The 57671-nt window shown below is 67.4% G+C and carries 48 protein-coding genes (1 of these 48 only partly in view); 6 read left to right on the top strand and 42 right to left on the bottom strand.

The genetic code is table 11. From position 1 onward, the window contains the following. The 32 genes from U5817_RS24950 to U5817_RS24795 form a co-directional block, all read right to left on the bottom strand. Positions 1-623, bottom strand: the 5' portion of a protein-coding gene (locus U5817_RS24950; RefSeq protein ID WP_407279222.1) for a restriction endonuclease. The gene continues 256 nt to the left of window position 1, outside the view; the window shows 623 of its 879 coding nt (coding positions 1-623); it begins with the start codon at positions 621-623; its stop codon lies beyond the left edge, outside the window. Between the two features lie 127 nt (positions 624-750). Further along, positions 751-1158: a hypothetical protein gene (locus tag U5817_RS24945; protein ID WP_407279221.1), complete on the bottom strand. Its 408-nt coding sequence runs from the start codon at positions 1156-1158 to the stop codon at positions 751-753. Between the two features lie 85 nt (positions 1159-1243). After that, the gene (locus U5817_RS24940) at positions 1244-1807 is read right to left on the bottom strand and encodes a hypothetical protein (RefSeq protein WP_407279220.1); all 564 of its coding nucleotides are present in this window, start codon (positions 1805-1807) and stop codon (positions 1244-1246) included. A 133-nt stretch (positions 1808-1940) separates the two neighbouring features. After that, positions 1941-2366 carry a hypothetical protein gene (locus U5817_RS24935; protein WP_407279219.1) on the bottom strand — a complete coding sequence of 142 codons (426 nt, stop codon included), beginning with the start codon at positions 2364-2366 and terminating at the stop codon, positions 1941-1943. Between the two features lie 97 nt (positions 2367-2463). Beyond that, positions 2464-2997, bottom strand: coding sequence for a hypothetical protein (locus tag U5817_RS24930; protein ID WP_407279218.1), 534 nt, complete (start codon positions 2995-2997; stop codon positions 2464-2466). A 906-nt stretch (positions 2998-3903) separates the two neighbouring features. Then, positions 3904-4203: a HigA family addiction module antitoxin gene (locus U5817_RS24925; protein WP_407279217.1), complete on the bottom strand. Its 300-nt coding sequence runs from the start codon at positions 4201-4203 to the stop codon at positions 3904-3906. Between the two features lie 87 nt (positions 4204-4290). Continuing rightward, positions 4291-4797: a hypothetical protein gene (locus U5817_RS24920; RefSeq protein WP_407279216.1), complete on the bottom strand. Its 507-nt coding sequence runs from the start codon at positions 4795-4797 to the stop codon at positions 4291-4293. Then, the gene (locus tag U5817_RS24915; RefSeq protein ID WP_407279215.1) at positions 4791-5993 is read right to left on the bottom strand and encodes an AAA family ATPase; all 1203 of its coding nucleotides are present in this window, start codon (positions 5991-5993) and stop codon (positions 4791-4793) included. The genes U5817_RS24920 and U5817_RS24915 overlap by 7 nt, the downstream gene beginning before the upstream one ends. A 153-nt stretch (positions 5994-6146) precedes the next feature. Beyond that, on the bottom strand, positions 6147-9548 hold the full coding sequence (locus U5817_RS24910; RefSeq protein WP_407279214.1) for a DUF4157 domain-containing protein: 3402 nt from the start codon (positions 9546-9548) through the stop codon (positions 6147-6149). After that, on the bottom strand, positions 9529-11937 hold the full coding sequence (locus tag U5817_RS24905; protein ID WP_407279213.1) for a DUF4157 domain-containing protein: 2409 nt from the start codon (positions 11935-11937) through the stop codon (positions 9529-9531). Before U5817_RS24905 ends, U5817_RS24910 begins: the two co-directional genes overlap by 20 nt. Then, complete coding sequence (locus U5817_RS24900; RefSeq protein ID WP_407279212.1) at positions 11934-13967, bottom strand: ATP-binding protein; 2034 nt, start codon at positions 13965-13967, stop codon at positions 11934-11936. Before U5817_RS24900 ends, U5817_RS24905 begins: the two co-directional genes overlap by 4 nt. After that, positions 13964-15607: a hypothetical protein gene (locus tag U5817_RS24895; protein ID WP_407279211.1), complete on the bottom strand. Its 1644-nt coding sequence runs from the start codon at positions 15605-15607 to the stop codon at positions 13964-13966. Before U5817_RS24895 ends, U5817_RS24900 begins: the two co-directional genes overlap by 4 nt. 142 nt (positions 15608-15749) lie before the next feature. After that, the gene (locus U5817_RS24890) at positions 15750-17633 is read right to left on the bottom strand and encodes a hypothetical protein (RefSeq protein WP_407279210.1); all 1884 of its coding nucleotides are present in this window, start codon (positions 17631-17633) and stop codon (positions 15750-15752) included. After that, entirely contained in the window at positions 17630-19393 is a 1764-nt protein-coding gene (locus U5817_RS24885; protein ID WP_407279209.1) for a hypothetical protein, read from the bottom strand. Before U5817_RS24885 ends, U5817_RS24890 begins: the two co-directional genes overlap by 4 nt. 187 nt (positions 19394-19580) lie before the next feature. After that, on the bottom strand, positions 19581-22094 hold the full coding sequence (locus tag U5817_RS24880; protein ID WP_407279208.1) for a methyltransferase type 11: 2514 nt from the start codon (positions 22092-22094) through the stop codon (positions 19581-19583). A 12-nt stretch (positions 22095-22106) separates the two neighbouring features. Then, positions 22107-23045, bottom strand: coding sequence for a hypothetical protein (locus tag U5817_RS24875; RefSeq protein WP_407279207.1), 939 nt, complete (start codon positions 23043-23045; stop codon positions 22107-22109). A 198-nt stretch (positions 23046-23243) separates the two neighbouring features. Then, positions 23244-25691: a hypothetical protein gene (locus U5817_RS24870; RefSeq protein WP_407279206.1), complete on the bottom strand. Its 2448-nt coding sequence runs from the start codon at positions 25689-25691 to the stop codon at positions 23244-23246. Between the two features lie 231 nt (positions 25692-25922). Continuing rightward, on the bottom strand, positions 25923-28127 hold the full coding sequence (locus tag U5817_RS24865) for a putative baseplate assembly protein (protein WP_407279205.1): 2205 nt from the start codon (positions 28125-28127) through the stop codon (positions 25923-25925). Between the two features lie 138 nt (positions 28128-28265). Then, the gene (locus U5817_RS24860; protein ID WP_246262099.1) at positions 28266-28661 is read right to left on the bottom strand and encodes a GPW/gp25 family protein; all 396 of its coding nucleotides are present in this window, start codon (positions 28659-28661) and stop codon (positions 28266-28268) included. Between the two features lie 6 nt (positions 28662-28667). Beyond that, positions 28668-30323, bottom strand: coding sequence for a hypothetical protein (locus U5817_RS24855; RefSeq protein WP_407279204.1), 1656 nt, complete (start codon positions 30321-30323; stop codon positions 28668-28670). Beyond that, positions 30317-30958: a phage baseplate assembly protein V gene (locus U5817_RS24850; RefSeq protein WP_407279203.1), complete on the bottom strand. Its 642-nt coding sequence runs from the start codon at positions 30956-30958 to the stop codon at positions 30317-30319. The genes U5817_RS24855 and U5817_RS24850 overlap by 7 nt, the downstream gene beginning before the upstream one ends. Then, positions 30955-32001 carry a phage late control D family protein gene (locus U5817_RS24845; RefSeq protein ID WP_407279202.1) on the bottom strand — a complete coding sequence of 349 codons (1047 nt, stop codon included), beginning with the start codon at positions 31999-32001 and terminating at the stop codon, positions 30955-30957. The genes U5817_RS24850 and U5817_RS24845 overlap by 4 nt, the downstream gene beginning before the upstream one ends. A 188-nt stretch (positions 32002-32189) precedes the next feature. Further along, positions 32190-32354 (bottom strand): hypothetical protein, encoded by a 165-nt coding sequence (locus U5817_RS24840; RefSeq protein WP_407279201.1) that lies wholly within the window; start codon positions 32352-32354, stop codon positions 32190-32192. Beyond that, positions 32354-33073, bottom strand: coding sequence for a hypothetical protein (locus tag U5817_RS24835; RefSeq protein ID WP_407279200.1), 720 nt, complete (start codon positions 33071-33073; stop codon positions 32354-32356). Before U5817_RS24835 ends, U5817_RS24840 begins: the two co-directional genes overlap by 1 nt. A gap of 147 nt (positions 33074-33220) precedes the next feature. Further along, positions 33221-33694, bottom strand: coding sequence for a phage tail protein (locus U5817_RS24830; protein ID WP_169125332.1), 474 nt, complete (start codon positions 33692-33694; stop codon positions 33221-33223). Continuing rightward, entirely contained in the window at positions 33687-35294 is a 1608-nt protein-coding gene (locus U5817_RS24825) for a hypothetical protein (RefSeq protein WP_407279199.1), read from the bottom strand. Before U5817_RS24825 ends, U5817_RS24830 begins: the two co-directional genes overlap by 8 nt. A gap of 4 nt (positions 35295-35298) precedes the next feature. Beyond that, a complete protein-coding gene (locus U5817_RS24820) occupies positions 35299-35757 on the bottom strand; it encodes a phage tail protein (RefSeq protein WP_018988766.1) in 459 nt (152 codons plus the stop codon). An 18-nt stretch (positions 35758-35775) separates the two neighbouring features. Next, positions 35776-37956, bottom strand: a complete 2181-nt coding sequence (locus U5817_RS24815) for a phage tail sheath family protein (RefSeq protein ID WP_407279198.1) — start codon at positions 37954-37956, stop codon at positions 35776-35778. 44 nt (positions 37957-38000) lie between these two features. Further along, the gene (locus U5817_RS24810) at positions 38001-38777 is read right to left on the bottom strand and encodes a hypothetical protein (protein WP_407279197.1); all 777 of its coding nucleotides are present in this window, start codon (positions 38775-38777) and stop codon (positions 38001-38003) included. Next, positions 38774-39370 (bottom strand): DUF4255 domain-containing protein, encoded by a 597-nt coding sequence (locus tag U5817_RS24805; protein WP_169125328.1) that lies wholly within the window; start codon positions 39368-39370, stop codon positions 38774-38776. The genes U5817_RS24810 and U5817_RS24805 overlap by 4 nt, the downstream gene beginning before the upstream one ends. Positions 39371-39785: 415 nt before the next feature. Then, a complete protein-coding gene (locus tag U5817_RS24800) occupies positions 39786-40508 on the bottom strand; it encodes a uracil-DNA glycosylase family protein (RefSeq protein WP_169125327.1) in 723 nt (240 codons plus the stop codon). A 17-nt stretch (positions 40509-40525) separates the two neighbouring features. Continuing rightward, a complete protein-coding gene (locus U5817_RS24795) occupies positions 40526-41794 on the bottom strand; it encodes an AmpG family muropeptide MFS transporter (protein ID WP_169125326.1) in 1269 nt (422 codons plus the stop codon). Positions 41795-42036: 242 nt separating this feature from the next. Between U5817_RS24795 and U5817_RS24790 the strand changes: the two genes are divergently transcribed. Beyond that, positions 42037-42354, top strand: coding sequence for a hypothetical protein (locus U5817_RS24790; RefSeq protein WP_169125325.1), 318 nt, complete (start codon positions 42037-42039; stop codon positions 42352-42354). Between the two features lie 173 nt (positions 42355-42527). Here U5817_RS24790 and metW read toward each other — a convergent pair whose 3' ends face one another. From metW to U5817_RS24755, 7 genes are all read right to left on the bottom strand, one after another. Then, complete coding sequence (metW, locus tag U5817_RS24785) at positions 42528-43115, bottom strand: methionine biosynthesis protein MetW (RefSeq protein ID WP_169125324.1); 588 nt, start codon at positions 43113-43115, stop codon at positions 42528-42530. Between the two features lie 2 nt (positions 43116-43117). Then, positions 43118-44245, bottom strand: a complete 1128-nt coding sequence (locus tag U5817_RS24780) for a homoserine O-acetyltransferase (protein WP_169125323.1) — start codon at positions 44243-44245, stop codon at positions 43118-43120. Positions 44246-44568: 323 nt separating this feature from the next. Continuing rightward, complete coding sequence (ptsP, locus tag U5817_RS24775) at positions 44569-46299, bottom strand: phosphoenolpyruvate--protein phosphotransferase (protein WP_169125322.1); 1731 nt, start codon at positions 46297-46299, stop codon at positions 44569-44571. 4 nt (positions 46300-46303) lie between these two features. Next, positions 46304-46573, bottom strand: a complete 270-nt coding sequence (locus U5817_RS24770; RefSeq protein ID WP_169125321.1) for an HPr family phosphocarrier protein — start codon at positions 46571-46573, stop codon at positions 46304-46306. 7 nt (positions 46574-46580) lie between these two features. Continuing rightward, complete coding sequence (locus U5817_RS24765) at positions 46581-46964, bottom strand: PTS sugar transporter subunit IIA (RefSeq protein ID WP_169125320.1); 384 nt, start codon at positions 46962-46964, stop codon at positions 46581-46583. Between the two features lie 97 nt (positions 46965-47061). Continuing rightward, on the bottom strand, positions 47062-49002 hold the full coding sequence (locus U5817_RS24760) for an AsmA family protein (protein ID WP_246262098.1): 1941 nt from the start codon (positions 49000-49002) through the stop codon (positions 47062-47064). A 145-nt stretch (positions 49003-49147) separates the two neighbouring features. Further along, positions 49148-49657, bottom strand: coding sequence for a hypothetical protein (locus tag U5817_RS24755; RefSeq protein WP_169125318.1), 510 nt, complete (start codon positions 49655-49657; stop codon positions 49148-49150). Positions 49658-50356: 699 nt separating this feature from the next. Here U5817_RS24755 and U5817_RS24750 point away from each other — a divergent pair. Together U5817_RS24750 and U5817_RS24745 are read left to right on the top strand one after the other, a co-directional pair. Continuing rightward, a complete protein-coding gene (locus tag U5817_RS24750) occupies positions 50357-50566 on the top strand; it encodes a DUF4926 domain-containing protein (protein WP_407279196.1) in 210 nt (69 codons plus the stop codon). A gap of 288 nt (positions 50567-50854) precedes the next feature. Continuing rightward, positions 50855-51427 (top strand): hypothetical protein, encoded by a 573-nt coding sequence (locus U5817_RS24745; RefSeq protein ID WP_407279195.1) that lies wholly within the window; start codon positions 50855-50857, stop codon positions 51425-51427. A gap of 269 nt (positions 51428-51696) precedes the next feature. On the opposite strand, the gene U5817_RS24740 is transcribed toward U5817_RS24745, so the two are convergent. The 3 genes from U5817_RS24740 to U5817_RS24730 form a co-directional block, all read right to left on the bottom strand. Beyond that, positions 51697-52440, bottom strand: a complete 744-nt coding sequence (locus tag U5817_RS24740) for an HNH endonuclease (protein WP_407279194.1) — start codon at positions 52438-52440, stop codon at positions 51697-51699. Positions 52441-52498: 58 nt separating this feature from the next. Then, positions 52499-53020, bottom strand: a complete 522-nt coding sequence (locus U5817_RS24735; RefSeq protein WP_407279193.1) for an HIRAN domain-containing protein — start codon at positions 53018-53020, stop codon at positions 52499-52501. Positions 53021-53613: 593 nt separating this feature from the next. Then, positions 53614-55044, bottom strand: a complete 1431-nt coding sequence (locus tag U5817_RS24730; protein ID WP_407279192.1) for an IS1182 family transposase — start codon at positions 55042-55044, stop codon at positions 53614-53616. Positions 55045-55356: 312 nt separating this feature from the next. On the opposite strand from U5817_RS24730, the gene U5817_RS24725 reads away from it, so the two are divergent. The 3 genes from U5817_RS24725 (at position 55357) to U5817_RS24715 (ending at position 57518) form a co-directional block, all read left to right on the top strand. Further along, positions 55357-55710 carry a helix-turn-helix domain-containing protein gene (locus U5817_RS24725; RefSeq protein WP_407279191.1) on the top strand — a complete coding sequence of 118 codons (354 nt, stop codon included), beginning with the start codon at positions 55357-55359 and terminating at the stop codon, positions 55708-55710. A 21-nt stretch (positions 55711-55731) separates the two neighbouring features. Then, positions 55732-56748, top strand: coding sequence for a hypothetical protein (locus U5817_RS24720; protein ID WP_407279190.1), 1017 nt, complete (start codon positions 55732-55734; stop codon positions 56746-56748). 167 nt (positions 56749-56915) lie between these two features. Then, positions 56916-57518 carry a winged helix-turn-helix domain-containing protein gene (locus U5817_RS24715; protein WP_407279189.1) on the top strand — a complete coding sequence of 201 codons (603 nt, stop codon included), beginning with the start codon at positions 56916-56918 and terminating at the stop codon, positions 57516-57518. Positions 57519-57671: the final 153 nt, after the last annotated feature.

The following is a 57671-nucleotide window of genomic DNA, read 5'->3' as shown; positions in this document are numbered from 1 at the left end:
TAGCGCTTGCATTGAAACAAGACTTTAAAGGAAACCAAGGGATTGATTTGGAGTGTGCCGTAACCATCAATGCCTCCGTCGCCGCTGCTGCCGGTGACAACTACTTGCGTGAAGCCGGCTTCACGTAGCAAGCGTTGCGAGAGACGTTCAAAACCCGCAGGCGGAAGGGAAAGAAGCAATTCAATCGCTGCTGCACGATAGTCGTTCGGAGTTGCTCCGGTACCTTCTGCGACCTGTTCCTCTACAGGCTCCGCGGTTTGCTCCTTTTCTCGTCGTTGCTCTTGAAAAATTCGGACCCACTTCAGAAAGACTTCTCGGGCCTGTTCCCCAGACAACGTGGTTTCGCGCCCACGATCTGTGAGGCTCCACACACCGCGTTTCGAGGAATCCAACAACCCCTCTCGGACGAGATAGAACCGCGCCCACGCAACTTGGTTTCGATACCGCGGCTGACCGGACGGAAGCAGGTCGTTTTGCACTTCGTCCGGAAGGCCGAGATCTTGAGCGATTTGCTCAACGACCTCGTCGGGTGTTCCAGAACCGCCCAATCTGCGAAGTGCGTCAAGCAACGGCCCGAAGTACCGGACGAACTGCGAACCCTCTTCTTTCTTATTTCGTGCCATGTCGTGACGATTGAGTAGATGGGGCTAACGTAGAGCTAACAGGCAGCCAAAAGCGTAGCTTTTGGCTGTCCAGCGACCGAAGGGAGCGAGGTTGAGCGCCATGTTAGGACTTTGCTGTTCTCGATCTTCACTTTCTGATTTCTATGCGAAGAGCGGCAGGTGAATTGACTTGAACTACAACTTCACCATCCCTTCCAACTTCAGGATCAGCCCAACATTCTGAGAAACCGCCAGTCTGGCCAGACACAAGACATCTGGCATGTGGGGATTTTCCTCGTCCGTGTTCAGATTTCGGAATGCGGATTTCGTACTGCTGCCCAACAGCCTTCCATGCAGACTCAGTCATATCTTTGAAATAGGGCTTGCTTGTCTTGATTCGATGGTAGGCCAACCCAAGGCTAATAAAGAGCCCCAGAATTTTTAGCGCCTTGAACAGTGGGCTACCGTAAAAGGTGTCGATAAGTGCTGCAATCGTGGCGATTGCCACTGAGGCTAGCAGCGCGACATCTTCACTCTCGAAATCAGATAAAGCCATACCGAGACCTAACGTGACGCTTCAGCGGACGGCAAAATGCGCAGCATTTTGACGGTCCGCTGCAAGCAGTTGTTGGGCAGGAAGTTCATTTGATCGAGAACATCTTTCTCATAAGCGTCGGCTTAGTATTGCCAAACAGCGCGTTGCTCAATGAGACCGATGCCTCGGCCTCTTCCTTCATAAGTGCCGCAAAGTCATTGACTTCCGGGGCCGTCAACTCTTCGCCAATAGCGACGACGAAGTCGAACCGCTGACCAAGGCGAAGAACGCGCCCCGGAATGCTTTTCATGCCTCCAAGGACGAACCCGTAGCGGACATAAGGGTATACGCGCCGAATTCGGTCCGCCTTCTCCGAATAGACGATAACATCATGAGTTGTGACGGACTTGTACTTAACCTCGGCGACGATACGCGGAATTACGGACGTATGTCCCCTCGCTGCATCTTCAAACACGAGGAGGTCTTGTTCGAATCCACGTCCCTTTCCCCTTATCGGCTCGCCCGTATCGGGATCAACGCCCATCGCCATTACGCCGTTGTGGTCGAAGGACAGATCGTAGAGAAGTGAGCGCTTGCGGCCAACATGGTAGGGAGCAAGCCGCTCCGCGATTGCATCGGCAAGCCGATCGGTAAAGTCGTCTTCAGTCATTGGAGTTGCTTACGTATTGCTCGCCCAACGTCCAAGCTAACCGGCAGCCAAAAGCGGAGCTTTTGGCTGTCCAGCGACCGAAGGGAGCGGGGTTGAGCGAATTGTTAGGCTGTTCATTCAGTTTTTAGACATTTCACTTCGATATCTTTTGATACCTTTCGCGCACTGCATCTTGGAGCTTGAAAAATACTGAGGATCGTCGAAGTTCCATTGCACTAGCCCCGATGCTTTCAAACGAGCCTTTCTCTTTAACTTCTTTACTTCTTAGTTCAGCTAGAAAAACAGCCTTGGATAGCTTTGTAAATTGAGGGGTATTGTCAATTTTTATTGATGCAATCGTAAAATTCCGACCGCAATGGTAGTTGCGTTCAGTGGACGGAGGTTCCATGCAGGCTGCGATATATTCAATGGCGACCTCAAGTTCCCTCGCCTTCATTGAGTAAATTTCGGCTATCGCCCCCTCTAATACCTTATCGTTTGATAAGTCGTCTAGAGACGAATCAGCAATCACTGATAGGGGCATTAATGCTATAGAAAAGGCAATTAAGAATGTTCGCATGGCATGTGGACTCGAATAACGCCTAAGGGTCAAGCTAGCCGGCAGCCAAAAGCGTAGCTTTTGGCTGCCCAGCGACCGAAGGGATGGGGGCGCACGGTTAGGGCGCAAAGCCGTTGGCCTCGACTTGGTTGAGCAAGGTACGTACAGCTCGTTTGTACCGAAAGAGGTCTTCATAGTTGACCTCGACGGAATCACCAGCCTTGGCAGTGAGATTCGTAACCAACGGCGCAATGTCCTTCAAACCGCGAGCGCCCCACTTTCCGTCGTTGTGGACGAAACAGTTTCGGATAACGTTTAGCTCTAGCACTCCTCGACGTGCCCACTCATGCTCAGGAGCGCACGCCACTGCTTTGGTTTTGTTGCTCAGGTACGGCAGCGCCTCCGGATTCTTACCCTTCGCCACCATGATGGACGAAAGTAACTCGTCAGTGAGCGCAGCTAGATCAACAAGCAGAAGGCTAAGGAGGTTGCTCTTCAGGTTTGAAACCACCCCTTGTACGTCGCCGTCGTCGAGGCGGAAATCGTCTTCCTTGTACGGACGATGTTGGACGCTAGAGTCGAATTGATCCTTCCGTGGGAACCAGCCGAATGACTCAGTGATGCTGCTCCCAATGCGGTTAATGTTTCCCAATTCAAGCCGACTGCTTATGGTGACCGCGTGGATCAAGCCATACGTTGTCTGACTCCATCTAGCTAGTGATTGCTGCCACATGTCATTGCACCCTAACGTATGGTCGACACCAAGTGTCGGCGTAAAAGTGTTATTGGACATGTCGGATAACACGACATGCCGTGTAAGTTATTGATCCTGAGTTTAGCACCCATCCAATCGATGTGCTTTGCTGCGAATATGACGGAGCGTGCTCGCGGAGGGCTGCTGCAGAACCCCGCGACGTGGGCGATTGCGGGTGGGGGCGGGATCAGAAGATCTGCTCGCCCAGCTGCCTCGACATCGCCGCCGGATCGATAGCCGGGACCTCGAACTCCATATCGTCCAGCGCCAGGTCGAAAGGTTCGCCTTCGCGGTAGGCGGGATTCCTTCCGGAAGTTGTCCTTCCGCTTGTTCTTCCCGGCACCGGAAGTGCGCCGTGACCTGTCTTGCCAAGCGTTTTCGCGCCGTTTTCCCGCCGTTGGGCTCACGACTGACGGATTTGGCCTTACGCGGCCTTCGGCCACATCAGGTTGCGCAGGCGCGTCGCGGCAATTCGGGGACTACGTGGCGGAACTGCGAGTCCAGTTCAAGCCGAAGCGCAATTTCATCAAGCTTCTGGACGGCGTGGTGCGCTCTGCCCTGCGGTAGCGGGCCTCATCACCGAGCGACTGTCCGGGTTGCCATCGCTGCCCATGTCCGAAGCAGCGGGCGGCCGGCCGTTACACCGGCTGCTATGTCCGTATCACTGTGTCGGGCGATCTCTTCCGACCGTACGCTGGCGATTGACGCGCACCTTCAAACCTGCGGCGCACTGAAGCGCTGGCCACCCAGGCGCCCGCGGCCTGGTCATTGTGCGCCGGAAGGATCTGTCCGCGCGAGATGCTGTCACGCGGCCTTCTGCTGCGCCGGTTCCACGCGTGGCAGCTTTCCGCCATGCCGCGCGTGCCACAATTCGTACGCGATCTGCATTCGGAGCCATACGTCGGCAGTCGGGCCGGTCAGCCATTGTTCGAGGCGCAGCGCCAAGTCGGGCGATATCGGAGCGCGCCCGTGCAGTACGCGGGAAAGCTGAACCCGGGAAACGCCAAGCTGGCGCGCCGCCTCCGAGACCGTCAAGCCGAGTTCGGGCAGCACATCCTCACGCAGGGTTTCGCCGGGGTGGGGCGGGTTGTGCATCTGGGCCATGGCGAACTCCTCTGCGACAAGGGGGACTTCGTTTACCAGAGGCGGGCGGTTGTCCGGACTGCTGGAACGCGGTCTCCCGCGACACGATCACCTGCCCTCATAACTGCGGATCAGCTCATCCAGGTTCGCGATTCGCCGACGTGCATCTTCGAGGCGTGCGAGAGGCCAGTGCGGATCGTAATGATCGGCCTCGAAAAGGTCATTACGTGTGAGGTTCTCGATGGCCCGCTTACAGTCGCCGGTCGAGGCCGGCACCGGGCGGCCAAGAATCGAGAGCAGCAAGCCTTCCAGGCACGGATCGGCGACTATCCATCTGGCCCACCGGTCGGTTCTCAGCTTCGTCTGGTAGGACGGTTTCGGCGGTTCGTCGGCCTCGGTGAATGCAACTCCGACGTCGAAGTCCTTGTGGCGTCTCTCTCCGTACAGGGTGTCGACGACGTTATTACCGCCCTTGCCGCGCGCCGACTTTACCGTCACCTTCGGTCGTTCCGCATGATCTGCGCAGTAGAGCTTGCGAAGATGCAGCAGGAAGGCCGCATCCCGTTTGCCCTCGCACACGATCAGCAGCGTCCTGCGAACCGGGCGCTTCACCATGTTGCCTCGCAGTCTTCGCTGAGATCACGGGGCACTGCGCCATAGGCGCCGGAGCGGTACTTTGCCGCGTGGTTGTCGCGCGATTGAATACCCTGCATGTCGCAGAGCCGCCAAGCGGTGCTCTCGCATTCACGTTTCTCGACCAGCACTGTTGTCCAGCGGTTGAGCAGGTTCATGACCCAGTCAGCGTGCGTTGTGAATACCAGCTGCGCCTGTTTGGGGTTGGTCTCTGGATTGATGAAGAGATCGAGCAGCATCTCGACCATGTCCGGGTGCAGGTCCGATTCGATCTCGTCCATCACGCACACGCCACCTTCGTGCAGTACCTGGAGCAAGACGCTCAATTGTGCGAACAGCCCCACGGTGCCGCTCGATTCGACCATCATGGGCAACTCTGCGCTCTTCTCGCCCCGACGATGAGTGACGATCGCCTCCCACGTTTCCCGCTCGTCACCGGCCACCCTGGTCGACACATATTTCACGTCCGCTACGCCCAGATCCCAGCGGCGCAGCACGTCGAGCATGTCGCCATGCAGCCGGGGGTCATGGCGGTAGGCGTCGATTGCCGCCCACATGCCAAGCAGCAGAGGAACGCGACCGGCAAAGCCGAATTCGTTGGTCTGATAGCGTTTGAAGTAGCTTGCGATGCGCCGTGCTTCCGGCACTTCATGTCGCGCCAGCCAGGAGACGAACGATATCCGTTCGGGCACGTTCCTGAATCGGTTGCCGAGGCCGGTGATCTTGTAGGTCTTGCCTGAAAGTTCCCGTTCAAACACCCGGCTGAAGAGCTGGCTCGTCCGGACGCGCAGACGCTCGCGGATGACCTGCTGTTCGTTCGCTTCGATCTCGTAACGATAAACCACCGGTGTGGCGCTGCCTTCATCGGCGGGGAGCTCGAACTGCAGCGCGACGCGAACCGGCTTGTCCTTGCAGAAGAAATGCGGTTTGAATGGCAGGAGGGTGCTTTCGGGCCAGTTGAAAGACTCAGAGATGAAGTCTGCCGTCCGTGACAGCGCACGGATGAGGTTGGTCTTGCCCGCCGCATTGGGGCCGAAAACGCCGACAAGCTTGCTGAGTCGTACGCCGGACGGCGAGGTCGCAACCGAGTAGTCGTCGACGACTTTGCCGGGAGTGAAGTCGATGCGCGTCGGCGCAACAAAGCTTGTGAAGTTCTCGACTTCGAACCAGTGGATCATTGCTACTCTCCGCCTAATTTCACGAAAACTGCGAATTCGTGCAGTTTTCGCAAAATTATAGAGGGGAAAGCGCGTTTTGTATCTACGGGGCCCTGCGATGTCGCACGGTGATGTGGCACCCGTTTGAACGAGTTCCCCGATCCGGGGGAGGGATCAGAAGATCTGCTCGCCCAACTGCTCCACCATCGCCGCCGGATCGACGTCCGGTACCTCGAACTCCAGATCGTCCAGCGACAAATCGAACGGTTCGCCCTCGCGGTAGGTGACGGGGAAGCGCACGCCGAATTCGAGGCCTGATCCCAATTCGTAGGCGGCGAGTTCGAAGCGTTCGTCGTAGAGGCTGGCGCCGAGCACGGTGACGGCGACGTAGCCGGAGACGTCGAAGCGGAAGCTGGGTTGGGCGTGGAGGGAGGCTTCGGCGTCGATTTCGAGGCCCTGGGAGGGCATCCAGTCGATGTGCACGCTGGCCTCCGCGGCGCCCGAGATGCCGAGGGTGCCGCCGATCTCCAGGCCGCCGGTGGCGCTGGCGCCGGTGATGCCGAGGCCGACGCCGGCGCGGGCGCCGAGTCTCAATCCGGCTTCGGCGGGGACGTTGAGGTGGGCGTCGCCGGTGACGTGGGTGTTTTCCTCGTGCGAGGGGTTGTATTCGATGCCGACACGCAGCTGGTCGAGCGCGCCGGGGCCGATGCTGGCGTTGGCGCTGAGGTTGCCGCCGACTTCGGCGACGACGCCGGGGATGATGGGGATCTGCGTCGACATGCCGAAGAGGCGCTTGTCGTATTCGAGCTTGGAGAAGATCTCGAGCGAGCTGGGCAGGGCGATTTCGCCGGAGACGGTGATCTCGCCGTTGGGGTCGAGGCGGAGTCCCGCCGTGCCCTGCAGCCAGGGGGCGATCTGGATGGTGGCGGAGCCGCTGCCGTAGACGACGATGGGGGCGTCCGGGCCGCTCGGCGGGCCGCCGGGGTTGCCGTCCTCGCCGATGCTGCGGTTGGTGGCGCCGACGGTGATGGTGCCGGAGAGCATGCCGCGTTCGAAGGCGCCGCTGAACTGCGCGTCGAAGGCGCCGTCGTCGTAGGTGACGGTGAGCTGCGAATCGAAGCCGGGGATGGCGGGTTCGGCGGTGCCGCTGGCGGAGACTTTCCAGTCGCCGTCGGTCTGCTCGCATTCGACGTGGATGGAGCCGGAGCGGATCGCGGGGTTGGCGGTCAGCGCGACGTCGCCGGCGATGTTGAGGCCGTTTTCGCCCTGGGTGATGGCGATGGAGGCGGCGCTGACGCCGGGGACCGACAGTTCGGCGCTGCCGTTGAAGGCCCAGCGGCCTTCGTTGACGCTGACGGTGGCGGTGGCGCTCTTGATGCCCTTGATCTTGTCGGGGGTGTCGATGCCGATGGTGCCTTCGGCGCCGAACTGGCCGTTGCGCCACCAGGCGCTGACGCGGGCGCGGTCGAAGAGGGAGCGTTCGAAGGTGAAGCCGCCTTCGAAGGCGACGCCGCCGGTGGTCGATACGGAGGCGGCGAGTTCGCCGCTGCCGGCGCCTTCGATGGAGTAGATGACCTGGCCGCCGAGGCCCAGCCCGCGCGCGGTGGAGTAGAAGACGCTGACGTAGGCGTCGTCGATGGTGGTGCGCGGGATGGGCAGGCTGATCTGCTCGGGGCCGTAGTCGAGCGAGAAGCTGAGGTCGCGCCCGCGCAGGCGCACGGTGATCGGGGCGTTGAGGAGCGGGATCGACGGAGTGAGCTCACCGTCGGCGGAGAGTTCGCCGTCTTCGGTGGTGATGGTGGTGAAGCTGACCGGGCTGAGCTTGGCGTATTCGAGGTTGAGCGCGGGCAGCGCGGAGGGGTAGCCGCGGTATTCGCCGTCGCCGGTGAGGGAGATGGTGACAGCGGGGGTGGCGGGCTGCCAGTCGGCGGGGAGGTCCCATTCGGCGGACAGCGATCCGACCGGGCCTTCGGGGTTGCCGGTGTTGTCGGTGAGGTTGAGCGCGGTGATCCTGAGGCCGGCGAGCGCGCGTGCCTGCGTGCGGCTGATCGTGGGCGCGGCGCCGGGGCGGTGGCGGAAGCGGGCGACTTCGATCCCGCCGGGGCCGGAGCTGAGGATGAATTCCTCGGCGGTGCCGGCCGTGTCGTTGTCCTCGGCCGCGTTGGGCGGGCTGGCGGTGGCGAGGGGCTGGGCTTCCTCGATCTCGGTCTTGGTCCACCACGCGGAGGCGCCCGCGGCGGAGCCTCCGCCGGTGGCGGCGGCGCTGGTGAATACGACGTCGTGCTGGCGCAGGAAGCGGCCGCGGTCGGGCTTGGGGTCGAAGGTGTCGAGGAAGGCGTCGACCTTGCGATAGATGCCGCTGCGGATGGTGCCGCCGGAGCTCGCGTTCGACGGCTGGTCGAGCAGTTCCATGTTCTCGACGCTGTTGCCGACGCCGGAGCCCATCTGGCCGGAGACCTGCAGCTCGACGATGTGGTCCACCTGGAACTGCGCGACCTTGCGGCCGCGGCGGTCCCAGCCGGGGATGCGCAACATCGTCTGCAGCTCGGAGAGGCGCTTGGACGTGAGGCGTGCGCCGCGGTGGGGCTTGAGGCGGATGCGGCCGTTGGCGTCGGCGGGGACGGGGATGTTGCGTTCGCCCAGACGCGCGCGGATGGCGTCGGCGCCGACCTGCACCTGGCTGTTCCACACGGAGCGCTGGTCGGCGCCCTCGCGGCCGTAGCCGCGCACGCGCTTGAGATTGCCGGCGGCGGCGAGGCTGCTGTAGAGCGGCAGGTGGCGCGACTTGACGGCGGGGATCTCGAGGCGTTCGAGCGCGGTGAGGGCCGCGGCGGTGCGGTCGGTCTCGTGGTAGCGGGCGTTCATCGCCGGCTCGATCGCGCGCGCAAGGACTGGCGCGGCCTGGCCGTCCTGCTGCACGACGTGGGTCAGTTCGTGGGCGAGGAGGTGGCGGCCTTCCTCGGTATCCGGGGCGAAGGCGCCGGGGGCGAGGTAGATGTCGCGCCCGGAGGTGAAGGCGCGCGCCCCCAGCGCGGCGGTGAGGCGGGCGGCCTCGGCATCGGTATGCACGCGGACGTCGGCGAAGTCGCGGCCGAAGTGGCCTTCGAGCGGGGCGCGGGCGTCGGGTGCGAGCGGATCGCCGCGGCCGCGGCGTTCGGCGACGCGGCCGGCGGCGTAGGCGGGGAGAAGTGTGGCAGATGAGGCGGCGGGTGAGGCTACGGTAGCGCCGCCGCCTGTCGTGGGGGCGGGCGATGCGGCCGCGGCGTCCGACGAGGATGGGGCGGCGTCGGCGTCACCCGATGCAGGCGGCGGGGTGGCTGCGGTCGGCGTGGGGTCGGGCGTGCTCGCCGGGGCGACCGCGTTGGCGTGCGCTTCGGCTTCGCGCTCGATGCTTTCGCCGGGCTGGCTGACGCGGACGGGGGGGCTGGCGTAGGCGGGCAGCGCGGGCGGCGGGGCTGGCCGTGCCGCCGGGGACGCCGCAGGTGCGGTCCCGCTGCTGTGGGTGGCCGCGTGCGGGGCGGGAGGGGCCGGCTTCTCGCTCGGCCGGCGCGCAAACTTAGGCGACGGCGCTTCCATTGTCGCTGCCCGGAACCGCGCCCGGCGGGGTGCCGGGAGCGGGCTGCGTAGGGGTGGGCGTGGGCCAGTCGCCCTTGGGCGAGGGGGCGCCGCATTCCATTGCGACCTGCCATTTCGGCTTGTGCAGGCCCAGCGACCATGGCGACTGGGCGGTGACGGTGGTGAGCGCGTTGTGGAAGGTGGCGTAGTGCTGCGGGCGGATCTCGTTGCCGCCGGACATGATGCCGCCGTTGTGTTCGCGGATCGCGCCGGGCAGGTGGGCGCCGCTGGCGTCGGTCATGGCCTTGACCATCGCGTCGTGGCCGGTCGGGTCACCGATGTTGGTGCCGGCGGTGGTGTATTCGTCGACCAGCCCCAGTGCGTGGCCCCATTCGTGCAGGGCGCCGATCTGGCGCTGGCCGCCGTCGACGAGGAGGTCGACGCGGCGATCCTTGGGACGGTTCTTGTCGAGCGGGTCGGCTTCGGCGGCGCCGCGGGCGGCGACGTGCACGCGTGTGGGCACGTTGGCGAAGCCGTTGTTGGTGAGGAAGTCGCGCACGGCATTGGCGCGCGACTCGGACAGCGTCTGGTTGTGGCTGGCGGTGCCGGATCCGCTGGTGTGGCCGATGATGTCGACGCGGATCTCCTGGTGGGCGGCGTTGGCGACGGCGCCGTTGTACTTGGCGATGAAGTTGGTGAGCGTGGTCTGGGCGGTGCCGTCGAGCACGGACGAGTCGTGCGCGAACTCGACCGATTCGCGCAGGGTGTCGTAGAAGTTGGGTTCCAGGCCGGTGGCGGAGAGCTTCATGGTCTGGTCGCGCGCGTTTGCGGCGGTGCCGGGGTTGGTGGAGTCGACGGTGCCGAAGCTGGTGAGGTCTTCGCCCGAGGGCATCTTGTAGACGCGCGTGAACATGTGGTCGCTGGCCGCCTGAGCGCGCTTGCCGACGTCGAGGGTGACCTTCACTTCGGCACCGAGCCAGTTCCAGCGCGGCTTGTTGAGGAAGAAGCTGTGCTTGCCGCTCCAGCCGCCTTCGATGAGGGGCTTGAGCTTGTCGATCCAGGGTTGCTCTTCGGCGTTGTTCCACTGGTAGGCGGCGAGCGCGGTGGCGCGCTGGCCGGCGTCGGGGATGCCGTTGATGCGCGTGGCGAGCGCGGTGAGTTCGGGCGTGCCGCCGAGCAGCGGGTTGGGGGTGGCGACGCCGCCGGCGGTGGTGAGCAGGTCCTCGAACTGGATCGCGACGCCCTGCTTGATGTCGAGCATGCCTTCGCCTTCGGTCGCGTCCGGCTTGTACTGGGCGTCGAAGCCGCCACGCCCGGCGGCGCCGACCATGGTCTGCGGCGCGGCCGGATAGGGGCCGGCCTTGGCCCATTTCTCGGCGTCCTCGAGTTCCTTGTTGCAGGCGGCCATCGGGTCGGCAGGCGCGCTGCCGCCGCCGAAGAGGTCGTCCCAGAAGTCGCGCTGCAGTTTCGGCGCCGCGCTCTGCGGGCCGCCGGCCGCGGCCTGCTGGCCGACGTGGGTGAGTTCGTGGGCGAGCAGCTCCAGGCCGGCGTCGCTTTCGGGGGCGTAGCTGCCGGCGGAAAAGTAGACGTCGTTGCCGACGGTGAAGGCGCGCGCGTGCATCTCGGCGCACATCGCGTCGGCTTCGGCGTCGGTGTGGATGCGCACGGCGGAGAGGTCGCGGCCGAGCTGGGCTTCGAGCTTGGCACGGAGTTCGGGGTCGAGGGGGGTGCCCTGGCCCTGGCGGGCGGCGACGCGCTGTTCGGTTTCGGCGGGGGCGGTCTGGCCGGCGAGGGCGTCGGCGCTACCGGCGGCGGTCTGGCCGGCGAGGGCGTCGGCGCTACCGGCGGCGGTCTGGCCGGCGAGGGCGTCGGCGCTACCGGCGGCGGTCTTTGGCGTGTCGGCGGATTTTTCGGTGCCAGGGGCGGACGTGGCCTTCTCCGCCCCGCCGGCCGTGGCGGTGGCGGTTTTCTCCTCCTCCCCGGTCGCGGCGGCGCGCATCAGCCGGGGCGCGAGGACCTCCTTCTTCGGCGGGGTGATCGCGGGTTCGAGGCTGCCGCGCGGGGCGGCGCCGCTGCAGGCGGGGCAGGTGGCGCCGGTGCCGTCCTTGGGCGTGCGCAGCGCGCGGCGGACTTCGCCGGCGACCTGGTCGGCTTCCTTCTCGGCGGGATCGTCGGGGTGGCTGACGGCGAGTTTGGCCTGCAGGTAGCCGGGGGTGCCGGGGCGTTTTTCCTTGGATGTCCCGCCTTCGTTCGCGGCGGCGGGCGATGGGGTGCCTCCGCTTGCGGTCTGGTCGGCGGCCGGCTTGCCGTCCGCTTCCTTCTGTCCGGCGGGCTTGGCTGCGGGGGTGGCCGATGGCGCCTGTTTCTCCGGCGCGGTCTTGCGGCGCAGGCCGGCGGCGAGGCTGCTCATGCTGTGCCCCGCGCGTGCAGGAGCTGGGGCGGGGGCGTGCGGCCGATCTTGCGGTATTCCTCGATCAGTGCGGCGACGAGTTGTTCGGTGGCGATCGGATGAGTCGCGTCGCGGTCGTCCGCGGTGGCGGGATCGAGGGCCGCGGCCTGCAGTACGGCGTTGCGGATGTGGCCGCCGGGCAGTGTGCAGTAGCTCGCCAACTGGCGGCACAGGGCCGCGTCGGGGGAGCGCCGCCCGAGGTGCGATTGCCAGATGCGCAGGCGTTCCGCCACGCCCGGCGGTGGAAACTCGATGATGGTGTCGAAGCGGCGGGTGAAGGCGCTGTCGATGCGGCCGCGGCTGTTACTGGTTAGGACCACGATTCCTGGGTGCTGTTCGATGCGCGTGAGCAGGAAGTTGGTGAGCATGTTGGCGTAGCGCTCGCCGGTCTCCTTGCCTTCGCCGCGGCGGCCGAAGAGGGCGTCGGCCTCGTCGATGAGGAGGATCACGTCGAGCGCGGCGGCTTCGTCAAGGAGGCGTCCGAGGTTCTTCTCGGATTCGCCGATGTACTTGTTCATGACCGCGGAGAGGTCGACGCGGAAGAGCGGCGCGCCGAGGAGCGTCGCCAGGCGGCTCGCGGCGAGCGTCTTGCCGGCCCCGCTTTCGCCGCAGAACAGCGCCCGCACGCCCGGCACGGGGTCGGCGAGGCTCGCGCCGAGGCCGTCCGCGAGCGATTCGCGCTGGCGGCAGCGGGCAACGAGGGCGTCGAAGCGTTCGAGGAGCTCGTCGGGCAGCACCAGTTCGTCGGGGCCGATTTCGCGCGTGACCGGCTGCGCGAGCTGGCGCAGGCGTTCGCTGCCGAAGCCGGCGCGCGCGCGGCGCAGGTGGGCGAGGCCGGGGGCTTCGCCGCGCACGCGGGCGTCGAGGCGCACGCGCTCGGCGAGCGTGTGCACGGTGGGGCCGTCGAGCAGGGCGTGGCCGGCGAATTCGCGCAGGCGGTGGTCGTCGAGCGGTTCGGGGGCGTTTGTGTCGTTGGCTGCGAGGGCGCTGCGCCAGGCGTCGCGGCGTTCCTGCGGGGTGAGCGGCGGCAGGTCGATCTCGACCAGCGCGGGGGCCTCGATCGCGCCGTCGCGGCCGGTGACGAGGAGCAGCGGCACCGCCAGTGCGGGGTGCTCGGGCAGGACGTGGCGCTCGCCGGGGCCGAGCTCCAGCGCCAGCACCGGCAGCCAGCCGGCGTAGCGGCAGGCGGCGGCGAGTGCGGGCTGGCGGGTCCAGGTGGCGGCTTCCATCTGCAGCGGCGGGCGGCCGACGGCGGCGGCCAGCCGCGCGGCGGCGGCGAGTCCGGCCGCGCGGGCACCGCGGAACACGACGTGGCGCGTGGCGCCCGTGCGCAGCATGGTCGCGAGCGAGGGGAGCTGGTCGCAGAAGCTTTGCGGCAGCACGGCCTCGGTGACGGGCAGCGGGGCGGTGTCGCGCCAGGCGCTGGTGTCTCCGCACAGCAGCGCCCACAGTTCGGGGGCGGTGGCGAGCGTGCGGGTGGGCATGGGGCCGTCGCCGACGATGTCCAGCACGCCGGCGCGTACGAGGCGGTGGTTCGGGAGCGCGAGCGGGGCGAGCGATGCGCCGAAGAGGGTGTCGCTGGCCGCGGCGATGAGGTGCAGGCCGGGGCGCAGCGCGCCGGGCGACTGCAGCTCGGCGAGCGCGAGGTTGAGCAGGTAGCTCGATTCGTTCTCGCCGCACAGCGCGAGGGCGAACCATTCGTGGAGCTGCAGTTGCAGGTCGGCGAGGAGGCGCCCGAGCGGGCCGCGCAGCTCGGGGGCGGTGCGCGCGAGGGCGACGCAGGCGGCGTGCCAGTCGTCGCGCGGGGTGCCGAGCAGGGCGGCGAGGTTGTCTTCGCCCTGGCTCGCGGCGAGCGCGTCGAACACCGCGGAGGGGGTGCCGAGGGAGAGGCGCGCGAAGTGGGCGATGCCGGCATGGACGAAGGCGCGGGAGAGGCGGGCGCCGTCGAGGGGCGTGGCGGCTTGGGGGGCGGGGGTGGCGGGCGCGTTCATCGCGGGATCCCTCCGGAGTCGTAGTGGAAGCGCACGACGCAGCCGAGCCAGGGTAGCCAGCCGGGGTCGAGGTCTAGGCCGCAGCGGCGGATGTCGAGGTGAATTTCATTGAGGCGCAGATGCACGTCGAGGTGGCTCGCAGTGGCGCGCACGTGAGCGGGGCGTTCGGCGAGTGCGGCGGCGAGGGCGGTGTCGCCGTAGTGGCGCAGCGCGGCGTGATGCACCGGGGCGGGATCGGCGCCGGGGGGCAGGGCCGCGAGGGCGGCCACCGGGTCGTCGTCGGGGCGGACGTCGAGGTTCAGGGCGCAGGCGTCGGCGAGGAAGGCGGCGAGTGGGGCGTCAGGGGTGAAGTCCAGCCGGAGGGCGAGGCGCAGGAGTTCGCGCCAGCCGGCATGGGGTTCGGCGAGCGTCGCGCGCCAGTCACGCAGGGCCGGCAGGTTCAGTACGTTGAGGAGGAAGAAGAAACCGCCGCCACGGGTGTGGAAGTCCACATCCGCAGCGGGCGGAAGGACCGCGGGCGAGGCCGCGGTGGAGGAGACTCGGGATGGCGCGGTGGGCGGCGCGTCGGATGGTGCGTCCGCGGCTAGGTTGCCGTGGATCTTGGCGTTTGCAGTGGGTGCGGGTGGCGTGGCCCGTTGCGATGCGTCTTGTTTCGGCGAAGCGATCCGGGGGGCGCCGGTTTCGGTCGGGTCGGAGGTGGGTTCGCCGGCCTCGACGACGGTCTCGGCCGCCGTCCTTTGCGGTGCGCGCGAACTCGCGGTCGCCGGTTCGGAAGCGGGGGTGGGGCGGACGAAGGTCTCGGTCGTGGCCCGAAGGGCGTCGCCGGCATCGGTGCCGGCGAGTATTGCGGGGGTATGCGTCCACATCGCGAGGACCGCTTGCAGCACGACGCGCGGGTCGGAGGGGGGCAGGTCGTTGGGCAGCGATTGCAGGGACCGTAGGGCGGATGAGCCGAAGGGCGCACTTGGCCACTGCGCCGCCGCATGTAGGAGAGAGGGGGGGAATGCCGCCTCGCCAATTCCACCGTTGGACATGCGGCGGAAGGCGCTGCGCTTTTCCGCCCTACGTTCATGGGGGGTCGGATCCTGTGCGGCGGTGATCGCGGCTTGCCAGCCGGTCGCGCTGCCGATGGCGCGGAGCACTTCGTGCGCGGCACGCGCATCGAGGGTGCGCCACAGGGCCGGCAGGCTGTCGCGCAGCGCAGGGCGGTCGAGCAGGGTGGGGAGCGCGAGGGCGTCCTCGGCCAGCAGCTCGGCGAGCGCTTCGGCGGTGGGGCGGGCGAGCAAGGCCGCGCGGTGGTGCCACAGCCAGCGGTGTGCCGCGGTGCCCTTGAGGAGGTCGCGCACGAGGCAGGCGCGGTAGTCGAGGGCGTCGCGGAAGCGCACGGCCTCGGCGGCGTCGGCGGCGGGGCTCCACGGGTCGGCGGCGCGGCGGACGAGGTGTTCGGCGGCCGCGGCGGCGCGGGCGGGCAGCTCGGTGGCGGTGCCGCCGACGGCGACGCGGCGAATGACGACGATGGCGTCGTCGGCGGGCCAGTGTGCTCGCGCGAGCGTCGCCGGGAGCTGCCGCCGGGCGTGCTCGATGGCGGGGGCGGTGCCGCGCAGCACGACGCGGCCGATGTGGAGGTCGGCGGCGTTCATGGGCTGATGGCGGCCGTGCGGCGCGGAGGGTGTTCGTAGGGCGGGTGCAAGTCGCCATTCCGACACTTGGAGGTGCATCCGTCGCCGGGTGGCGGGATGCGCTGCGCTCCTCCCGCCCTACGGTTCGCGCTGTTCATTGCGTTTAGCCCCGGTTCAGCCCGCTGATGCGCAACGCGGTGTTGAGCACTGCGCCCGGATTGCGCTCGACCTCGGGGTCAAGGATGGTGGCGACCGAGGCGACGGTGCCCTGGTCGTCGTGGTCGTCGACGCGCAGGGTGGCGATGACGCGCTGGCTGTCGTCGAAGAGCTGCAGCAGGGTGCCGGGGGCGGCTTCGCGGTTGAGCGTGAGGCGCAGCGCTTCGCCGAGGCGGAAGCGCCCCGGGATGGTCTTGAGGCTGCCCTGGATGAGTTGCCGCGGGTCGTCGCTGGCGGCGAGCAGCAGGCAGGCGCGCACGAGGTTGCGCATCGCGGTGCGGGCGACGCCGGAGGCGTCGGAGTCGAGCTGGCGGAACCACCAGGCGACGAGTTCGACGAGCGTGCGTATGCCGTTGAAGTCGCGCTCCTCGGCGTCGGCAATGCCGGGCCAGCGTTCGGGGGTCTCGACGGCGAGGCGGTTGGCTTCGGCCAGGGTGGACCATTGCAGCCGGATCGACGGGGCGATGGTGCGCAGGCGCGCGAGGAGGCAGCCGGCGGCGGCGTCGAGGCGCTGGTGCAGCGCGCGTGCGGGGTCGCGCAGCAGCGGCGAGGGGATCGCGAGGAGGTCGTCGAGCGCGAGGATGGCGCTGCCCTGGCGCTGCAATTCGCTGAGCGCGCCGGCATTGAAGGGGCGGGCGGCGACCTCGCGCACGAGGGCGTGGTTCTGCTGCACGAGGCTGGTGAGGACGGGGGTTTCGGCCGTGAGGGCGCGGTTGAGGCGCAGCGTGAGCTTCTGGCGGCGCGTGTCGACGAGGCCGGCGAGGATCGCGCGGCCGGGCAGCAGGTGGCCGAGCGGGCGCAGGCTCGCCCAGTCGCCGGCGGGGATGTCGTAGACGGCTTCGATGAAGGGGCCGAGCGCGGCGGGCAGCGCGGTGTCGCGGTTGGCGCAGCCGGGGACCAGGTCGTCGGGGGAACTCGGGCGCAGGTCGAGCGGGTCGGGCAGGGTGCGGCCGAGCGGGGTTTCGCGCACCTTCACGTAGAACAGGCCGCGGTGGCTTTCGATGACGCGCTTGCGCTCGGCGTAGGCGGCTTCGATCTCGCGCCAGTGCTCGGCGAGCAGGCGCTGGGCGACGGCATAGTCGTCGAGGGCCTCGGTGCGCTCGCGCTCGCGCACGTCGAGGGTCCGGATCTCGCCGGGGATGTCCGCTTCGAGGGCGGCGAGGCGTGCGCGCAGGTCTTCGAGCGCCTGCTGGTGGCGGCGCCGCAGCGTGGTCAGCGCGCCGCGCAGGGCCTCGATCTTGCGGATGTCGTCGGCGACGACCTTGCCGGCCGCGAACAGTGCCGATTCGTCGTTATGGGCCGTGCCGTCGGGGCCGGTGTCGCCGGGGCGGGGAATCGCGAGGTCGAGCTTGGGGCGCAGCAGCACGCCTTCGGTGCTGTGCAGGTCCGGCGCGACGAGCAGGCGGAAGGGGCGCGCCTGGCTGTCGTCGTCGATCACGCCGAGGCGGCGCAGCTCCTCGGGCTTCAGGTAGTCGTCGAGGAAGTCGCACAGGCGGTCGATCAGCGATCTTGCCTGGTTCTGGCGCGCGTTGGCCTTGTCGCGCAGGTCGAGGAGGTCGCGCCGCACGTTGAGGAAGCTGTCGCGGATCAGCTCGACGTGCGACAGCATGCCCTTGCCCGTGGTCGGGGCCTTGCTGAAGACCGGGTCGGTGAGCGGTTCCTTGGGCTGCGCCTCGAACTGCAGGCCGGCGAGGGCGGCCAGCGTGCCGGCCGAGATCGTCGGCTCCATCTGCACGGCGCCCGAGAGGTCGAGGAGTGGCGCGTCGGCGGCGAGCTTCACTTCGGTGAATTCCGTGGCGTTGGCCGTGAAGCGGTTGAGGATGTCGCTCATGACGGGTTCTCCGTGGTGGCTTTGGGCACGAAGTTCGCCTTGGTGGTCCAGCGCACGAGCTTCGCGCCGAGGCCGTCGCCCGGTACGCCGCCGGCGAGCGCGCTGAAGGACACGGTCAGCGCGTCGAGCTGCTGGCGCTGCAGGCCGAGGAAGTCGTTGACCTCTTCGAGCAGGCGGAAGCTCTTGTCCAGGGCGGCTTCGAGATGGCGGATGTCGGCGCGCAGGTCCTCGCGCTGGCGCAGCAGGCCGTTGCCTGCGGGCTGCTCGTCGGGGATCTGCTCGTAGTCCTCCGGCGCGGGATGCGGCTCGGCGACGTGGCTGGCATAGGGTTCGGGCAGCTCGCTGCGGTTCGCGACGGCGTCGACGTGGGTGACCAGCGCGTGGGTCAGCATCAGCGGCGCGGCGATGACCGGCAGGGTGCGGGCGCGATTGACGACGAGGCGGGTGCGGTACTGGTCGGGGTCGGGCGGCGCCGTGGGGATCAGCGCGGGGGCGCGCAGGGCCTGCAACTGCTGGGCGCTGAGGCCGTGGAAGAGCGCGAACCACTGCTTCTTCCACATTTGGTAGGCGCGCGTCGCCGCCTCGGCGCGGCGGAAGAGTTCGTCTTCGAGCCTGGTGTCGCGCTGCGGCAGGTCGAAGAGGTCGCGCCGGTAGTCGAGGTCGGGGATCGCCAGCAATAGCCGGATGCGTTCGCCCAGGCCGTGGATGAGGTCCACCGTGCCGCGCGCGAGTTCGTCGGCGACGACGCCTTCGATCGTGTTGGCGGGAACGGGCGCGAGTTCGACCTGCAGGTCGGCGGGCAGGAAGGCGAGCGTCGGCGTCTTGCCGGCGGGGTTGCGCAGCAACGCGGCGGGGAGCGGGCCGGCGGCGGGCAGGTAGTCGAGGCCGAGGAGCTCGGGCAGCGTCTGCGTCGGCACGTTGGGCAGCGGGTCGCGGTGCTCGCGCTGCCAGCTTTCAAGTGCGGCAACCGTGTGGGCGAGCAGGGTGTGGGCGGCGGCGTCGGGCTCGGCGAGCAGCCGCCCGGCGAGCGGATCGAACCAAACCGGGAGCTTGCCGACCACCTTCACGAGGCCCAGCGGCACGGCGCCGGAATCCTCGCGGAAGGGTGACTCGCGCAGGAGGCGCGCGCCGATGCGGTTGGCGGCCTGGCGCTGCGGCATCGCCATCAGGCGCGGGCTGCCGGCGATGCGTTGCAGTCCCAGCAGGCACACGGTCTCGATGCGGCGTTCGCGCAGCGGGTCGGGCTCGGTGCGGGTGCAGGGCTCCTGGTCGGTGGGGTCGTCGATCGGCTCGACGGCGCTGCGGAGCGTGACGAGGAAGAGGCCGTCGCGCAGCGGTGTGTCTTGGTCGCGCTCGGCCTGCGCGGCGAGGTCGGTCCAGGCCTGGTCGAGTGGGTAGAAGAGGCGGATGAGCTGCCCGGCGGCGCCCACCGCGAGGCCCGGCTGCACGCGCACGCGGGTGTCGGCGCCGCTGCCGAGGAAGGCGCAGGGCAGGCCTTCGACGATGCCCGGCGCGAGGCTCGCGAGCAGCGGTGCGATGCGGTCGTCGACATAGGCCTGCAGGCGCTCGAACTCGCGTTCGCCCAGCGCGCGGCCGGGGAAGAGGTTGAGCCGGCGCGGATCGTCGGCGCGTTTTTCCGGGTCGTGCAGGCGGATCTCGACCGGCACGCGCGGCAGCAGCGTCAGCGCCGGGCGCCGCGCGAGGGCGGCGAGCAGGCTGGGGGATAGGAAGTGAGGTGAGAGAAAGGACGGGGTGGCCATGATGACTCAATGCCTCCTGCTTATTTGCGCCTGCATCCAAGCGATCGCGCAAAACCATGAAGGACGTAGGGCGGGAGGAGCGCAGCGCATCCCGCCAATCCGAACGCCGGAGGCCGAATAAACGCCGCGTGGCGGGATACGCCTTTGGCTCCTCCCGCCCTACGGTTCGGCATCGCTTGCGTTCTCATCACCCGACGACCCGCTTCCACAGTTCAAGCTGCGTGCCGGTGAGGCCGAAGTTGGGCCCCTCCTCCAGGAAGAACTTCGCCATGTCGAGGTCGCCGGCGGCGTCGAGGAAGCGGTCGCGCAGCTTCTCGAACACGCCGAGGTCGAAGCGCGCGAGCGCGGGCATCGTCGGCCACAGCGCGGGATCCAGGCGGCGGTCGGCCAGCCCGACGATCTGCACCGCGGCGATGCGTGCGCGGTCGTTGCCGCCGATCATCGTGTCGGCGGTGGTGGCGGCCTTGATGCCGGAGTCGCCGGCGCCGCGCGCGCGGGCGAGGAGCGCCAGTGTCAGTTCGGTGGCGAGGTTGCTGGTCTGCGCCGCTTCGAGTTTGAGCTGCTCGATCGTCGCGTTGGCGTTGGCGAGCTGGGTTTCGAGCGTGGCGATGCGGGCGCGCAGGGTCGCGATTTCGTTGTTCGCCGCGGCGAGCGCGTTCTGCAACTCGGCGATACGGGTGTTCGCGGCGGCTTCGCGCGCGAGGCTGGCGTCGAGCTTGGCGCGCACGTCGGCGAGTTCGGCGCGGGTGGTTTCCAGCGCGGTGCGGGTCGCATCGAGCTCGGCCTTGAGCTTGGCGATCTCGTCGCGCGCGGCCAGCAGGTCGGCGTCGGTGCCGCCGGCCGCTTCGAGCTTGGCGAGGGCGTCCTTGAGTTGGGCTTCGAGTTCGGCGACGCGCAGCTTCGCGGCGTCGAGCTGGGCGGCGAGGGCCGCACGTTCCTGCTCCAGCGCGGCGGATTTCGCGCGCTCGGCTTCCAGCGCCGTGGCGAGTTCCTCGATGCGCTGCTTGAGGGTCTCGTCGATCGGTGCACTGGTGGTCTTCAGGCGTTCGATCTCGGCGCGCGCGGCGTCCAGTTCGGCTTTCAGCGCGTCGATGCGGTCGCTGGCGGCTTCGAGTGCGTTGGCGAGGACCGCGGCGTTGCGGTCGTCGGATTTGAGGGCCTCGATCTCCTTCTGCGCGGCCGCGAGCGCGAGCCTGAGGCGTTCGATCTCGGCCAGCGCGTCGGCCGGCGTGCCGCCCCCGGCGGCGGCGAGGGCCTTTTCGAGTTCGGCGATGCGGACCTTGAGACGCGCGATCTCGGCTTCGAGCGCGGCGCGCGCCTCCTCGGCGGCGTCGACGTCCTCCAGCGCGGCGTCGAGCTGCTCCTCCAGCGCTGCGGCATCGGGCGGCAGCGCGGAGCCGGGCGGCGGCAGCGTCATGCCGAGCGCCAGCACGACGGCACTGACCGCGGTCTCGGCGGTGCGCGGCGGGCGGCGCACGAACATCAGCTCGGACGGATTCAGCTCCGCCCAGATCGCGCGCCACACGTCGGCATCGGTGTCGACGCGGTGGATCGGGGCCTGCGGCAGGATGCGCAGCGCGAGGCGGTCGAGGCGCGCGAGGCGGCCGAGCGCGCGCGGCACGACCTCGGCCGGCGCTTCGAGCTGGCGGGCGCGCAGCGCGAAGGCGGTGTCGCTCATCGGCACCAGCACCATGATGTCGCAGTCGGCGTCGCGCTCGAGGTCGATCGGCGCGAGGTGGGCGGAGTCGGCGAGCACGGCGGCGAGCTCGGCGCGGCGCACCGGCGCGATGCTGACCTCGTAGTCCTTGGGGAAGAACTGCTGGCGGCCGCCGATGGGGTCGACGCAGTCCTGCGGGATCGGCCCCCACGGCGGCAACACGCGGAAGTACTGGCTGGCGGCGAAGGCACCGCGGAGTCCCGCGCTCTGGCGGCTCGCGAGCACCGCCTGCATGAGTTCGAGGTAGTGCGTCGCAAGATCCTGCTGGATCGCGTTGGGGGTGTTCAGCGCGCGTTGCGGGCGGCGCAGCAGGCCGCGGTCCAGCCACAGGATGCGGCCGCGCTCGACGGCGATGAGGCCCAGCGGCACGGCGTCGTCGGAGGGCAGCGCGAGGCGCTCGCCGCCGGACAGGAGTTCCCGCGCGAGGGTGGCGCGCACGGCGATCTCGTCCTGGCGCGGCAGGGGCAGCGGAAGCGGCATCAGGCGCAGCTCGACCCCTTCGGCCCAGGCGGCGACATGCGGGCGGCGCGGCGCGGCGAGGTCCTTCGGGAAGGCTTCGGCGACGCCGTCGACGACCTCGGCATGGGTCAGCGCGAGTGCGTACAGGCCGCGCGCGTAGCTGCGGAAGCGGCCGTCGTTGAGCGTCGCGATCAGGCCGCTGTTGAGCAGGTCGATCGTCAGCGGCTGGTTGTTGAGCTGCAGCACGCGGCCCGAGGGGGCGATGGCGATGCCGGGCTCCACCTGCAGGACGTGGCCGGCGCGCAGGCTCAGCTCGAGTCCGCGCACGATGCCGGCGCCGAACACCTGGCCCAGCTCCAGCAGGCGCTCGTCGAGGTAGATCTGGTCGCGGTTGAGGTCGGAGGCCTTGAGCAGCTGGCCGTCGAAGTAATTGGTGCGCGACAGCAGCGGGTCGATGCTGGAGATGCGCTCGCCGGCCGCGTTGGTGGTGCCGATCCGGAGCGGAGTGAAGCGGATGTTGGCCATGGCGGTTCCCTTTTAGGCGCGGATCAGCCGGGCGAGCGCGGCGGCGTTGAAGAGGAAGGGGCGCACGAGGTTGTCGACCTCGATGCGGCGCGGATTGACGATCAGGTCCGGCTCGGGCGCGGGTGGCGTGAGGCGGATCGCGATGCGTGCGAGCAGCGTGCGGGCGAGCACCGCGGGGTCGGTGAGGAAGGCCTGGCGCGCGACCAGCGCCTGGTTGTCGTCGCCGAGCGAATGCAGCAGGCGCGCGCCGAGTTCGAGCTGGGTGCGCGCGGCGCCGGCGGCGGCCTCGACCTGCGCGCGCTCGCGCTCGCCGAGGTTCGCTTCGATCTCGTCATAAGGCTTGATGCGGCTGTGCGCGGCGAAAAGGTGTTCCTCGGTGGGCGCGTCGTCGGGGCGCTCGGCGACGAGTTCGAACAGCACGCAGTCGGCGACGCGGCTGGGCTGCACCGGGTCGGTGCCGGCATTGACCTCGGTCGCGAGCACCGGTTGCAGGCCGCTGGGGCAGTCCTGGTAGCGCATCGTGACCTTCAGCCACAGCAGGTTGTCGGCCGCGGCGTAGCCGTCGCGGATCAGCGCGCCCCACAGGTCCTCGTCCTCATGCTGGGCGGTGAGCCAGGCGCCGAGATCGACGCAGTAGGGCTCGGGCACGCCGATCTCGCGCCCGAGGCCATCGACGCCGACGCCGGGGCTCACGACGAGGCGCACGCGCACCGGGTCGGTGTCGTTGCCCGGATCCTCGGCGCGGATGCTCACGCGCAGGCCGGCGACCGTGCCGGCGCCGTGCAGCCAGTAGCCGTGGCGCGTCGCGCGGCGCCGGTGGTAGTCCTGCTCGGCGCGCGTCGCCTCCAGCCCGAGCAGCATGCCGGGCTCGTAGCTCACGCGCTTTAGCGCCTCCTCGAAGCGGCCGTCGCCGGCAAGGCTCGCGTCGCAGTTGTCGTCGGGCTCGCTCACTGGATTACCCTCCATTCATTTCGGCTGATTCGGCGTGCCACAATCGGGCGCGGGGGATCCGCGGATCCACGTAGGGCGGGAGGAGCGAAGCGCATCCCGCCACTCCGGCGGTTGGTGCTTGACCGGAGGCCGCGTGGCGGGATGCGCCTTCGGCTTCTCCCGCCCTACGGCCCTGTCGTGCGGTCTCGGGTTGCGGGTTCATCGCCGTGCTTCCTGGTCGGTCGCGTCGATCGGCACGGCGTGCTCGGGATCGAGGGCGACCGGGTTGTGCAGCAGATCGCCGCGGCCCAGGCGGGTGCGGTCGAGCACCACGGGTCGGGGCGGCGGCTGGGTTTCAAGCCAGGTGTCGATGCCCAGCAGCGGCGACAGGCCCAGCACGAAGGGGTGGTCGCTCGTGCGGATCGCCCATTGCACGGTCGCCGGCACGAGCGACGGCAGCGCGTCGCGCACGACCGCGGCGAGGCGCTTCGCCGGGCCGTGCAGGATCACCGTCATGCGCCGCGAGGCCTCGTCGAAGAAGCGCGCGACGACTTCCGCCTCTCCCTTGCGCTCGGCCACTTCCGGCGCGAACAGCGCGAGGAATTCGCGTGACTGGTCGTCCGACAGGATCAGGCTGTCGCCGACGATGCTGTTGCCGGAGAGGCCCGTGCCGAGCGTCAGCGGGTGGTCGCGGTCGTCCATGTCGATGCCGAGGATGGTCGCCATCGTGCGGCGCAGGCGGAAGTGCTCGACCGGGATCACCGCGCCGCGCGCGACCGCGCCGTCGGTGAGGATGTCGAGCGCGAGCAGCAGCCCGCGGTAGCTGCCGTGCGTCTGCAGCATCGCGCCCTGCGCGGCGAGCCAGCGGCGGCGGCGCGCGTCGGGCCAGTGGCGCGGCAGCGTCGTGCCGAGCAGACCGGCGAGCCAGGGCAGGCGCTCGCTTGGCGTCGCGGCGGGGTCGAGCAGGATTTCGCTCGCGGCGATGCGGTCTTCGAGCGGCGTGAGCAGCCCCTCGAAGCTCGCCAGCAGGCGTTCGCGGAAGTCGGCGCCGTTGGCGGTGATCGGGTCGGCGTCTTCGAGCGGCAGCGGGCGTTCCTGCTGCTGAAAGTGGTCGGGCAGGTAGTGGGTCTGCCACGAGAAGCGCGGGTAGTAGACGCGCAGCGCGAAAATCGCCGGGCTGTGGCGGCCGTCGCCGTGCAGCGTGATGCGCAGGCGCAGGTAGCGGCCGCGCACCTCGCGCACCGCGCCGTTGCTGCGCTGGAGCAGCAGTTCGTACAGGCCGGCGTGGCCCGCGTGGTCCTCGCCCTGCGGGGCGCGGCCGGGCGCGAAGGGGAGTTCCGAGGCGTGCGGCGTGAGCACCGGCTGCGGCTGCGCGATCCACTCGTCGGGCAGGTCATCGCGGTCGTCGCCCGCCTGCACGGCGAAGTCGATGCGGCAGCCGGGCGGGACGCAGGCGTCGAGGCACAGGCGGTCCCACAGCGTGTCGGGCATCGCCGAGTCGAGGATCTCGGTCAGCGTGACCGTGCCGCGCGGCGCGAAGTGCGCCTGGGCGAGGCGGTAGAGGCGGATCGGGCCGTCTTCGGTGAGCGTGCGCGGCGCCCCGTCGCGGTGGCGGACGAAGCGCACCGCTGCGGGCAGCGGGGCCTCGGAGCGGCGCGGCCAGCGTTCGGCGAGGAGTTCTGCAGCGGTGGCTTCGTCGTCGTCCGGCAGGGCGAACAGCGGGCAGTCTCGGCGTTTGCCGCGCTCGGCGCCTTCCTCGAAGGGCAGGAGCAGCAGGAAGCGTCCGTCGCCGATCGCGGCGAGGTCGGTCGCCAGCGGAAGGTTGTCCGGCAGGCGATGGATGCGGAAGTCCTCCGTCGGGCCGGCGGCGAGCGCGCGCGTGAACACCTGCATGCGCGGCGCGTCGGTGGTGCTGTCGGTGGTTTCGCACAGCACGTAGAGGCGTTCGTCGTCGGCGGCGAGGCCCAGCAGGCCGCCGTGCGCGGGCAGGTCGACGTCCCACAGCAGGCGCAGCGGATCGGGGTTGGCCTGCAGCGGCTCGAAGCGCTCGGGGCGGCCGACGTAGGGCTGAGGCAGCGGCGCACCGACGGCGAGCCCGAGGCGCGTCTCGCCGAGCAGCCACACGCGGTCTGCGCCGGTGGTCGCTTCGACGCAGGCGCGGCGCGGCGCGAAGGGCAGCGTGCAGCGGGTCTGCCAGCGGCGGCGCAGATGCACGGCGGTGAGGCCGTTGGTGACGCCGCCGTCGCTCCACGGCAGCGCGACCAGCCCGCTGCCGCCAAAGGCGACGTCGGTGAAGCGGCCGGCGGGGGCATCCACCGGATCGAGCACCAGCGCTTCGAGGTCGGGCGCGCCGGTCTCGGCGTCGTCGAGGGCGGCGAGCACGGGCTGCCAGTCCGCCGGGGCGCTCGCCGGCCAGCGCAGCGCACATTCGAAGCGCAGGCCGTCGGCGGACAGCCGCCCGAGCTGGCCGTGGTCGTCGAGGATCAGGGGCATCGCCGCGGCCAGCAGCTCGCGTGCGCGCGCCGGTGGCATCTGCGGCAGGCGCGGCGCGTCCTGGCGCGTCAGCGTGAAGGCGCGCTGCTCGACGTCCCAGCTGCACTGGCGGCTTGCGTTGCGGAAATCCGCGGCGCCGTCGAGGAGCAGGAAGCGGGTGCCGTTGCTGTTCATCGGGCGGCTCCGGGGGGGGCGAAACGCGCCGTCAGTGCAGACTCGACGGCCGCGTGGCGGGATGCGCTGCGCTCCTCCCGCCCTACATTCTTGCCTCCGAGGTGCTTGTCGGCACCCCGGACCCCGTAGGGCGGGAGGAGCAACGCGTATCCCGCCAATCCACACCTCGCGATCCGCGCAGCGGTCGCGTGACGATATTCGAGGCGCATGGTGGCCATCGTCCTCATCGCCTCAGCACAGATCCGGAATCACCGGCACCGGCACGGCGCGTGCGGTGTCGTCCTCGGGCGGGCGCCCCGGGCCGAAGCCGCGCGGCGGGGCGGGGCGGTCTTCGCCCGGGCGGATCGCGACGGCCATCAGCTCCGGCAGCTGGAAATCCAGCAGCGGCAGGGCCTGCGCGCCGGTGAGTTCCAGCCACACCGGCGGGTTCTGCTGCTGGTCCTGGTAGAAGAGACGCAAGGCGTTCACCGCCTCGACGCCGTCGACGCGGCCGGCCTGGGTGCGCAGCTCATTGATCTCGACCGCCTTGCCGCGCGGCCAGCCGGCGCCGCGCGGGCCGCCCGGGGGCAACGCCCACAGGTAGCGCAGCAGCGCGCGCTCGACCTCCGCATGCACCTGCTGCTCGGTCGCGGGATCGACGACTTCGAGCGACACCGCGACCGCGACCGGCACGAACTGCGGCGACAGCACGTAGAGCTCGGTGCCGAGCATGCAGCGCGCAGAGAGGTAGTCATGCACGTCGGCCAAGAGTCCCGCGTTCGGGCGCGGCGCGGCGGCCATGGCCTGCGGCGCCGGCGGCATCACGAACACGGCGACGACGCCGGGGACGTTGCGGCGCACGGCGGTGAGGCTCGCGCCGGGGAAGAAGCCCGCCACCGCCTCGGCGCGCGCGACGGGGTTGATCGGGTTGTCGCGCGCGATCACGCCGAAGTCCTCGGCGGTGACGGCGCGGTCGCGATGGCTGAGGAAGGCCGGGATGCGGCGCTCGGCCTCGTCCAGCGTCTCGGCGTCGACGCCGCCGCGGGTGGGCCATTCGTGGCGCAGCGCGAGGCGGGCGCTGCTGCCGTGGATCTCCTTGATGCTGTCGGGCGGCAGGTTGCCCTTGGCGCCGCCGCCGTGGCGGTAGAAGGCCGCGCGGATGCGGGCGTTGGCGGGCGGACGCTTGCCGCGGATGCCGTCGCCGAAGCGCACGCTGCCGTCGGCGGCATCGACGACGAAGACGGTGTCGTCCGGCCCGCTGCCGGCGAAATGCGCGACCCGCGTCCAGGGACGGAAGGCGTGCAGGTGCTCGACCTCGACCTGCACGCTGGCGAGTTCGACGTCGGCGTGCGGCAGCTCGAAGCGCTGGTCCGGGCGGCCGGTGCCGGCGCCCAGCACGATGTCGCGCGCGATGCCCTGGCCGATCACGTCGACGGCATTCACGCCGAGGTAGCCGAGCGCGAGGTTCGGCTCGTCGGCGCAGGACACGCGCAGCCAGAAGAGGAGCTGACCGGGGCGCAGGTCGGCGGGGGCTTCGGGCGGGGTGTCGCCGAGGCCGGCGAACTGCGGGTCGAGGGCGGCGGTGGCGCGCAGCAGGTCGGCGTTGCGCGGCAGGCGCAGGCGCGCGACGCCGGTCTTGCGTCCGCCGGCCGAGCTGTCGGCGATGACTTCGAGCGGCAGGTACTGCACATTCTGCGGCGCGTTGTCGGGGTCGGGCCACCACGCGAGCTCCCACGCGAGCTTGCGCGGCCGCAGTCCGGTCGCAAGGAGCCCCTCGAGTTCGGTGAGGGGGGCGAGTCCGACGTTCAGCACGATGCCGGCGAGCTCGCGCCGCACGAGGTCCGCCTGCGCGACGAAGGCGGGCTTGGCGAGGCTGATGCCGAGGTGGAAGGCGCCGTCGCGCGTGCCGGCGGTGGTGAGTGCGTCGTGGCCGGGCACCAGCGTCACCGGGCGGAAGGCCGCCGGTTCGACACCGTACTGCGCGCGCAACTGGTCCAGGCTGATGCCCTCCGCGGCAAGGGCGGCTTCGTCGAGCGTGCGTTTCACCACGACGCGCAGCGCGAGCGGGGTCGGCTGCACCTCGCCGACCGTCGAGAAGCTCGTCGTGCCGGCCTTGAGCGCCGATTCGGTGGCGATCAGCGGCGGCAGCGAACGGCCGGAGGCGTCGATGCTGACGATGCCGGTCGCCGGCCGCGCCGGGCGCAGCGGAATCTGCAGCAGGTTCAGGAAGGCGAGGCGCTGGCGCTCGGGAATCTGGTTCGCGCGGTAGATGACGGTCTCGGTGAGCCACGCGAAGAGATCGACCAGCGCATGCACCGGATCGCCCGGCGCGAGCGGCGCCATCTCCGGCACGTGGCGCCCGAGGCGGGCCTGCAGCTCGGCGACCAGCTCGTCGAAGCGGCGGTCGTCGAGGTCGGGGACCGGGAATTGCCCAAAAAGTGAAGTGGGAAGCGCCATGGGTTCGGTTCCCTCGTTACATGGGGCGGGAAGGCCGGGTGTCGGTGGGAGCGGCTTCAGCCGCGAATGGACGCCGATTCGCGGCTGAAGCCGCTCCCACTGTCATCCTTCCTGCGGGTTGCGATGTCTTCATGCGCTTCACCCCAGATCCAGCGCCAGTTCGAGCGTCTCGCGACGGCCGTCGGCGAGCAGGCGGTAGCGCACTTCGAGATTCACGTGCGACAGGCGTTCGCGGTCGGGCACCGCGCGCACCTCCTCGATCGTCACGCGCGGTTCCCAGCGCGTCAGCGCACGCAGTGCGGCATCGGCGATCAGCGCGCGGGTGGTTTCGTTGTTCGGGTGGTGGATGAAGTTGCGGATGCCGGCGCCGAACTCGGGGCGCATCAGGCGCTCGCCGGGGCGCGTGAGCAGGATGTTGAGCATCACCTCGCGCACGCTCGCATTGCCGCGCCGCCATTCCGGGGTGCCATCGTCGGCGAGGCCGGCGAGCAGCGGAAAACTCGTGAGCAGGGATTCGGGAGTCGGCATCGTCATTGACCCTTATTTGCCTTTCAGCGCCTTCAGGCACAGCCGCGGCAGCGCGAGGAAGGCCCACGGCAGCCAGCCGAGGAATAGGTTCAGCAGGTTGATCACGACCATCAGCATCAGCATCGCGCACAGCGTGATCGCCGGCAGGCTGAAGCTGAAGCTCCAGCACGCGCCGGAGCGGTTGCCCGGGCCGTCGCCCTTCATGTCGATGCCGGGGCTGATCTTGCGCAGCACGTCGGCGAGCGACTTCGGCGCCAGCATCGCGACGCCGCGCGGCAGCCCGCGCTTGAAGTCGTCGAGCGAGGGCAGGATCACGGTGGTCGGGCGCTGCGCGTCCGGGTCGAACGGCGAGGCGATGCGGAACATGCGGCTCGCCGGGCCCCACGCGACGCGCTCGCAGCCGCAGTCGTCGGCCCAGCGCACGAAGGGGACGGCGACGAAGCGGTCGCCATCGGTCTGGCCGTAGCGCGGTAGCGGCAGGCCGTCGTCGAAGCGCACCTGCGCGCGCGCCGTGCGCAGCGCGACGAGGCTGCGCAGATCCTGCGCCTGTTCTTCGGTGAGAAGCAGGCGGTCGTCACGCGTGCCGCCGAAGCCGTCGGGCAGCGCGACGCTGCCGGCAATCACCTCGCGGCGCACGATGCGCGCGAAGAGCTCGACCAGTGCCGGCGCGCTGCGGTCGAGCCAGGTCAGCACGGTCTCGCCGGATACCTGCACGGGCTGCGGCAGGATGTTGTCCGCGAAGACGCGCCACTCGATGCGGTGGAAGCGCAGCTGCCCGAGCAGGGTGCGCAGGCCGGCGTTGTCGCCGTCCGTCGCATCGTTGGTGCGGAACTGCGCGACCAGCGTCTGCAGCAGTTCGATGAAGCCGACGGTTCCGACGCCGTTGTCCATCACCAACCCGTCATTGTTGTCCCACGCCTTCGCGCCGCGGCTGCCGAGCGGCCAGGCGTGCTCCAGGCCGAAGTCGGGCACCTCGGTGCCGTTCGCCTGCGGCAGCGGCGCATCGGCGATCTCGCGCGCGGAGCCGCCGAGCGGCAGGTAGCCCCACAGCAGCGTGTGGCTGCGTTCGATCCCGCGCGCGTCGCGGCGGCGCACCAGCAGCGGGTGCAAGGGCACGACCTCCTCGCCCGAATAGGGCGGCTCGGGGAAGCGCTGCGGCAAGAGCCCGCGCGCGGTGAGCCGGCGCACGTCGTCGGGGTCGTGATCGGGAATCTCGCCGTTGCGCCAGCCCACCGGTTGGCCGTCCGCGATCATCCAGCGCTGCGGTGTGCCGTCGGCGGGCACGCGGCGCACGACCATCCCCGCGCCGACGATCTTCTTCGGGTCGAAGGCCGGCGCGCCGGGTGCGGCGCACTGCACTTCGGCGCACACGAGGTAGAAGCTGCGGTGCATCGGCAGGCGCAGCGTCGGTTCGTCCTTGAAACGGCCGAAGCGGTCCTCGCGGAACCAGGGCTGCGCGGCGGTGCCAATGAGCCGGCCGGCCTGCGCGTCGTTGAGAAAGCGCGCCACGAAGTCCTCGTCGAGGTAACGGTGTAGCGTGAGGCCGTCGCCGTCGTTGGCGAAGAAGGGGACCACCACGCGCGGTTGGTGCGCGAGCGCCGGCCCAGCGGCCTTGAGGGCACGCATCGGCCGCTCGGCGAGGAGGGCGGTCTCGGTGGTCGTCACCATATGTTCCCCGCCCCCGGCGTGTAGCTCGACGAGATCACCGCGTTGCTGATCAGCGTGTCGCACTGCACGACGCCGGAAAACTTGCTCATGCCGGCATCGACCTTGACCATGCCCGCCGACACCGTGACCTGGGCGGCCTCGATCTTCACGACGCCGGAGCCGGTGACCTTGATATTCCCCGGCGACATCTCGACCTTCTCGCCGCCCTGTTCGATGGTGACCTTGCCGCCGCCCTGGTCGGTGATCGTGAGATGGTTGCCGGCCGGCGTCTCGATCTTCACCTTCGGTTCCTGGTCGTCGAGCAGCACCTTGATGCCGGCCGGGCTCTGCACAAAGTAGCGTTCCTCGACCGGGCGCGCGTCGTCGGGTTGGCTGCTGCCGCCGCTCCACACCGCGCCGAGCACGATCGGCAGGTCGGGGCTGATGAAGGCGACCACGACCTGTTCGCCCTGGCGCGGCAGCAGGCTCACGCCGTAGCCGCTGCCGGCGCTCGGCACCATCACCGCGGCCCACACCTCCAGCCCGGTCGCCGGCAGGCGCAGCTTCACGCGGCCGCGGTTGTCCGGGTCGGCGTTGTCGAGCACGACGCCGAGGTGCAGATCCTGCAGGAGGCCGGGGCTGTGGCGTCCGCTCATGGGTTCCAGTCCGGGCGTTCGACGCGCAGGCGCGTGGACAGCCCCTGCGCGTTGTCGAAGTGATGCCAGCACTCGGCGATGCGGTAGCGCCCGGCGAGCCGCGGCGACACGCCGGCGAGCTCGACCTCGCGCCCGACACCCAGCTCGGGCGTGCCGGTGCAGACGATCTCGCCGTGCAGGAAGCGCTGCGCGTCGCGGCGGAAGGCGCCCTGTGCGAGCGAGTCGGCCTCGGCCTGCGTGCGGGCGAAGGGATGCGGGCGCGGCGAGCGGCCGTCCCAGCCAAGCTCGGCGAGCGTCGCGGCCGCAGTGCGACCCGAAGGCGCCGGCGACAGCGACGCACTGCTGCCGCTCGCGGCGGCGTCGGAGGCGAGGTTGTAGCCGTCCGCGAGCACCTCGCGCGGCTGGCGGTTGAGGTCGGCGATGATGCGGATGCGGCGTGCATTGGTGCCGGCGTCGATGCGCACCGGGTTCGCGTCCGCCTCCTCGGAGCGCGCGCGAAGCCGTCCGCCCTGCATGCGCACGGGGATGTCGTGGGGCCCCAGCACGCGCAGCAGGAAGGCGAGATGGCTCTCGTTGTGCTGCAGCCAGTCCGCGCTGCCGGCTTCGACGCTGACGTCGGCCTGCAGCCCGGCATCGCTGGCGATCTCGCGCACCACGTCGGCGAGCGACTTGTTCTCGAACACCCGGCTCGCGCGGCTGCGGGCGAGCTTGTGCAGCGGATCCTCGGCGAGGATCACGAGCTGCGGCGCGCCATCGCCGTAGCGCTCCTCGAAGGCGGTGATGTCGCCGGAGAACACCGCGCTCTCCGCCGTCTCGCCGAGCAGGAACTCGATGCGGCTGCCCAGACGCAGGTCGAGGAAGGGATAGCCCGGCTCGCCACCACTGGCCGGCCCCCAGTTGATCACCCGCAGCTCCGCGCTCGCCATGCCGCTCGCCGGCAGATGCACCGACAGCGCGGCCGCCGCCTCGCCCAGCGCGGGGCGGTCGCTGCCATCCACGCGCATGCGTGGCCGGGCGCTGACGAGGGCGGGATTAGCGGGCATCCCTGACGTCCTCCCTGCCGCGGCCGCAGCAACGTTCGCAATCGTTCGCGGACGCACGGACTCGTAGGGCGGGAGCAGCGCAGCGTATCCCGCCATGCGGCGATCGGGCAGCCTTCGGTGCTGGGATCGGCGGGATACGCGTTGCTCCTCCCGCCCTACACCGGCTCGCACGCTTCAGCGCCGGGAACTCAGTCGATGGCAAGGCGCGCCTCCCGTTCGCGGACGACGGTGAGCAGATCGAGCAGCGTCTCGCCCGGCTTTCCCTCGGGCGGGCGCGGCTCGGCGCCGGCGGTCTGCGCCGGGTTGGGTTCGGGCTGCACTTCGGCGACGAGTTCGTCGATGATCACGGGCATCAGCGGCCTCCGGTCGGGATCAGCAGGGTGCCCAGCGCGGTGAAGCGCGGGTTGTCGAGGCCGTTCAGGGCGGCGATGCCGCGCCAGTCGCGCGGGTTCTGGCCCGCGGCCTGGGCCGCGCTGGCAGCGTTCTGGCCCTCGCCGCCGGGCGCGAAGGCGGGCATCGGGCGTTCGGCGGCCTGCACCGAGGGGTCGAGCGCGAACTGGTAGCGGTCCTCCTTGAAGGTCAGCGCGAGGGTCGCGCGCAGCGGGATGCCCTCGGGGGCGAAGAAGTCCAGCGTCTCCGAGTAGCTCGACAGCATCCCGGTGAACTGGAAGCTGCCCCACTGGAAACGGCAGCGCTTGGGCGCCTTCGGCTTTTTCGACTCGGCATCCTGCGGCTTCATGAAGGCTTCGGCGATGCGCTTCGTCAGCGTGCGCACGTCGGTGTTCGCGGCGAGCGTCTCGCGGTCCTCGCGGCTGTCCGAGCCCAGTTTCGCGGCGATGCTGGTGTCGAACACCAGCTCCACCGCAAGCGTCGATTCGCTCTTGTCGATGAACTGCGCCGCCGCCCCGCTGCCCCCGCTGCCGCCCTTGTTGTCGGCCTTCAGCGTGTTGGCGAGCGTCACGCGCAGGGTGGCCGGGTTGAACTGCACGTCGATGTGCTTCGACTCGTCGGTCTCGACCTGATCCCCGTTCATCGGGATCAGCTTGGCGCGGGCGATCTGAAGGGCGGGCATGGTTGTCGTCCTCAGAGCCCTTGAATAAACCTACTGCGCGCACCGATTGCTGCGTTGCTCACTCGCTCACTCCTCGCCTATCTGTTCGATATGTCTCGTCGTTCGCTCAATCGCGCCTTGCACTCGGCGCTGCTCGCTACGGTTTCTTCAAGGGCTCGAGCCGCGTTCCAGTTCCAGCCCTTCATGCACCAGCTGCAACTCCTCGATCGCGACCTGACTGGCGGTCGAGGAGAGGTCCGGTCCCTTGAACTTGGTCGGCAGCGCGTTCGTGATGCGCCAGCGCAGCAGTGGCTTGTCCGGATCCTCCGGGTGGAAGACGTCGATCGTTCCGCTCACGCGCAGCGCATAGTTCGATTGGCGCGTGCTCATGTCGAACCACTGCCACAGGTCGGCAAGCTCGGTGATGCCGCGCTTGAGGATGACCGGCGCGAAGGTCGTCGGCCCCGAAAGCTGCACCTCGCCCCAGTTGCGCCCGCCTTCCTTCAGCGCCTTGGGCGCCATCGTCGCCTCCAGCCCCGACACCTCGCTGAAGGCGCCGCGGCACAGCAGGTTGCCGCCCGCGCCGTCGTACAGCGCGACGCGGAAGCGGAAGGGGATGAACTCGCGTGGCGCGTCAGCCATCGACGGCCTCGATGCGGGTGTCCGTCACGGCGGCGTGGCGGTCGTGCAGGAAGGTCAGGCGCAGCCGGTCGATCGGGTAGGCCGGCGCGATCTCGATCTCGAACGCGATCGTCGACTCGGCCGACGGAATCGCGCGGATGCGGTAGGCGCTCTCGGGCCGCGCACCGCGCAGTGCCCCCGCCTCGTGCAGGCGTTCGAAGAAGGCGCGCAGCGCGAGCTCCGGGCGCGGATCGCGCGGATCGGTGTCGAACAGCAGCTGCTCGCCCAGTGCCTGCAGTCCGCGCCGCAGCCAGCCCATGAAGCGCATCACCTCCGCCGAACGCCAGTGCTCCTGCGCGCGCTGCGCGGCCGTCATGCGGCGCAGGTCCGCGGCCGGCAGGCAGGGCGCGCACAGCGCCTCGTCATCCACCTGCAGCTTGCCTGCGCGGGTGAGCAGCACCGTCACGCCGGGCGCCTCGCGCAGCGCGGTGGCCTGCTGCTGCGTCACCGGCGGCCACGGCAGCGCCGTGCCGGGCAGCGGGCGACCGGCGATCGAGCGCCATACGCCGTGGCGTTGCGACACGCGCGCCTGCATGCCGGCGACCAGCCCGCAGGGCGAGGCGAGCGGGTTCTCCTCGCTGCGCAGGTAGGGCCATAGCAGCTGCAGGTGGCGCAGCTTGTCGGCGAGCTCGGTGTGCGGGGAAACCGCTGCCCCGCCGCCGGCTTCGCTGCCAATCTCGCCCGCGATGCGCGCGAGATGGTCGAGGAAATCGCGCGCGGGTGCCGGCAGTTCGTCGCGCGGGCGCTGATCCAGCGGCAGCGTCAGCAGGCACTGCATGTCCGGGCGCAGGCGCGCCAGCGTGCGGATGATCGGCGGCACGATGTCGATCGGATCGACGGTCGCTTCCGCGCCAAGCATCTCGCTCGAATGACGGCGCTCGCGATGCGTGTCGTCGATCTCGGTGCCGCAGGGCAGGAACACCGGTTCCGGATTGTCGAGGCGCACGCGCGGGATGTCTGGCAGCGCGCGCGGCACCAGCAGGCGTTCGAGGTCGGGCAGCGCGAGGATGCCGGCGCGCTCGATCAGCAGCGCGCGCTCGAAGGCGCCCAGCGCCGAGGGTTCGATCAGGCTCGTGTTCGGCTGCGGCAGGAAGGCGCGCACGCCCTCGGATTCGGGCACGCGGATGATCCACAGCGTGCGCGTGTCGCCGAAGCCGCGCTCCGCGCCGGCGAAGAAGTCCTGCACCGCCGCCGGCAACCACGCCGCGCGCCCCGCGAGCGCGCTGCGGTAGGCGCCGTCGGTGTCGAAGGCCTGCGGGAACAGCGCCTGGAAGTAGCCCAGCGAGCGGATCGGGATCGGCAGCCGGTACAGCGCGAACAGCGCGCCGTCGCCGGGTTCGGCCTCGATCGCGCCCTCGTCCAGCGCGCGCAGGCGCTCGACCTCGGCCGTGAAGCCGAGCGCCGCGATGTCCGCGAGCACCGCGAGGTCGCGCGCCAGTCGCTTCCACTCGGCGCTGCCGTCGAAGGACGGGCAGTGGCCGATCATCACGACCTCGACCGGCGCGAGCCGCCGCGAGGCGGGGCGCGCGTCCAGTTCGATGCGCTTGTCGGCGAGCAGCACGGGCTTACTCCTGCTCGATCGTCTCGACGGAGAGCACCAGCTCCTCGATCGCGACGTCGCCGCCGCCCTTCGCGGTGAGCGTCGGCCCGGTCCACTTGATCGGCATCGCGCCGCGCAGCTTCCAGCTCACGACGGTGTCGGCGCGGTCCTCGGACTGCAGCTTCACGACGATGTCGCGCTTGGCCTCCGAGATCTTGCCGGTGCGCCCCTTCTCCAGCCACTCGTAGAGGTTCTGCGCGCCGATCACGCCGCGCTTGAGCGTGACGTCGCCCGCCTTGTGGATGCCCGGCACCTTGCGCACATAGTTCACGCGGTCGTTGCCGGCGCGGTACTCGGCGACCGTGACCTCGGCATTGAGCCCCGACACCTCGGAGAAGCCCGCCTGAACCTCGCTGCCCTGGCCGGGTTCGAGGTCGACCAGGAAGTTGAACGCCGAATAGGGTGTTTCACGAAAAACGGCCATGACTGTCTCTCCTCAGTTTCAGGCGTCGGCAGTCTTCTGGCCGATGCGGAAGATCACGAACTCGGCGGGTTTCAGCGCCGCCACGCCCACCAGGCACACCATGCGGCCGTTGTCGATGTCGTTCTGCGTCATCGTCGAGCGGTCGCAGCGTACGAAGTAGGCCTCCTTCGGCGTGCCGCCCAAGAGGCGCCCGTTGCGCCACTCGTTGAACAGGAAGTCCTCCACGCTCGAGCGGATGTTGGCCCACAGCGCCTCGCCGTTCGGCTCGAACACCGCCCACTGCGTGGATTTCTCGATCGAGCGCTCGAGGTACAGGAAGTAGCGCCGCACGTTCACGTACTTCCACTCGGGGTCGCTCGAGAGCGTGCGCCCGCCCCACACCCGGTGGCCGCGGCCGGCGAAGGAGCGCAGGCAGTTGATGCCGTTGGGGTTGAGCAGCTCCTGCTGGAAGGCGTTGATCTGCTGCTCGAAGCGCAGCGCCCCCATCACGATCTCGTTCGCCGGCGCCTTGTGTACGCCGCGATCGACGTCGGTGCGCGCATACACGCCGGCGATGAAGCCCGCCGGCGGCACGGTGATGTCGCGCCGGGAGCCGGTCGGGTCGGGGATCACCACCCACGGGTGGTACAGCGCCAGGCGCGAATCGTCGAAGTTGCCGGCGAAGGCCCGCACCTCGCTGATGCTCTGCCCCGAGCGCGCATCGACGACGCCGACGCGGTAACGCATGCGGCGGCAGTGCTTCTGCACCTCCATCACCACCGCCTTGTGCCGGTCCTCGTCGGAAGCTGCAGCGGCGGGCGTCATCACGATGGACACGTCCTCGACCATCTCCAGCGCCTTCAGGCCGGTGCTCCCCTTCACCTCGTCGGTCTCGCCGGCGTAGTCGATCGCTTCGGGCTCGCCGCCGTCGCTGCCGTTTGCGAGCGCGATGAGATAGCGCGGCTCGTCGAGCGAACTCGCGCCGGGGTTCAGTGCGCCCGCGTCGCAAATCGAGATCAGCGCGGTCTGGATCGCATCGCCCGTCACGCCGTCGCCGAGCACGCAGGCGACCGGTGAGCTCAGCGCCTCGGCGCGGCGATCAGGATTGGCCGGCAGCAGCGCGGCGAGGCTGCTCGGGCCGTCCGGCGCGGTCGTGAGGCCGGCATAGGTGCGGATCACCTCGCCGTCCTTCCCGCCGTTGCGCACGTCGAGGTCGAAGCTGCGCAGCACGATCATCGCCTTCGCCGCGCCCGGCGCCGCGGCGAGCGCCGCGAGGGGTAGCGTGATCGGATTCGCGACGCCCGGATTGAGCGTCGTGTTGCCGGTGACCGTGAAGGTCTCGCCCGCTGCGTCCAGCGTGCCGCGCAGCACCTTGAGGTCGCCCCAATCGAGGCCCCCGGTGAAGGCGGCGATGTTCGTCACGTCGGCGAGCTGCAGTTCGGCGGAGGTGCCCGCGGCGAGCGGGCCGGACGCCGGCGCGCGGGCGAAGATGCGGGTGAGCCTGGCGTCGGCCGGCAGGTTTGCGGCGACCAGCGCGGTGAGTTCTGCGGCGGGGACCGCTGCCGGATTGTCCGGATCGGCCATCGACACGATCTCGGCGCGGTTGCTCTGGATCGCGAGGTTCGCGCCGTCGAGCTTCACCACCGCACGGACATCGACCGGGAAGTCCCCGTCGGCGATCGCGCCGGTGGCCTTCGCGGCGAGCGCCACGCCGGTCGCCTCGAGGAAGTACAGGTGGTCCGCGCTGGCCGTCTTGGGCGTCTCGCTGCGCAGCAGGTTCTCGCTGTCGCGCCAGCGCAGCTCCAGTGTGTATTCGCCCATCTTGCCGGGGAAGCGGCTGAAGAACTTCACCGTGTTGCCTGCGTCGCCCTTGACCGCCGCGTTGGGCCACACCCCGTCCGCGTCGGCGGCGAGCGCGTTGATGCCCTTCACGACGCGCGCGACGAAGAGCTGCTTGCCGCCGTTGTCGAAGAAGGCGCGCGCCGCGTGCGCCGTATGGTTGAGCACCGTCGCCCCGCCCGCGCCGATCGCCAGGTCCTGCGCGTCGCCGAAGATGCGCTCGAAGTCGGCGTAGCTCGTCAGCACCTCGGGTACGCCGCGCAGCGGGCCGGTGCGGGTCGGGCCCACCAGCGCAGCGACGCTGGTCCCGACGCCCTCGATCGACTTGTTGCGGAAACTCGTCTCCTCGACGAAGACGCCTGGGGCAAGGTACTCGGGCATGTCGCTTCTCCTTCGGTGCCTATGGGGCTCTTGAAAGCAGCGGTTCAGGAAAACTGCAGGACGAGGGCATCCCGTCCGGGGCTCGCCAGGGTGGCGATGCGCCCCGGCGCAATGTCCACCGTGATCTGGGTCTTGAATGCGGCATTGCCGCTGCCGGTGCCGCGCACGCGCGCCGCCGGCAGGGCGTCCGGGTCGGTGCCGTCGGCGGCGGCGCGCACCGTGAGCACCCCGGGGTAGGTCGTCGCCGGGGCATCCTTGGTGAGTGCCGGCAGCCGTTCCAGCGACAGCCGGAATTCGCCGTGGGCATCGCTCTGGGCGACGAAATCGAAGGGTGTTGCGAGTGGCGGCGTCACCCGCAGCGCCAGCAGCGCCCAGGGCACGGGCGAGCCGTCCTCGAGCGTCGTGCGGCCGGTCAGCCCGCCGGCGCGGCCGAAGCGCGTGCCCAACGGCGAACGAAACAGGCGCAGCGCGTGTTCCGCGCGGCGGCCGGCGGAAAGCGCGAAGCGGCGCGGCAGGAAGTGGCCGGCCGGGTCGAGCACCTCGCCCGCCACGGCATACAAGGGCTCATCGGCCTCCATTGGCACCGCGAGGTCAGCGGGGCTCGCGGCGCCGTCGATCACGCGCCGCAGTTCGGCCGGAACCTTGCGCCACAGGATCGTGCCCGCGGTCTTGTGGACCAGTTCGAGATCTGACGGCGGATTGTCCAGCCGGATCCGCAGGTTCTGCGCCGGCACGGGCCGCCTCGCTCCCCCCTGCACGCCGCTCGCGTCCACCCACGCGATGAAGTCGCTGGCATGCAGGACGAGGGTCTCGACGATCACTGCGCGCCTCCGCTGCGCTCGTCCATCGGGAACACCAGGGTCCTGACCGCCGGCCCTTCGTCACGGTCGATGTCCGGGGCGAGGCGCACCGTCTTGATCAGGTAGGGCGCCGACAGGCGGTAGTCGCCCGGCAGGCTGTCCCACAGGCGCATCAGGTCCTCGGTGCTCATCTCCTCCGGCAGCACCTGCACCACGTCCTCGCGGCCCCAGTCCGGATCGGCGAGGCTCATGTCCGCGCTCTCGAGCATGAAGCCGCCGCCGAGGATCTGGATCGCCGCGGCGAGGTATTCGATTTCCTGGTCGGTGTGCGTGCACCACGCGATCAGCAGCAGGTGCAGGTTGACCGGCAGCTCGGGGCGCGGCTGGGTGCGCCCGGGCAGCGGTGACAGATGGCGATTACGGCTGAAAGGGTCGACCGAGACGCGGTGAAGGTAGATGCCGAGCGTGTCGGTGTTGGCCTGCGGCTTGCCGGCGAGCGTCTGCGAACCAAGGATCTCGACCTGGGGATTGCCGCCCAGCCGCGCCGCCATGCGGATCGCAAGGCGCTCGCGCAATGCCTGCAGGACCGACAGAATGCCGAGATGCGACGCCACCGTATCCTCCCCCTCTGAAGCGTGAGCTTGCGAGACAGCGTTGCGACGGACCGTTCGTGGACCCTATGAAATCTGGGTCTTCTTGCGAACGGGTTATCAAAATGTCACAGCGTCACGAGCGGGCGCAAACCGGAGATGCAACAAGAAATTGCAGCTAACCGTTGCGTATGGAGGGATATACCGTACGTGCAGTAGGGGTTTGTTACGGGCGTTGCGGTAGGGGTGACGAGGCCCGCACTCATGCGCGAAGGGCGCGGAAATCGTCGCTTTCCTCCGTCCGTGCCTTCCGCGACGCGTCGGTCCGGCGCGCCTGTGGGAGCGGCTTCAGCCGCGAATCAACCGTGCGGGGCTCTCCTGCCGCCGATTCGCGGCTGAAGCCGCTCCCACGGGAAAGCCCGCGCGCCGACTATCCCTGTTACCAGATTCCCAGGTCGGCGAGCTGCCGGCTCGCGGCCTCGGACCAGCCGCGGTTCGCCGCCGGGCTCGCGGGGCTGGGGTGCAGCACGCGCCCGATGCGCGGCCCGCGTCCGTCCAGGGCCGCGGCCGCGCGCGCTTCCGCCCAGGCGCCGACGCCGATCACCCAGTCCGGCGCGAGCGCGTCGATCATGCGGCGCAAGTGCTCGTCGCAGGCCGCCAGCAGCGGTTGCGATTCGGCTGCCGGCAGCTTGTCCGGCGTCACGTTGCGCCCGCCGTCGAAAAAGGCCAGCGGGCAATAGTTGGCGACGAAATGCTCGGCGAAGAAGGCCTCGGCAGTGCCGAAGCGCTCGCGGAACAGGCCCCACAGGCGCCGTCCGCTCACTTCCGAGCGCGCGCAGTCGAAACCTTCGACTGGCCGCTTGGGATTCTCCACCGCCGGCTTGCCGACCGGCCCCGCGAGGCCCAGCCAGTCGCGCACCGTGTCGATCTCGCCGAAGGGCACGCCGGTCTGCGCCATGCCGAAGGGGCCCGGGTTCATGCCGAGGAAGACGATGCGTTTCCTGCCCGCCGCATAACGGCGCAGGTAGTCCTCGTGGATCGCCCACGCATAGTCGAGCGGGTTGTACACGTGGCTCACCGGCGCGGCGAAGCGCATCGCATCCAGGGTGCCCGACAGCGCGCGCGCCGCGGCGATCAGGGAATCGGCAGTAGTCGTGGTCATCATTGCGGAGTGAAGGTTCAGGCGCGTCCGGGCGCCGCCGCGATCGCCTTGGCCTCGCCGTTCCACGGCGCGACGCGGATCAGCAGCAGCATCCCCGGAATCGCGAGGAAGAAGCACAGCCAGAAGAACTCGTACCAGCCCATGCGCTCGACCAGCCAGCCGGCCGAGGCGTTGATGAAGGTGCGCGGCACCGCCATCAGGCTCGTGAACAGCGCGAGCTGGGTCGCCGTGTACGCGGGGTGCGTCGTGCGCGCCATGTAGGCGACGAAGGCCGTCGTGCCCAGGCCCACGCCGGCGGCCTCGGCCGAGATCACGATCGCCAGCGCCGTGAGGCGCGTCGCGTCGGAGGGCGCCGGCCCGATCCACGCGAGCCACACGAAGCCCAGGATGCTCACCACCTGCACGACGCCGAACAGCCACAGCGCGCGGTTGATGCCCAGTTTCAGCATCCAGATGCCGCCGAGGATGCCGCCGATCACCGAGGGCCACAGGCCCGCGTTCTTCGCGATCAGGCCGATCTCGGTCTTGGTGAAGCCCATGTCGAGGTAGAAGGGCGTCGCCAGCGCGGTGCACAGCGAATCGCCGAGCTTGTAGAAGAAGATGAAGCTCAGCACCAGCAGCGCCGAGTGCAGGCCGTGGCGGCCGAAGAATTCGCGGAAGGGTTCGACCACCGCGTCGCGCAGCGTGCGCGGCGCCCCGGCCGCGATTGCGGGCTCCTTCGCCAGCAGCGTCATCGCCACCCCCGGCAGCATGAACAGCGCCGTGATCGCGAACACCTCGCTCCACGGCAGGCGGTCGGCGAGGATCAGCGACAGCGAGCCCGGCACCAGGCCCGCGACGCGGTACGCATTGACGTGGATCGCGTTGCCCAGCCCCAGCTCCAGTTCGGGCAGGATCTCGCGCCGGAAGGCATCGAGCACGATGTCCTGCGTCGCCGACAGGAAGGCCAGCGCCGCCGTCAGCGCGACCACCAGCGTCAGGTTCTCGGTCGGCGACAGCTGCCCGAGCCACGCAATGGCACCGACCAGCCCCAGCTGCGACACCAGCATCCAGCTGCGCCGCCGTCCCAGCCACGGCAGGATGCCGAAGCGGTCCAGCAGCGGCGCCCACACGAACTTCCAGGTGTAGGGGAACTGGATCAGCGCGAAGGCCCCGATCGCCTTCAGCGACAGCCCCTCCGTCTTTAGCCAGGCCGGCACCAGGTTCAGCAGCAGGTACAGCGGCAGGCCCGAGGAGAAGCCGGTGAAGATGCAGATCAGCATCCGGCGGTTGAGCAGGGCATCCATCCAGGCAGGACGGGACGATCTCGGGCCGGCGGGGGGCGGAGCGGAGGAAATGGGCGACACGGGAGGCTTTCGGCGAGGGATCGGCGCATTATCCCAGATTGCCGCAACGCGCGCCGGGGCCGCAGCAGCGGCTTACATTCCGGCCCCGCGGGGCCGCGTGCCGGCGCGGGCTTGCCTGCCTGCCCGACTCGCCCGAGAATGCACGTTCAACGCATAAACACCAAAAAGGAGAGGAGAGAGGGATGACGCAACATATCACCGTGGTTTTCGGCACCGAGCGCGAATACGAGACGATCGTGTCCGACGCGGACGCCGCCGGTCTCGCGAAGGACCAGGCGCGCACCTGGCTGTCGGGCGAGTTCGAGCGGCTCGAATGCACGCCGTCGAACCCGATGGGCAAGATCCTCGTGCTCGACATGATCCTCAACGTCGCCAAATACGGCGGCGAGGAGCGCTTCAAGCAGGGCGGAGACTGGGCGAAGCAGTTCGCCGTCGCCACCGCCGTCGCGCTGGGCCGTCCGACCGTACGGGTCGACGTCCCGAACTTCGTCGTCGGCTGAAAAGCACCCCGGCCCTGGCCGGGGCCCGCATTGTGGGAGCGGCTTCAGCCGCGAATGGGCGCCGCCGCACCCTGCACGGCCAATTCGCGGCTGAAGCCGCTCCCACAGAAAAACTCCGAAGCTGTTCCCACAAACAAACCCCGGGGCCGCTCCTGCAGGGGAAAGCAGCGCCCTCAGCCCGCGCGGCCGAGCCGGTACACCGCGACGCTGGCGAGGAAGTTCGGCTCGTCCAGAATCAGCTTGCCCTCGTCGAAGGCCAGCCGCTCGCGCACCGCGATGCCGTTCATCTCGCACAGCGCATCGAAGTCCGAGATCGTGAAGAAGCGCACGTTGGGCGTGTTGAACCACTGGTGCGGCAGGCTCTCCGACACGGGCATGCGGCCGTTGAGGATGCTCTGGCGATGACGCCAGTAGCCGAAGTTCGGGAAGCTCACCACCGCCTCGCGCGCCACGCGCAGCATCTCCACGAGGATGCCCTGCGTGTTGTGCATCGCCTGCAGCGACAGGCTCATGATCACGTGGTCGAAGAAGCCGTCCTCGATCCCGGCGAGCCCCTTCTCCATGTCCATCTGGATCACGTTGACGCCGTTCCTCGTGCATGCGAGCAGCTTGTCCGGGTCATTCTCGACGCCGTAACCCTGCACTTGGCGCACCTCCGCGAGATGCTTGAGCAGGCTGCCGTCGCCGCAGCCGAGGTCGAGCACCTTCTCCCCCGGCGCGATCCACTGGGTGATGACTTCGTAGTCGTAACGGTAGGACATGGCTAAACCTTGATGCGGTCGAAGTAGGCGGTGAGCAGCGCGTGGTACTGCGCTTCGTCGAGCAGGAAGGAATCGTGCCCGGCGTCGCTCTCGATCTCCGCGTAGCTGACGTTGCGCTGGTTGTGCAGCAGCGCATAGACGATCTCTCGGCTCCGCGCGGGCGAGAAGCGCCAGTCGGTGCTGAAGGACACGACCAGGAAATCCGCCGTCGCGCGCGCCAGCGCCGCCGGCAGGTTGCCGCCGTGCTCGAAGGCCGGATCGAAATAGTCCAGCGCCTTGGTCGCCAGCAGGTAGGTGTTGGCGTCGAAGAAGCCCGCGAACTTGTCGCCCTGGTAGCGCAGGTAGGACTCGATCTCGAACTCCACGTCGTAGCTGTAGATCGCCTTGCCGTGGCGCAGGCTGCGGCCGAACTTGTCGCCCATCGCGTCATCGGAAAGATAGGTGATGTGGCCGACCATGCGCGCGAGCTTGAGGCCGCGCGTCGGCACCACGCCATGCGCGTAGTAGTGGCCGCCGTGGAACTCCGGGTCGGACAGGATCGCCTGGCGCGCGACCTCGTTGAAGGCGATGTTCTGCGCCGTGAGCTTGGGCGCCGACGCGATCACCACGGCGTTCGCGACGCGTTCCGGGTATTGCAGCGTCCACGACAGCGCCTGCATGCCGCCCAGGCTGCCGCCGACGATCGCCGCGAAGCGCGTGATGCCGAGCCGGTCGGCGAGCCGTGCCTGCGCCTCGACCCAGTCCTCCACCGTCACGAAGGGGAAATCCGCGCCCCAGGGCTCGCCGGTGGCCGGGTTGATCGACATCGGCCCGGTCGAGCCGTGGCAGCCGCCGAGGTTGTTCACCCCGATGACGAAGAACTTGCGCGTGTCGAGCGGTTTGCCGGGGCCGACGAGGTTGTCCCACCAGCCGATGTTCTTAGGCGCGTCGGCATAGTGGCCGGCGACATGGTGCGAGCCGGACAGCGCGTGACACACGAGCACCGCGTTGCTGCGGTCCGCGTTCAGTTCGCCATAGGTCTCGTAGACCAGCTCGTATTCGGGCAGCGTGCCCCCGCTGCGCAGCGGCAGCGGGTCGGTGAACCGCGCCCGCTGCGGGACGACGACTCCGACGGATTGGGGTTGGATCATGGTCGTGTTCTTGTAAACGAAAAAACCCAGCCGGCTGCGAAACGCGGACTGGGTCGTCCTCGCTTTAGCCGGATTTATTGAGCGCCCGCAAGCTGTGGTTCAAATCGGCGCTAAGGCACAAAAATTAGCGTGCGCGGGATCAATTGTCAAACGCCCGCGTACTGTGGGAGTTTCCTGTGGGAGCGGCTTCAGCCGCGAATGGGCGGATCACTCCGCAATACCGCTGCTTCGCGGCTGAAGCCGCTCCCACACGAAGCCGCTCCCACACGAAGCCGCTCCCACACGAAGCCGCTCCCACACGAAGCCGCTCCCACGGCCACGCCTCACCCCGCCAACCGCATCACCGCATCCCGCACCTTCGCCTGCTCGTCCATCTTGAGGATGCGCTGCACGCGCGGCGCCAGCTCATTGAGGTCGGCGCGCAGCACCTGCTGCTTGATCTCGAGGATGTGGCCGGGGTGCATCGAGAAGTTGCGCAGTCCCATGCCCAAGAGCAGCAGCGTGTAGGCCGGGTCGCCCGCCATCTCGCCGCACACCGACACCGGCAGGCCGAAGCGCGCGCCCGCCTGGATCGTGCCGGCGATCAGCTTCAGCACCGCCGGGTGCAGCGGGTCGTACAGATGCACGACCGCCTCGTCGGAGCGGTCGATCGCCAGCGTGTACTGGATCAGGTCGTTGGTGCCGATCGACAGGAAGGACAGGCGGCGGATGAACATCCCCAGCGCCAGCGCCGCCGCCGGCACCTCGATCATCCCGCCGATCTCGACGCGTGGATCGTACTTCAGCCCCTCCGCGTCGAGCTCCGCCTTGGCCTTCGCGATCAGCTGCAGCGACTGGTCGATCTCGTGCGCGTGCGCGAGCATCGGGATCATGATGCGCAGCTTGCCATGCACCGAGGCGCGCAGCAGCGCGCGCAGCTGCGTCAGGAACATTTGCGGTTCGGCCAGGGAGTAGCGGATCGCGCGCAGCCCCAAGGCCGGATTCGGCTCGAAGCGCGCACTGACGCCGTTCAGCGCCTTGTCGGCGCCAACGTCGAAGGTGCGGATCGTCACCGGCTTGCCCGCCAGCGACTTCAGCACCGTGCGATACGCCTCGTACTGCTCGTCCTCGTCGGGCAGCGAGTCGCGGCCGATGAACAGGAACTCGGTGCGGTACAGGCCCACGCCGTCGGCATTGACCGCCTTCACCTGGTTGAGGTCCTTGGGCCCCTCGATGTTCGCCAGCATCTTGACGTCCTCGCCGTCGAGGGTCGTCGCGGGCGTGTCCTTCAGGCGGTTGAGCTTCGAGCGTTCCAGCTCCAGCTCGCTGCGGCGCAGGCGGTATTCCTCGACGATGCGCTCGTCGGGCGCAACGATCACGACCCCGCGCGTGCCGTCGATGATCAGCAGCTCGTCCTCCTCGACGAGCTGGCGGATGTGGTGCAGGCCCACGACCGCCGGGATGCGCAGGCTGCGCGCGACGATCGCCGTGTGGCTGGTCGGGCCGCCGACGTCGGTGACGAAGCCGCCGATGTTGTGATCGCGGAATCCGATGGTGTCGGCCGGCGACAGGTCGTGCGCGACGATGATCGTGCCCAGCCCGTCGCGACGCTTCGGCGGCAGGTGTCCGGGGTGGCCCAGCAGCACCTTCACGATGCGCTCGATCACCTGCACGACGTCGGCCTTGCGCTCGCGCAGGTAGGGGTCCTCGATCTGCTCGAACTGCTCGACCACCATCTCCATCTGCTGCACCAGTGCCCATTCGGCGTTGCAGCGACGTTCGGCGATCAGCGTGCGCGCGCCGTCGATCAGCATCGGGTCGCCCAGCATCATCAGCTGCAGGTCGACGAAGGCGCCGACCTCGCTGTGCGGCTGGCCGGCCGTGGCTGCAGCCTTCAGCCCCACCAGCTCGCCCTGCACGGTCGCCACCGCCTCGTTCAGGCGCTCCACCTCCTCGGGCAGGTACTTCGCCGCGACGTGGTAGTGGTTCACCTCCAGCATCGCGTGCGACACCAGATGCACGTGGCCGATCGCGATGCCCTGCGAGACGGGGAGCCCGTGGATGGTGAAGGGCATCGGCTTATTCCCCTTCGCCGAAGCGGTCCGCGATCAGGCCGAGGATCGCCTCCAGCGCCTTGTCCTCGTCCTGGCCTGCGGTCTCGACCGCGATCGTCGCGCCGCGCGCGGCGGCGAGCATCATGACGCCCATGATGCTCTTGGCGTTCACGCGACGCCCGTTGCGCTCGAGCCAGATGTCGGCCCCGAAGCTGCTTGCGAGCTGCGTCAGTTTTGCCGACGCACGTGCATGCAGGCCCAGCTTGTTGATGATTTCGACTTCCGCTCTCGGCATGTCCCTCTCACTTCATGTGCAGCACGCCCTCGCAGCCGCCGGTGATGGCGCGTTCGACGAGCGTGTTCATGTCCCTTTCCCGGTAGGTCAGCACCCGCAGCAGCATCGGCAGGTTCACGCCGGCGATGCCTTCGACGCGCCCTGGTTCCAGCAATTTCAGCGCGACGTTTGCGGGGGTGGCGCCATAGATATCGGTGAGTATCACGACGCCATGGCCCTTGTCGACCGTTGCGAGCAAGCGCCGCGCCTCGGGCAGGATGTCCAGCGGATCGTCCTGGCCCGACAGGCCGAGCTGGATGACGTTGTCGGGGCGCTTGTTCAGCACGTGGCAGGCGCACTGGATCAGCGCCTCGCCGAGCGTGCCGTGGGTGATGAGGAAGATGCCGATCATGGTGTCGTCGCGCTAGTTCAGGGGATTCTAGCCGACGTGCTCCCTGCCGCGCGTATCTTCGGGCACGGCGGCGACCCGGCGGCGGGGCGCGCCGTGCTCAGCGACCGAGTCGCGCGAGCGCCTGCCGGCAGGGCGATCCCGGCGTTTCACCGGGGTCGACGAAGGGGAGGATGGCCGCGAACGGCGTGACGAAGCCGAGCGCAATGCCGGCCAGCGCCCTGGTCGCGAGCGGGCCGGCTTCCGGCCGTACGCGCGGTGTCTCGAAGGTGCCGGCGACGCGCACCGGTGTGCGCAGCGTGAAGGGCGACACGTTGCGCGGCTTCGCCGTGAAGCGCAGGTCGAGCGCCTCGCGCGCGAGATCGACGTCGCCGTCGACCAGCACCAGGGTCACGGGCGTGTCGATCAGCGCGACGCGCGGACTCAGCCGGCCGCCGCGCGCAACGACGTCGGCGACGGCGCAGTCCAGGGGCAGCGCCTGGTCGCCACCCAGCGCGAGGCCGAGGCCCTGGGCGACGTCGAGCCCCATGATCTCGATCAGCAGCCGCGAGATGCTGCCGTCGCGCACGCCTGTGGTCAGTTCGCCGTCGAGGGTTCCGAGCAGGGCCGCCGTGGACCGGCCGTGCCCGGTCAGCCTCGCGCGGCCGTGAAACACGCCGGTGAAGTACGGCGGCTGGGTTGATTCCCCGCCACTGCCGCGGGCGGCCTGGGCCCGCGTCCGCGCGACGCCGATCCAGTCTTCCAGGCGGATGCCCTCCCAGCTCAGGTTCGCTGCCCATTGCGGCGGACGGTGGTCGGCATCGACGGCAATCTCGCCACGCAGGCGTCCCCTTGCCGTGTTCGCATCGAGCTCGCTGAGTGCGAGCCGGCCCTTGTGCAGGCTCAGCGTCGCACGCAGCGGGGAGATCGGCTGCGAGAAGGCGGTGCCGAGATCGACATGGCCGAGATCCACCGCGATGCGCGCGTCCATGGTCTTCAGCGCAGGAAGGTCCAGATCGCGTTCCGGGATGACTCGCCCGGGCGGAGGGGGCGCGCGGCTGCCGTCGGGATTGCGGGTGCCGAACGCCGGTGCAAGATCGGCGAGGACGAAACGCTTGCCGCGCAGCTCGCCCTCGAGCCGCGGCGTGTCCGCGCGTGCGTGGTAGGTGAAGACGCCCTGGACGGCGCTCTCGCCGACCTGTGCGTCGACGACGCGGGCACGCCACAATTCGCCGTCCTTTTCCAGCGTGCCGCGCAGCGAGAATGGGTCGGTGGTCGGCAGCAGCACGCCAAAGAGCTCTCCGAGCACGCCGAGCGAGGCGCCGCGCGCTGCAATCCTGCCTTTCAGGTCGCGGCCGCCGGCGAGGTCCGCCACGGAGCCGTTGAACTCCGCGTGCACGCCGCCATAGTCGACGCGGCCGCTGACCGGCACGGGGTGTGCGTCCTCGCCTTGCGCGGCGAGCTGCAGGAAACCGGCTGCGCCGAGCTCCCCGTCGAGCGTGCGCCCGCGTAGCCGTCCGCGAACGGTCGCGCGTGCAGTGGGCGCCGCCTGTCCGGCGCCTTCATTGGTGGAGAAGAGCGCCCTGAGCGCCGTCCTGGCCGGCACGTCGTCGAATTCGATCGTGCCGTTACGCACCGCCAGCGCATCGACCTGTGGCGGTGGCGCGCTCGCCTGTACGGCAGTGCGTCCGCCGATCTGCCAGGTCGCGGCGCCGTCGGCACGGCGCTTGAGCCGCGCGTCGAGCCGGTCGACGTCGATCGCGGCGATGCGCAGCGGGTGCGACTCGCTCAGCCTCAACAGGTCGCCGTAGCGCAGGGTCACCGCGAGGCCGTCGGCCTGGACCAGATGGGGCGCATCGAAGCCTTCCGGCGCCGCGATCCACACGCCACCGGTGCTGACGCGGACAGTGCCGAGAAGATGAACGCGAAATGGCGCGCTGATGCGGACCGGGCGCTGGAAGCTCCGCGTGAGGGCGGATTCGAGCGGGGCGCGCAGGAAGGGCCAGCCGAGGAACTCTCCCAGCGCGAGGGCCGCGGCCACGGTAGCCAGGATTGCCAACATTGCCCGGCGGACCGGATGCGTTCGCGAAGTGTGGGTCATCGCGGATGCTTGCTGTGGGCGATGCATGTATGACCGCCGCACCCCCGACGGGAGTTTCCCGCCGAGCGTTCTTGTTACCGATGCGCAGTGCCGTGTGGCGTGGTGATCAGAGGTTGTGGCAGGTGATGCACAGCATGTGGTCGCCACCCGCGCCGCGCACATAGTCGGCGGCGTGCTGCGGGTCGGTCGGGCTCAGGCCGTGCTCGATGTGGCAGGACGCGCAGTCGATCACCCACGTGTCGGTGGTCGCGGAGTTCTTCGGTTTGCCTTTCGAGCGCGTAGTCGTTCCGCTGCCGGACGTGCCGGACAGGACGCTGCTGCTGAACAGCTGGATCTCGTCGGGATCGGGCAAGCCGTTGGCGTTGCGGTCGAAGAACAGGATGCCGGTCGTCGTCGTGGTGGCCGGCAGGTTGTAGTCGGCACGGATCGGGTAGTTCACCCGCACGGGGTGATGTCCGGGGTTGACGAAATAGGCGGTCAGATCGGGGGTGGAGCCGTCGATGCCCGTCGCGTAATGACAGGTGCGACAGTCCGAATAGTCGGCGTGCGCGGTCCCGGCGCCGAAAAGCGCCGCAGTTGCCGCCAGCAGCAAGGAAAAGCCCCGCGTCGTAACCAAGACCAGCCGCCCGTGAAAAAGGCTCCCCAAGAGGGGATACGAGCGGGCGAATATACCGACGGGCTAATTTGTGCGCAACAAGTTATGCGTATCGAGTCGAAATAAACGCGAATCGACTATGCGGTGGGGAATTTGGCCCGGTCTTCACCGGGCCGCGAAAGGTCTTATGCCAGGCCCTGGCTCGAATGACAGGTGCGTGTTGCACGCCTATGGACATCGCCTCAGCACGGCGTGTTCACAGGGTTTCAGACGTCTTGAGCCAATGTCCATGGTTCTTGGCGATTTTTGGTTATTTTTCTCTTCAATGTCCACACCTAGGTCGGGAGGCAGAGAGCTGGCAGTGCGATGATGTAATGATGGAGATCGATAGTCAGGATCAGCGGCCACGGACGATCCCTTGCGGTTGGTCTCCTTCTTCACGGATTGGACGCCCGAGGGCTCCTCAGTAAGTCTCAAACGTGCCGGATGATCGGTTTCAGCACCTCGGCCCATGCTGACCTCGGCTCTCAGGCCCGCCTCCGGCAACAATACGGTGGTCACCTGCGGTTCGCCCGCTTGAGGCCACCCCCGATGTCCGACAGTAAGCACCTGCGTCGTCTCGAAGGTATTTCAGCAACTGGTGCGGCAAGCTCAGGACCGGTTGGCGCTGCGGTTGCGATGTATCTAGACGGGTAAGGTGCGCTATTTTTCGAGATTGCGATGAAAACCCTCGATGTGGTAGCCACTCTGCGGGAGTACCCTGAGCAGCGTATTAGGAAAGGTCAGGTTGGGACCGTGGTCGAGCAACTTGATGGCAACCATGTTCTCGTCGAATTCGCCAACTTGGACGGCATCGCTTACGCGATCTTGCCTATCCCGGCGGAACACCTGATTCAGCTGAAACACACACCCACTATTCCGTCGGCCTGATCCGGCGCGTGCCGTAACAAGCTGGCGCCGAGGAAGGTCATCGTCTCCCACTCGGCCGTACCGGTTGTTGGCCTATCGTACTGAATCGGGCAGCAATCCGATGCTTACAAGCCATTCAGCCTCCAGATGGCTCGAACGGAAGCTTCTCTATTCGGCTAACGAGAACATCCGCTGCCGGTTACATGGATTCTGCGTTATCGCACCTCTGCGTCACCCCGCGAAAGTTTAAATCCGCAGATCCTAGACTGCCATAGAATATACTTTCGTTATTGCATCCGGTAGCTCCATATGAAGCGAAACAAACGGTACACCATTAAAGATAGGGAGTTCTTCGAAAGCGAGTTTGACCGCTTGCTAGGTGTATTGGTACGCCACACTGCGCACTTTGACAGTTACATAGGGATGCAACTCCACTGGTTGGCTGATTATTACAAGTTCAATCTGGGAGACTTGCTTAACCCGAAGAAAGCACCAATGCAGAAGCGACTCATCAAACTTAAGTCTGTTGCTAAGCGAGCGTTCCAGCCTGCAGGAAAGCAGGCAGTAGCAGAATTCAACGAATGGTTTATTCAGATTGATAAGGTCCGTGCATTACGCAACGACTACGTTCACGGTCGGTGGGGGGTGCCAGGAAAACTGCGAGGTGATGAAAACGCACCAATGTCAGAAGCAGAGCTGATACTGACGTTTGTTCCGTTGAGCTGGAGTGTCTCGCAGGATTCCGTATCGGTCGAAACAGAATTGACGCTCAACGAGTTTGCCCAACAGATTGATGATGCCGTTAAGCTGTTTGGTCAGTATTCGAAGCTCAGCGAAAAATATCTACCATTCATGCGGCTTGGGACGGATGGCCTTAATTAAGGTGACGAAGCTCGGATTTGATCTGACAACCGCTGTCGAATCGAACTTCCCCGTTCGGCCACGACGCACCGATCAGTCCTGTTTTCGAGGGGCTACTTCAGTCCGCAAGCCGACTGACGACCTACGGAAGCACCTCGGCCGGAGCGGCCGTTGTGGCTGCAGGCCGAATCGGTCAGCAATGCCGCGGTAACGTGCCGCTCAACGGTAGATCCGGGTGAGCGGCACCTATAGCCATGTCTCATCGTCTGAAAAAAGTCGGATTGCAGATATCACCGGGCGCTCGGCTTGGGCGATTTGCTGTGAGTTATTTCCCTTAGCTCATTGATTGACAAAGGTGGATCTCTCCGATGCAGCATCGCGTGGCAGTTTGGACAGACTGGACGCAGATCGGAAACTGGGTTCACCTCATATTGCTTTCCTAGCTGAGCTACAGGAAGCAGATGGTGGACGTGAATAAACCCCTCGCCCAACTCCCCGTACACTTCACCAAAGTCCATCTCGCATACTGAACACGCTGCACCGTAGTGCTCCACACATTTCGCCCGCGCCTTCGGATTGCGCTCGTAAGCATTAACGAATACTTTTTTCTTCTGCCCCTCCAGCAATAGATCCGGCTCATCCAATTCATCTGGATAAATCGGTTCATCAAGTCGCAGAAAGGTCTGGTGCGCTTCTATTACGGCTCTGATCGCCTTCAAGTCTCCATGACCCAAGCCTCTATAGTATTCAACGTGAGCTGCAGCCGCCTGCAATGCATTTCTTAGCGCGTCTACGCCGTAGTCTTGTCGGATATTCGTGAAGTAGTAGTCGGTTGCTTCAGTGTTGAACGTGCGCGTGTACCTTTCTCCGATCATCATTTTCTTGAAACCTTGAATGTAGTCGTTAGCGGACCCGCGATTCATTCCGCAGTCGTCTTCAAGGTAATCTAATGCTTCGCCAATGTCGGTTCGTCCTTCGTACACGTCCTTTGCTGCAGCATAGGCGAAGTGCGTCATTTTCGTTGTAATTTTCATGAGCTAAATCGTTCACGTGATTTTTGATATACGGCGACAGTTGAACTGTGCCTGTGCCTCACTCGAATGGTTTCAGGTCGAGACGTACACCGTACTGGGCTTTTGAACCGGAGGGGCCGGCCCACCCGCCCACTACAATCGCATCGCAAGACGTAATACGATTAGAAAGATTTTTTTGCGCCAATCGCCGACGAAAGCTGCGTGCGTCCTGCCGAGACATATGACCGACCAGTTCGTCGGAGATCAGAACCGCGACGGCTTGGGTGTCATGGGGATTCTGGTTTTCAGGCACGATCAACGCGACGTGTTCAGCATTTGCGGACTCAGTGCCATGCGCTCCGGCCAGCCTTCCCAGAACCGCTTGATGATGCGATTCGCCCACAATCTCGAAGTCAAATTCACCTCGAAATGGCCAATGGAACGCAGATCCCGCACCTTTCGGAGTCGTTTGGTGTGCGTTGGGATCTGGGGCGAGATCGGTTCCGGCACGACCTTCCTTGTACCCTCGAACAATTGGCTTGGTAACGACATACAGCGCGATGCAGAATACCAGCACTTCCCAGGCCGAGACTTTCCCCATCTCCGTCGCTCCGAGCATCAGATTGCGATGGATATTAGCTGCATCTATTGGGAGTCGGTATTGACGCGTTATGACGTGTGTGATGCTGGACACAGTTGCTGATTGATAGCAACTGCAGTCGGGGCGTCCGGCGCGACGAACGTGGCCACCCCGGGCTAGTTCGACCGAGCTAGCTCAACATCTGTCCCCTTACTGGACGCTAGGGCGTCGAATGCCCTTGCATGAGCGTTTCGTGCGGGGACCGGATGTTGGATCAGGCCCAGTGACAGCAAAGGCCGAGCAGGCGGCGTACTTCACCACTGCCTCTTCGTCGGCCAGACCGGCCACTCAAATATTTCCAGACCAGACATTCGCCGGTAGAGCCAGCGCTGCGGAAGCGGCCGTTCGGTGCGCACGGGACAATTTAGGCCCTTGAGCGGCAGGTTCGAAGGCGGACCGGTCGGCGAGCTCGGGATCGTGTCGGACAGCCCCCGGCCGAGGTCGTGTAATAACGGTTGTCGATGCAACGAGAATCGGTCGCTCGGACGCGCGGCCGCGGCAGTCATTGACTTGAACGCAGTAAATCAACGCTGATAGGCGGCAAGAAGACCCTCTCAGGCCTTCATCGCCGCCATCAGTGCCTCGTTTCCCATCAGATTCATCACCCGCTTCAGGTTGTACGCCAGAACGTGCAGGCTCATCTCGGTTCGGACGCGTTCGAGGCCCTTGGTCAGGAAATGCGTCGCGCCCATCCATGCTTTCAGAGTACCGAAGGGATGCTCAACCGTCCGGCGCCGAATACGCATGCTGTCGGGTGCCTCGTCTAGACGGGCCTGCATGACCTCGAGCTCTTCCTCATGCGCCCAGCGGCTGACGCGTCGATAATCACCAGGCGTGCATTTGGCTTTTATGGGGCAGCGCGGACAGTGTGAGCTCCAGTAACGGTGCATCGTCAGCCCGGCCTCAACGCTCGTATAACGCCAGATCAGGCGCTCGCCAGCGGGGCAGACGTACGCGTCATTCTCGCGGTCATACACGAAATCAGCCTTGTCGAAACGCCCTTCAAATTTTGCGCTGGAAGTGGTGCTCTTCGGGACAAGCGGCACTATGCCGGCCTTGTGGCAGGCGAGGATCTCTTCGCTCTTGAAATAGCCCCGATCGGCGATTGCCGTGAGGTACTCCACCCGCATCGCCTTGCGAGCCTGCTTGCCCATCTTGCTCAGTTGATCCCGGTCCAGCCCGTCGTTGGTCACCTCGTGGGCGACGATCAGGTGGTTCTTGGTCTCGACGGCAGTCTGCACGTTGTAGCCCACGATGCCCGTGCCCCGCGTCTTCATGGAGCGGGCGTCGGGATCCGTGAGGGAGATCTGCTTGTCGGGTGTGTTCTCGAGCTGGACGCCGATCGCCTCGAGTTCCTTCATCCGCGCCTTCAGGGTTGTGATCTTGTCCTGCAACCGCTCCTTCTTCGCCTTGGCCACAGCCGGCTCTTGCCGGTCGGCGCTGTCCATCTCAACCAGGTAGCGCTCGATGCTCGATTCGATCTCTTCCATGCGCCGTTGCAGCTTGGCGCTGGTGAAGTTGCGGTCGCGGTTATTGACTGCCTTGAACTTGCTGCCGTCGATCGCGACCACCGCTTCGGCGAACAGTCCCAGTTCGCGGCACAGCACTACGAACTGGCGACAGACGCCACGGATTCCCTTCGGATTGTCCTTGCGGAAGTTGGCGATGGTCTTGAAGTCGGGTGTCAGACGCCCAACGAGCCACATCAGCTCCAGGTTGCGCTGCGCTTCGCGCTCCAGGCGCCGACTCGACTGGATCCGGTTCAGGTAGCCGTAGATGTAGAGCTTGAGCAACGCCGCCGGGTGATAGGCGGGTCTGCCGGTGGCGGCCGGATCGACACTCGCAAAGCCCAGCTTGCGCAGATCGAGTTCATCGACGAAGACATCGATCACGCGGACCGGATTGGTCTCGGAAACGAAGTCATCCAGCCTCTCGGGCAGCAGCGCCCCCTGTGTGCGGCTCTGTCCTTCGACGAATCGCTTCATGGCACCTGAAACCCTGACGACGATGCCGATATCATGCCACAGCAGTTGTTTTTACACAGCCTCGGCCACAAGCGGCCGTTCATGGTCGGCTCGGAATCTTCCTCGCTAAACCGCCGGTGGATGACCGGTTAGCGGCGGTGAACCCGAACCCCGCGTTGGCGCTATCCGGCCATTAGCTGTCCTCCAAACACTTTGCTCCAAAGCAGTCACTTGCCCTAATGCGGTTCGCGATGCACCAATCTTTCCGTCGGTGACGCCAACGGGCAACGAAAAGACCTTGCACTAACGTGGTGTGTGTAGTACACATTACACATGAGGATATTTGGCGAGTTCATTCGACAGGCACGAGAAGCCATCCTGCAGGGTGACCGGAGGTTTTCACTTCGTCAGGTGGCTACTCGCATTGGTATCGAGCCGGCCTACCTTTCCAAAATCGAGAGGGGGGTTTTTCCGCCACCGTCCGAGGAGGTCATCGTAAAACTTGCTGAGGTACTAGGCGAGGACAAGGATATCTTGCTGGCAATGGCAGGGAAGCTCTCCAGCGACTTGCAGCAAATCATCATGCAGCGCCCCAAACTATTCGCGGAGCTTCTACGGCAACTGAGAGAAGTCCCCGATCACGCAATTCTTCGAGTAGTCCGCGAGGTCAAAGACGGGCAGTGGTAGCAACGTTCAGGAGCCATGATCATGATCGAGTTGAAGCGCAACGAGCTTGTCTTTCAGTTTCCCGAAGTGCACGAGGATGCAGTTTGCCGCGTTGATTTTCAGCGAACGTTGCGAATCCCTGACGACAACCGAGAGTATCCACTGCCGCCCGGGCTAGGCCGTTTCCCGATGGAGCACGTTGAAGATCATTCTTCACGATTGCCCATGTCCTGGAACGAGCGTGGCGGCGTCTTGCTGCCGATGTTCCAAGCTGAGGCGTTGTGGATAAATTTCTCGGGTCGAACCGGTTTTCGAAGCGGACCAGATTATCCGTTCGCGGTCAAGATTGCGGCAGGTAAAATCAATGCGGTGACAGGGGACGAATGGAGCAATGGACTCGTCAAAGATCCGCAGGACTATGTTGTTGTACCCAATCAGCCTTGGCTCGACGGTTTCTATGTGCGGGAGGGACTGGTCAGGCAGTTTGTCGCCATGCCTCTTGGGCGCGGCTACACGGCGGAAGAGCAGATATCTGGGACTGCAGAACATGGGGGTATCCAGATTATTGTTTACCCAATGAAGCGAGATCGTTATGAAGAACTGTTGAAGAGGAGTGCTCGCGCTTCAATTGCAGATGCCTGTTATAGCGTTGCCATTCCTTGCGAATCGGCATCAATGGGGTTGGCGCCTGGCGGGGTGATGCAACAGAAGATCTATGACGACGAGTATGGTTATGATGCGTGGGACATGACTGCATTCAGCCGCTGCTTCATTCATATTCTCAACAGCAGCCAATGGGCGATCGCTACGGGTAGGCCTGTGCCGGGGCAGCCGCCTTCAGCGGCAGACTACACGAAAGCTGGTTTACCTTGGTTCGCGTACTACGATGAAAATCTCGTTGCGCTAACTGGCGCGAAAAAACTTGCTGAATTAGACAGCGTTGCAGCTAAAGGCGTGAAGCTCGGCGAGAAGCCGCTGCCGGAGAACGAAGCGGTCAAGCCACAGATTATTGTGCCACTCGGGGTGGGGGCAGCGAACGTCAATGATGGGAAGTGGTGAGTAGATTATCCTGAGGTTCATTTGCCTCCTCATTACTTGCGATGAAAAAAGCGCACTGACCGATTTCAGGCTACTCCGTTTCCGTGCGTGGTAATGCCAGCATTGGCGGAGTAACGAGGATCCGAATTGTTAAGCACCAGAATGGGTATACCAAGAGGTATGTAACCATGGCACAGCATCAGGAAGATCAGATCGATGCAGCTTTCGAGATACTTCTCGAAGAGCTTGAGGGAGCAGTCAACGTGCACCAAAGGGAAGATCTGATGGCTGCACATGATGCTCGTGATTTTGAAACAGCCAGAAAGCTCATTGATGAGGCCGAAGCCCTAATTAATCTGCGGCAAGAAGTCGATAGGCTCCGCCGTAACTGGAAATGCCTAAAGAGGTCCTCGCATAACTTAGGGCGAAGACAGGAGCAGGCCCACCCCACTAGTGCCCCCAGATTGGACCGAGGAGTCCGTACGCCAGAAGACGCGTACTATGTTCCGATCCTGCAAGCCTTAGTTGAAGTGGGTGGGGCAGGGACTGTTAGGGAAATACTGGACCGTGTCCTGCAAATAATGGAAGCTGATCTGAGGGAAGTGGATTTTCAGCCATTGCCCTCGGATCCGGACGAACAGCGCTGGAGAAACACCGCGAAGTGGGCTCGGAACACGCTAGTGCGCGATGGACGTCTCAAGAGCGGAAGCAGATACGGAACGTGGGAGATCGCTGACGAAGGAAGACAGTGGCTACAGCAAGCAGCCCCTAGGGAACCTCAGATCAATTGATGTTCTGAGCACGCTCACCCAAGCCAGCCATTCTTGCCGACTTCGATGATCGATTTCTCCGCATCTACCGCTGCGTTTCGGGGCACGACGGAATCTGCGGGAACATCGGTAACAGATCGGCACGCCCGACACTACGGCTCAGCAACACCTTGC

Origin of the sequence: Aromatoleum evansii, from assembly GCF_045689615.1 — a bacterium.
GTDB classification, from domain to species: Bacteria; Pseudomonadota; Gammaproteobacteria; order Burkholderiales; family Rhodocyclaceae; genus Aromatoleum; species Aromatoleum evansii.
This window is presented reverse-complemented; position numbering and strand designations above follow the sequence as displayed.

Bases quoted from the DNA above. Each gene is read 5' to 3' on its own strand.
- U5817_RS24945 (WP_407279221.1), bottom strand. From the start codon at position 1,158: ATGGCTTTATCTGATTTCGAGAGTGAAGATGTCGCGCTGCTAGCCTCA.
- U5817_RS24940 (WP_407279220.1), bottom strand. From the start codon at position 1,807: ATGACTGAAGACGACTTTACCGATCGGCTTGCCGATGCAATCGCGGAG.
- U5817_RS24935 (WP_407279219.1), bottom strand. From the start codon at position 2,366: ATGCGAACATTCTTAATTGCCTTTTCTATAGCATTAATGCCCCTATCA.
- U5817_RS24925 (WP_407279217.1), bottom strand. From the start codon at position 4,203: ATGGCCCAGATGCACAACCCGCCCCACCCCGGCGAAACCCTGCGTGAG.
- U5817_RS24920 (WP_407279216.1), bottom strand. From the start codon at position 4,797: ATGGTGAAGCGCCCGGTTCGCAGGACGCTGCTGATCGTGTGCGAGGGC.
- U5817_RS24915 (WP_407279215.1), bottom strand. From the start codon at position 5,993: ATGATCCACTGGTTCGAAGTCGAGAACTTCACAAGCTTTGTTGCGCCG.
- U5817_RS24910 (WP_407279214.1), bottom strand. From the start codon at position 9,548: ATGGAAGCGCCGTCGCCTAAGTTTGCGCGCCGGCCGAGCGAGAAGCCG.
- U5817_RS24905 (WP_407279213.1), bottom strand. From the start codon at position 11,937: ATGAGCAGCCTCGCCGCCGGCCTGCGCCGCAAGACCGCGCCGGAGAAA.
- U5817_RS24900 (WP_407279212.1), bottom strand. From the start codon at position 13,967: ATGAACGCGCCCGCCACCCCCGCCCCCCAAGCCGCCACGCCCCTCGAC.
- U5817_RS24895 (WP_407279211.1), bottom strand. From the start codon at position 15,607: ATGAACGCCGCCGACCTCCACATCGGCCGCGTCGTGCTGCGCGGCACC.
- U5817_RS24890 (WP_407279210.1), bottom strand. From the start codon at position 17,633: ATGAGCGACATCCTCAACCGCTTCACGGCCAACGCCACGGAATTCACC.
- U5817_RS24885 (WP_407279209.1), bottom strand. From the start codon at position 19,393: ATGGCCACCCCGTCCTTTCTCTCACCTCACTTCCTATCCCCCAGCCTG.
- U5817_RS24880 (WP_407279208.1), bottom strand. From the start codon at position 22,094: ATGGCCAACATCCGCTTCACTCCGCTCCGGATCGGCACCACCAACGCG.
- U5817_RS24870 (WP_407279206.1), bottom strand. From the start codon at position 25,691: ATGAACAGCAACGGCACCCGCTTCCTGCTCCTCGACGGCGCCGCGGAT.
- U5817_RS24865 (WP_407279205.1), bottom strand. From the start codon at position 28,127: ATGGCGCTTCCCACTTCACTTTTTGGGCAATTCCCGGTCCCCGACCTC.
- U5817_RS24860 (WP_246262099.1), bottom strand. From the start codon at position 28,661: ATGACGATGCCGACTCCCGAATCCCTGCTCACGAGTTTTCCGCTGCTC.
- U5817_RS24855 (WP_407279204.1), bottom strand. From the start codon at position 30,323: ATGGTGACGACCACCGAGACCGCCCTCCTCGCCGAGCGGCCGATGCGT.
- U5817_RS24850 (WP_407279203.1), bottom strand. From the start codon at position 30,958: ATGAGCGGACGCCACAGCCCCGGCCTCCTGCAGGATCTGCACCTCGGC.
- U5817_RS24845 (WP_407279202.1), bottom strand. From the start codon at position 32,001: ATGCCCGCTAATCCCGCCCTCGTCAGCGCCCGGCCACGCATGCGCGTG.
- U5817_RS24840 (WP_407279201.1), bottom strand. From the start codon at position 32,354: ATGCCCGTGATCATCGACGAACTCGTCGCCGAAGTGCAGCCCGAACCC.
- U5817_RS24835 (WP_407279200.1), bottom strand. From the start codon at position 33,073: ATGCCCGCCCTTCAGATCGCCCGCGCCAAGCTGATCCCGATGAACGGG.
- U5817_RS24830 (WP_169125332.1), bottom strand. From the start codon at position 33,694: ATGGCTGACGCGCCACGCGAGTTCATCCCCTTCCGCTTCCGCGTCGCG.
- U5817_RS24820 (WP_018988766.1), bottom strand. From the start codon at position 35,757: ATGGCCGTTTTTCGTGAAACACCCTATTCGGCGTTCAACTTCCTGGTC.
- U5817_RS24815 (WP_407279198.1), bottom strand. From the start codon at position 37,956: ATGCCCGAGTACCTTGCCCCAGGCGTCTTCGTCGAGGAGACGAGTTTC.
- U5817_RS24800 (WP_169125327.1), bottom strand. From the start codon at position 40,508: ATGACCACGACTACTGCCGATTCCCTGATCGCCGCGGCGCGCGCGCTG.
- U5817_RS24795 (WP_169125326.1), bottom strand. From the start codon at position 41,794: ATGGATGCCCTGCTCAACCGCCGGATGCTGATCTGCATCTTCACCGGC.
- U5817_RS24790 (WP_169125325.1), top strand. From the start codon at position 42,037: ATGACGCAACATATCACCGTGGTTTTCGGCACCGAGCGCGAATACGAG.
- metW (WP_169125324.1), bottom strand. From the start codon at position 43,115: ATGTCCTACCGTTACGACTACGAAGTCATCACCCAGTGGATCGCGCCG.
- U5817_RS24780 (WP_169125323.1), bottom strand. From the start codon at position 44,245: ATGATCCAACCCCAATCCGTCGGAGTCGTCGTCCCGCAGCGGGCGCGG.
- ptsP (WP_169125322.1), bottom strand. From the start codon at position 46,299: ATGCCCTTCACCATCCACGGGCTCCCCGTCTCGCAGGGCATCGCGATC.
- U5817_RS24770 (WP_169125321.1), bottom strand. From the start codon at position 46,573: ATGCCGAGAGCGGAAGTCGAAATCATCAACAAGCTGGGCCTGCATGCA.
- U5817_RS24765 (WP_169125320.1), bottom strand. From the start codon at position 46,964: ATGATCGGCATCTTCCTCATCACCCACGGCACGCTCGGCGAGGCGCTG.
- U5817_RS24760 (WP_246262098.1), bottom strand. From the start codon at position 49,002: ATGTTGGCAATCCTGGCTACCGTGGCCGCGGCCCTCGCGCTGGGAGAG.
- U5817_RS24750 (WP_407279196.1), top strand. From the start codon at position 50,357: ATGAAAACCCTCGATGTGGTAGCCACTCTGCGGGAGTACCCTGAGCAG.
- U5817_RS24745 (WP_407279195.1), top strand. From the start codon at position 50,855: ATGAAGCGAAACAAACGGTACACCATTAAAGATAGGGAGTTCTTCGAA.
- U5817_RS24740 (WP_407279194.1), bottom strand. From the start codon at position 52,440: ATGAAAATTACAACGAAAATGACGCACTTCGCCTATGCTGCAGCAAAG.
- U5817_RS24735 (WP_407279193.1), bottom strand. From the start codon at position 53,020: ATGGGGAAAGTCTCGGCCTGGGAAGTGCTGGTATTCTGCATCGCGCTG.
- U5817_RS24730 (WP_407279192.1), bottom strand. From the start codon at position 55,044: ATGAAGCGATTCGTCGAAGGACAGAGCCGCACACAGGGGGCGCTGCTG.
- U5817_RS24725 (WP_407279191.1), top strand. From the start codon at position 55,357: ATGAGGATATTTGGCGAGTTCATTCGACAGGCACGAGAAGCCATCCTG.
- U5817_RS24720 (WP_407279190.1), top strand. From the start codon at position 55,732: ATGATCGAGTTGAAGCGCAACGAGCTTGTCTTTCAGTTTCCCGAAGTG.
- U5817_RS24715 (WP_407279189.1), top strand. From the start codon at position 56,916: ATGGCACAGCATCAGGAAGATCAGATCGATGCAGCTTTCGAGATACTT.